General features: G+C 42.8%; 57 protein-coding genes, 3 tRNA genes and 1 rRNA gene. 6 read left to right on the top strand and 55 right to left on the bottom strand.

Annotation, left to right across the window (positions count from 1 at the left end):
- Window positions 1–1,372: ribosomal RNA gene (locus tag NTZ93_01055) — 16S ribosomal RNA — on the bottom strand; the annotation flags it as partial.
- Window positions 1,373–1,609: 237 nt separating this feature from the next.
- Here NTZ93_01055 and NTZ93_01050 point away from each other — a divergent pair.
- A complete protein-coding gene (locus NTZ93_01050; GenBank protein MCX6816444.1) occupies window positions 1,610–1,858 on the top strand; it encodes a hypothetical protein in 249 nt (82 codons plus the stop codon).
- Window positions 1,859–1,866: 8 nt separating this feature from the next.
- Here the strand turns inward: NTZ93_01050 and NTZ93_01045 are convergent, their stop codons facing one another.
- The 10 genes from NTZ93_01045 to NTZ93_01000 all read right to left on the bottom strand — a co-directional run bounded on the left by NTZ93_01045 (window position 1,867) and on the right by NTZ93_01000 (window position 11,469).
- The gene (locus tag NTZ93_01045) at window positions 1,867–2,994 is read right to left on the bottom strand and encodes a tRNA 2-thiouridine(34) synthase MnmA (GenBank protein ID MCX6816443.1); all 1,128 of its coding nucleotides are present in this window, start codon (window positions 2,992–2,994) and stop codon (window positions 1,867–1,869) included.
- Window positions 2,995–3,003: 9 nt separating this feature from the next.
- Window positions 3,004–3,489, bottom strand: a complete 486-nt coding sequence (locus tag NTZ93_01040; GenBank protein MCX6816442.1) for a hypothetical protein — start codon at window positions 3,487–3,489, stop codon at window positions 3,004–3,006.
- 22 nt (window positions 3,490–3,511) lie between these two features.
- Window positions 3,512–5,107 (bottom strand): ATP-grasp domain-containing protein, encoded by a 1,596-nt coding sequence (locus tag NTZ93_01035; GenBank protein ID MCX6816441.1) that lies wholly within the window; start codon window positions 5,105–5,107, stop codon window positions 3,512–3,514.
- Window positions 5,108–5,302: 195 nt separating this feature from the next.
- Window positions 5,303–6,610: an ATP-grasp domain-containing protein gene (locus tag NTZ93_01030; protein MCX6816440.1), complete on the bottom strand. Its 1,308-nt coding sequence runs from the start codon at window positions 6,608–6,610 to the stop codon at window positions 5,303–5,305.
- A 29-nt stretch (window positions 6,611–6,639) separates the two neighbouring features.
- Window positions 6,640–7,533, bottom strand: coding sequence for a hypothetical protein (locus NTZ93_01025; GenBank protein ID MCX6816439.1), 894 nt, complete (start codon window positions 7,531–7,533; stop codon window positions 6,640–6,642).
- Window positions 7,534–7,571: 38 nt separating this feature from the next.
- Window positions 7,572–8,390 carry a hypothetical protein gene (locus NTZ93_01020; GenBank protein ID MCX6816438.1) on the bottom strand — a complete coding sequence of 273 codons (819 nt, stop codon included), beginning with the start codon at window positions 8,388–8,390 and terminating at the stop codon, window positions 7,572–7,574.
- Window positions 8,391–8,463: 73 nt separating this feature from the next.
- Entirely contained in the window at window positions 8,464–9,678 is a 1,215-nt protein-coding gene (locus tag NTZ93_01015; protein ID MCX6816437.1) for a Glu/Leu/Phe/Val dehydrogenase, read from the bottom strand.
- A gap of 102 nt (window positions 9,679–9,780) precedes the next feature.
- Window positions 9,781–10,695 carry a thioredoxin-disulfide reductase gene (gene trxB / locus NTZ93_01010; GenBank protein MCX6816436.1) on the bottom strand — a complete coding sequence of 305 codons (915 nt, stop codon included), beginning with the start codon at window positions 10,693–10,695 and terminating at the stop codon, window positions 9,781–9,783.
- 166 nt (window positions 10,696–10,861) lie between these two features.
- Window positions 10,862–11,188, bottom strand: coding sequence for a thioredoxin (trxA, locus tag NTZ93_01005; protein MCX6816435.1), 327 nt, complete (start codon window positions 11,186–11,188; stop codon window positions 10,862–10,864).
- 47 nt (window positions 11,189–11,235) lie between these two features.
- On the bottom strand, window positions 11,236–11,469 hold the full coding sequence (locus tag NTZ93_01000) for a metal-sensitive transcriptional regulator (GenBank protein MCX6816434.1): 234 nt from the start codon (window positions 11,467–11,469) through the stop codon (window positions 11,236–11,238).
- An 82-nt stretch (window positions 11,470–11,551) separates the two neighbouring features.
- Here NTZ93_01000 and NTZ93_00995 point away from each other — a divergent pair, with 82 nt between their 5' ends.
- Entirely contained in the window at window positions 11,552–11,863 is a 312-nt protein-coding gene (locus tag NTZ93_00995) for a hypothetical protein (GenBank protein ID MCX6816433.1), read from the top strand.
- Between the two features lie 14 nt (window positions 11,864–11,877).
- Here the strand turns inward: NTZ93_00995 and pyrH are convergent, their stop codons facing one another.
- From pyrH to NTZ93_00930, 13 genes are all read right to left on the bottom strand, one after another.
- Window positions 11,878–12,579, bottom strand: coding sequence for a UMP kinase (gene pyrH, locus NTZ93_00990; GenBank protein ID MCX6816432.1), 702 nt, complete (start codon window positions 12,577–12,579; stop codon window positions 11,878–11,880).
- 16 nt (window positions 12,580–12,595) lie between these two features.
- Window positions 12,596–13,051 (bottom strand): hypothetical protein, encoded by a 456-nt coding sequence (locus NTZ93_00985; GenBank protein ID MCX6816431.1) that lies wholly within the window; start codon window positions 13,049–13,051, stop codon window positions 12,596–12,598.
- On the bottom strand, window positions 13,048–13,791 hold the full coding sequence (gene lgt, locus NTZ93_00980) for a prolipoprotein diacylglyceryl transferase (GenBank protein ID MCX6816430.1): 744 nt from the start codon (window positions 13,789–13,791) through the stop codon (window positions 13,048–13,050). The genes NTZ93_00985 and lgt overlap by 4 nt, the downstream gene beginning before the upstream one ends.
- Complete coding sequence (locus NTZ93_00975; GenBank protein MCX6816429.1) at window positions 13,770–14,240, bottom strand: hypothetical protein; 471 nt, start codon at window positions 14,238–14,240, stop codon at window positions 13,770–13,772. The genes lgt and NTZ93_00975 overlap by 22 nt, the downstream gene beginning before the upstream one ends.
- Window positions 14,241–14,248: 8 nt before the next feature.
- A complete protein-coding gene (locus NTZ93_00970) occupies window positions 14,249–14,488 on the bottom strand; it encodes an acylphosphatase (protein ID MCX6816428.1) in 240 nt (79 codons plus the stop codon).
- 152 nt (window positions 14,489–14,640) lie between these two features.
- Window positions 14,641–14,952: a hypothetical protein gene (locus NTZ93_00965; protein MCX6816427.1), complete on the bottom strand. Its 312-nt coding sequence runs from the start codon at window positions 14,950–14,952 to the stop codon at window positions 14,641–14,643.
- Window positions 14,939–15,421, bottom strand: a complete 483-nt coding sequence (gene pth / locus NTZ93_00960) for an aminoacyl-tRNA hydrolase (GenBank protein ID MCX6816426.1) — start codon at window positions 15,419–15,421, stop codon at window positions 14,939–14,941. Before pth ends, NTZ93_00965 begins: the two co-directional genes overlap by 14 nt.
- A gap of 47 nt (window positions 15,422–15,468) precedes the next feature.
- Complete coding sequence (locus NTZ93_00955) at window positions 15,469–15,777, bottom strand: MGMT family protein (protein ID MCX6816425.1); 309 nt, start codon at window positions 15,775–15,777, stop codon at window positions 15,469–15,471.
- Window positions 15,778–15,781: 4 nt separating this feature from the next.
- The gene (locus NTZ93_00950) at window positions 15,782–16,114 is read right to left on the bottom strand and encodes a DUF4870 domain-containing protein (GenBank protein MCX6816424.1); all 333 of its coding nucleotides are present in this window, start codon (window positions 16,112–16,114) and stop codon (window positions 15,782–15,784) included.
- Between the two features lie 15 nt (window positions 16,115–16,129).
- The gene (locus tag NTZ93_00945; GenBank protein ID MCX6816423.1) at window positions 16,130–17,458 is read right to left on the bottom strand and encodes an endonuclease Q family protein; all 1,329 of its coding nucleotides are present in this window, start codon (window positions 17,456–17,458) and stop codon (window positions 16,130–16,132) included.
- A 22-nt stretch (window positions 17,459–17,480) separates the two neighbouring features.
- Window positions 17,481–17,903: a hypothetical protein gene (locus tag NTZ93_00940; GenBank protein ID MCX6816422.1), complete on the bottom strand. Its 423-nt coding sequence runs from the start codon at window positions 17,901–17,903 to the stop codon at window positions 17,481–17,483.
- 228 nt (window positions 17,904–18,131) lie between these two features.
- Window positions 18,132–19,106, bottom strand: a complete 975-nt coding sequence (locus NTZ93_00935; GenBank protein MCX6816421.1) for a sodium:calcium antiporter — start codon at window positions 19,104–19,106, stop codon at window positions 18,132–18,134.
- A complete protein-coding gene (locus tag NTZ93_00930) occupies window positions 19,103–21,382 on the bottom strand; it encodes an HAD-IC family P-type ATPase (protein MCX6816420.1) in 2,280 nt (759 codons plus the stop codon). The genes NTZ93_00935 and NTZ93_00930 overlap by 4 nt, the downstream gene beginning before the upstream one ends.
- A gap of 14 nt (window positions 21,383–21,396) precedes the next feature.
- Here NTZ93_00930 and NTZ93_00925 point away from each other — a divergent pair, with 14 nt between their 5' ends.
- Entirely contained in the window at window positions 21,397–22,104 is a 708-nt protein-coding gene (locus NTZ93_00925; protein MCX6816419.1) for a coenzyme F420-0:L-glutamate ligase, read from the top strand.
- Here NTZ93_00925 and NTZ93_00920 read toward each other — a convergent pair.
- The 7 genes from NTZ93_00920 to NTZ93_00890 all read right to left on the bottom strand — a co-directional run bounded on the left by NTZ93_00920 (window position 22,094) and on the right by NTZ93_00890 (window position 30,071).
- Window positions 22,094–23,908 (bottom strand): ATP-dependent DNA ligase, encoded by a 1,815-nt coding sequence (locus tag NTZ93_00920; GenBank protein MCX6816418.1) that lies wholly within the window; start codon window positions 23,906–23,908, stop codon window positions 22,094–22,096. The genes NTZ93_00925 and NTZ93_00920 overlap by 11 nt on opposite strands.
- A 145-nt stretch (window positions 23,909–24,053) precedes the next feature.
- Window positions 24,054–25,124, bottom strand: a complete 1,071-nt coding sequence (locus tag NTZ93_00915; GenBank protein MCX6816417.1) for a Fic family protein — start codon at window positions 25,122–25,124, stop codon at window positions 24,054–24,056.
- A gap of 42 nt (window positions 25,125–25,166) precedes the next feature.
- Window positions 25,167–26,219: a guanosine monophosphate reductase gene (locus tag NTZ93_00910; GenBank protein MCX6816416.1), complete on the bottom strand. Its 1,053-nt coding sequence runs from the start codon at window positions 26,217–26,219 to the stop codon at window positions 25,167–25,169.
- Complete coding sequence (locus NTZ93_00905) at window positions 26,212–27,465, bottom strand: adenylosuccinate synthase (GenBank protein ID MCX6816415.1); 1,254 nt, start codon at window positions 27,463–27,465, stop codon at window positions 26,212–26,214. The genes NTZ93_00910 and NTZ93_00905 overlap by 8 nt, the downstream gene beginning before the upstream one ends.
- A 1-nt stretch (window position 27,466) precedes the next feature.
- A complete protein-coding gene (purB, locus tag NTZ93_00900; protein ID MCX6816414.1) occupies window positions 27,467–28,798 on the bottom strand; it encodes an adenylosuccinate lyase in 1,332 nt (443 codons plus the stop codon).
- A gap of 23 nt (window positions 28,799–28,821) precedes the next feature.
- Complete coding sequence (locus NTZ93_00895; protein ID MCX6816413.1) at window positions 28,822–29,376, bottom strand: alpha/beta hydrolase; 555 nt, start codon at window positions 29,374–29,376, stop codon at window positions 28,822–28,824.
- Window positions 29,373–30,071: a PIG-L family deacetylase gene (locus NTZ93_00890; protein ID MCX6816412.1), complete on the bottom strand. Its 699-nt coding sequence runs from the start codon at window positions 30,069–30,071 to the stop codon at window positions 29,373–29,375. Before NTZ93_00890 ends, NTZ93_00895 begins: the two co-directional genes overlap by 4 nt.
- Before the next feature lie 93 nt (window positions 30,072–30,164).
- On the opposite strand from NTZ93_00890, the gene NTZ93_00885 reads away from it, so the two are divergent.
- Window positions 30,165–30,734, top strand: coding sequence for a hypothetical protein (locus NTZ93_00885; GenBank protein ID MCX6816411.1), 570 nt, complete (start codon window positions 30,165–30,167; stop codon window positions 30,732–30,734).
- Here the strand turns inward: NTZ93_00885 and NTZ93_00880 are convergent.
- The 17 genes from NTZ93_00880 to NTZ93_00800 all read right to left on the bottom strand — a co-directional run bounded on the left by NTZ93_00880 (window position 30,694) and on the right by NTZ93_00800 (window position 45,526).
- Window positions 30,694–31,479 (bottom strand): NAD(P)H-hydrate dehydratase, encoded by a 786-nt coding sequence (locus NTZ93_00880; GenBank protein MCX6816410.1) that lies wholly within the window; start codon window positions 31,477–31,479, stop codon window positions 30,694–30,696. The two genes, NTZ93_00885 and NTZ93_00880, sit on opposite strands and share 41 nt — an antisense overlap.
- Window positions 31,480–31,488: 9 nt before the next feature.
- Complete coding sequence (locus NTZ93_00875) at window positions 31,489–32,091, bottom strand: HAD family phosphatase (protein ID MCX6816409.1); 603 nt, start codon at window positions 32,089–32,091, stop codon at window positions 31,489–31,491.
- Entirely contained in the window at window positions 32,088–33,323 is a 1,236-nt protein-coding gene (gene eno / locus NTZ93_00870; protein MCX6816408.1) for a phosphopyruvate hydratase, read from the bottom strand. Before eno ends, NTZ93_00875 begins: the two co-directional genes overlap by 4 nt.
- Entirely contained in the window at window positions 33,320–34,339 is a 1,020-nt protein-coding gene (recF, locus tag NTZ93_00865; GenBank protein ID MCX6816407.1) for a DNA replication and repair protein RecF, read from the bottom strand. Before recF ends, eno begins: the two co-directional genes overlap by 4 nt.
- Window positions 34,336–35,121: a bifunctional DNA-formamidopyrimidine glycosylase/DNA-(apurinic or apyrimidinic site) lyase gene (gene mutM / locus NTZ93_00860; GenBank protein MCX6816406.1), complete on the bottom strand. Its 786-nt coding sequence runs from the start codon at window positions 35,119–35,121 to the stop codon at window positions 34,336–34,338. The genes recF and mutM overlap by 4 nt, the downstream gene beginning before the upstream one ends.
- A 1-nt stretch (window position 35,122) precedes the next feature.
- Window positions 35,123–35,911 (bottom strand): ABC transporter permease, encoded by a 789-nt coding sequence (locus NTZ93_00855; protein ID MCX6816405.1) that lies wholly within the window; start codon window positions 35,909–35,911, stop codon window positions 35,123–35,125.
- On the bottom strand, window positions 35,908–36,765 hold the full coding sequence (locus NTZ93_00850; GenBank protein MCX6816404.1) for an ABC transporter ATP-binding protein: 858 nt from the start codon (window positions 36,763–36,765) through the stop codon (window positions 35,908–35,910). Before NTZ93_00850 ends, NTZ93_00855 begins: the two co-directional genes overlap by 4 nt.
- 4 nt (window positions 36,766–36,769) lie before the next feature.
- Complete coding sequence (locus NTZ93_00845; GenBank protein MCX6816403.1) at window positions 36,770–37,876, bottom strand: glycosyltransferase; 1,107 nt, start codon at window positions 37,874–37,876, stop codon at window positions 36,770–36,772.
- 2 nt (window positions 37,877–37,878) lie between these two features.
- Entirely contained in the window at window positions 37,879–38,784 is a 906-nt protein-coding gene (locus tag NTZ93_00840; protein MCX6816402.1) for a hypothetical protein, read from the bottom strand.
- Between the two features lie 15 nt (window positions 38,785–38,799).
- A complete protein-coding gene (locus tag NTZ93_00835) occupies window positions 38,800–39,921 on the bottom strand; it encodes a hypothetical protein (GenBank protein ID MCX6816401.1) in 1,122 nt (373 codons plus the stop codon).
- Between the two features lie 56 nt (window positions 39,922–39,977).
- Window positions 39,978–40,382 (bottom strand): potassium channel family protein, encoded by a 405-nt coding sequence (locus NTZ93_00830; GenBank protein ID MCX6816400.1) that lies wholly within the window; start codon window positions 40,380–40,382, stop codon window positions 39,978–39,980.
- Window positions 40,379–42,250 (bottom strand): ATP-dependent zinc metalloprotease FtsH, encoded by a 1,872-nt coding sequence (gene ftsH / locus NTZ93_00825; protein ID MCX6816399.1) that lies wholly within the window; start codon window positions 42,248–42,250, stop codon window positions 40,379–40,381. Before ftsH ends, NTZ93_00830 begins: the two co-directional genes overlap by 4 nt.
- Before the next feature lie 18 nt (window positions 42,251–42,268).
- Complete coding sequence (locus NTZ93_00820; GenBank protein ID MCX6816398.1) at window positions 42,269–42,589, bottom strand: hypothetical protein; 321 nt, start codon at window positions 42,587–42,589, stop codon at window positions 42,269–42,271.
- 6 nt (window positions 42,590–42,595) lie between these two features.
- The gene (locus NTZ93_00815) at window positions 42,596–42,988 is read right to left on the bottom strand and encodes a ParB N-terminal domain-containing protein (GenBank protein ID MCX6816397.1); all 393 of its coding nucleotides are present in this window, start codon (window positions 42,986–42,988) and stop codon (window positions 42,596–42,598) included.
- Window positions 42,985–44,238 (bottom strand): TrpB-like pyridoxal phosphate-dependent enzyme, encoded by a 1,254-nt coding sequence (locus NTZ93_00810; GenBank protein MCX6816396.1) that lies wholly within the window; start codon window positions 44,236–44,238, stop codon window positions 42,985–42,987. The genes NTZ93_00815 and NTZ93_00810 overlap by 4 nt, the downstream gene beginning before the upstream one ends.
- Before the next feature lie 110 nt (window positions 44,239–44,348).
- Entirely contained in the window at window positions 44,349–45,377 is a 1,029-nt protein-coding gene (gene trpS / locus NTZ93_00805; protein MCX6816395.1) for a tryptophan--tRNA ligase, read from the bottom strand.
- 76 nt (window positions 45,378–45,453) lie between these two features.
- Window positions 45,454–45,526: transfer RNA gene (locus NTZ93_00800), tRNA-Trp, on the bottom strand.
- Window positions 45,527–45,771: 245 nt separating this feature from the next.
- On the opposite strand from NTZ93_00800, the gene NTZ93_00795 reads away from it, so the two are divergent.
- Window positions 45,772–46,080, top strand: a complete 309-nt coding sequence (locus NTZ93_00795; protein MCX6816394.1) for an RNHCP domain-containing protein — start codon at window positions 45,772–45,774, stop codon at window positions 46,078–46,080.
- Here NTZ93_00795 and NTZ93_00790 read toward each other — a convergent pair.
- The 3 genes from NTZ93_00790 to NTZ93_00780 all read right to left on the bottom strand — a co-directional run bounded on the left by NTZ93_00790 (window position 46,078) and on the right by NTZ93_00780 (window position 47,411).
- A tRNA-Met gene (locus NTZ93_00790) sits at window positions 46,078–46,150 on the bottom strand. The genes NTZ93_00795 and NTZ93_00790 overlap by 3 nt on opposite strands.
- A gap of 182 nt (window positions 46,151–46,332) precedes the next feature.
- Window positions 46,333–47,037: a cytidylate kinase-like family protein gene (locus tag NTZ93_00785; protein MCX6816393.1), complete on the bottom strand. Its 705-nt coding sequence runs from the start codon at window positions 47,035–47,037 to the stop codon at window positions 46,333–46,335.
- Window positions 47,038–47,048: 11 nt separating this feature from the next.
- Window positions 47,049–47,411 (bottom strand): septum formation initiator family protein, encoded by a 363-nt coding sequence (locus tag NTZ93_00780; GenBank protein ID MCX6816392.1) that lies wholly within the window; start codon window positions 47,409–47,411, stop codon window positions 47,049–47,051.
- Between the two features lie 32 nt (window positions 47,412–47,443).
- Here NTZ93_00780 and NTZ93_00775 point away from each other — a divergent pair, with 32 nt between their 5' ends.
- Window positions 47,444–48,301 carry a tyrosine-type recombinase/integrase gene (locus tag NTZ93_00775; GenBank protein MCX6816391.1) on the top strand — a complete coding sequence of 286 codons (858 nt, stop codon included), beginning with the start codon at window positions 47,444–47,446 and terminating at the stop codon, window positions 48,299–48,301.
- On the opposite strand, the gene NTZ93_00770 is transcribed toward NTZ93_00775, so the two are convergent.
- The 4 genes from NTZ93_00770 to NTZ93_00755 all read right to left on the bottom strand — a co-directional run bounded on the left by NTZ93_00770 (window position 48,298) and on the right by NTZ93_00755 (window position 52,815).
- A complete protein-coding gene (locus NTZ93_00770) occupies window positions 48,298–49,281 on the bottom strand; it encodes a protein kinase (GenBank protein ID MCX6816390.1) in 984 nt (327 codons plus the stop codon). The two genes, NTZ93_00775 and NTZ93_00770, sit on opposite strands and share 4 nt — an antisense overlap.
- Window positions 49,282–49,312: 31 nt before the next feature.
- Window positions 49,313–49,386 (bottom strand) — tRNA-Ile (locus NTZ93_00765).
- A 20-nt stretch (window positions 49,387–49,406) separates the two neighbouring features.
- Window positions 49,407–50,447 carry a hypothetical protein gene (locus tag NTZ93_00760; protein ID MCX6816389.1) on the bottom strand — a complete coding sequence of 347 codons (1,041 nt, stop codon included), beginning with the start codon at window positions 50,445–50,447 and terminating at the stop codon, window positions 49,407–49,409.
- A gap of 37 nt (window positions 50,448–50,484) precedes the next feature.
- The gene (locus tag NTZ93_00755; GenBank protein ID MCX6816388.1) at window positions 50,485–52,815 is read right to left on the bottom strand and encodes a type IV secretion system DNA-binding domain-containing protein; all 2,331 of its coding nucleotides are present in this window, start codon (window positions 52,813–52,815) and stop codon (window positions 50,485–50,487) included.
- Window positions 52,816–52,927 lie beyond the last annotated feature (112 nt).

Below are 52,927 nucleotides of genomic sequence, written 5' to 3'. Positions count from 1 at the left end.
GTCCTTCGGGCGCTGCCGACTTTCCTCATTTGACGGGCGGTGTGTACAAGAAACGGGAACGTATTCACCGTGGTCTGCTGACCCACGATTACTACCAAGTCCAACTTCATGCGGGCGAGTTGCAGCCCACAATCTGAACTGAGGAAGGGTTTAAGGATTAGCTCCGCCTTGCGGTTTAGCGACCCTTTGTCCCTCACCATTGTAGGATGTGTGTTGCCCTGGGCGTAAGCGCCGTGCTGACTTGACGTCGTCCCCTCCTTCCTCCCCGCTAGTAGCGAGGCAGTCTCCCGTGATATACAACACGGGACAGGGGTTGCGCTCGTTGCGGCACTTAAGCCGACGCCTCACGGTACGAGCTGACGACAGCCATGCAGCAGCTGTCTAATTGTCCTTGCGGAAGATCTCTGTTTCCAGAAATCGCCAAATAGATTTCAAGCCCAGGTAAGGTTCTTCGCTTTGTATCGAATTAAACCACATGCTCCCCTGGTTGTGCGTTTCCCCGTCAATTCCTTTGAGTTTTAGCCTTGCGGCCGTACTCCCCAGGCGGCTCACTTAACGCGTTAGCTTACGTCACTCCGAGTAAACTCAGAATAACTAGTGAGCAAAGTTTACAGCTTGGACTACAGGGGTCTCTAATCCCTTTTGCTCCCCAAGCTTTCGTTCATCAGTGTCAGTGGATTCCTAAAGGCCTGCCTTCGCCCTTGGTGTTCTTCTCGATATCAACGGATTTCACCCCTACACCGAGAATTCCAGCCTTCCCGAAATCACTCAAGTCTGGCAGTATGACTGGCAGTTTCTCCGTTGAGCGGAGAGATTTCACCAATCACTTACCAAACCACCTACGACACTCTTTACGCCCAGTAAATCCGGATAATGCTTGCACCCTACGTATCACCGAGGCTTCTGGCACGTAGTTAGCAGGTGCTTTCTAGGGAGGTACCATCATTATTTTCCCTCCCCACAGCGGTTTACGACCCGAAGGCCTTCATCCCGCACGCGGCGTCGCTCGGTCAGACTTTCGTCCATTGCCGAATATTCCTAGTTGCTGCCACCCGTAGGTGTAGGTACCGTGTATCAGTTACCTTGTGGAGGGCCACGCTCTCACGCCCCCTACCCGTCATCGCCTTGGTAGGCCATTACCCCACCAACAAGCTGATAGGGCGCAGGCTCCTCTCTCGGCGGCCAGTTACAGCCTTTCTTCATAAAGAACTTATGGAGGATTACCCCATCTTTCGATGAGCTATCCTTCACCAAGAGGTAGATTCCTACGCATTACTCACCCGTCTGCCGCTGTCCTTGCGGACCGCTCGACTTGCATGCCTAAGGCACGTCGCCAGCATTCATCCTGAGCCAGGATCAAACTCTCAAATAAAAAACTTTCTACCACTCCTTGAATTGACAAAAAAAGAGTTATTAAATTTTCAAAGAACCGAAAAAAAATCCCGCCAGTGTGGCGGGTTCATTCCCCATCAACTGGTCAGAACTTATTTCATAGTTAGAATTATATAAACTAAAATTCTCCCCGTCAATCAGCAATATAAAAATTTATAATTCATTAACTTATTCTAGCTTAAATGCATTATAATAAAACTAAAGGGGGTGAGGTTAAATGGCAGCTAAAAAAATCGGTACAGTCATTCATTTTTACGATAAAATTTTAGTGGCGATTGTTAAATTATCCGCTCCTTTAAAAACCAACGACTCGATTAAACTTAAGCATGGCGACAAAGAATTTACCCAAACCGTTGACTCAATTGAATTAGAGCATAAAAAAATCGCCGGAGCGAAAAAAGGTGACGAGGTCGGCCTTAAAGTCAATCAGCCAGTTAAAGAAAAAACTGAAGTCTTTCTGGTTTAATTCAAGCATCAGTTTATTATTCCGCCGCCCAGACACTCATGGCCGTGGTAAATTACCGCCATTTGGCCTGGGGCAATCCCGTACTCGCTTTTTGCCAACTTCACCTTTTTACCGATAATCTTACAAGGAATCAATCTTCCCTGATGTCGAATCCTACATTCTAATCTTTCATCATTAATCAGATCTCGGACATCTTTATTTATCCAACTCCATATCTCCACCTCAAGTTCTTTTTTAGCTAAATCTTGCTTTTTCCCCACTATCAATCTATTTCGCTTTATATCTTTCTGTATCACAAACCATGGTCTGGCAAATCTCTGGCCAATGGTATAAAACTCAAAACCCTGGTGTTTTCCGATCACTAAATATTTATTTTTCTCATCATTCGTTAATCTTTTATCGTTAATCTTTAATCTTCTTACTACTTCCCCCTCGTGTTCTTTAATCTTTCTTTTCAGAAAATCCCGAAAATTTAAATCGTGGCCAATAAAACAAATGCCCGTTGAGTCTTTCTTATTCCACACCCCTAGTCCTCTTTTTTTCGCCTCCTGCCTCACTTGTTTTTTCGTCAGATGTCCAATCGGAAACATCACCCGGCTTAACTGTTCTTCTTTCAGCATTGCCAGAAAATATGTCTGATCTTTTTTCTCATCTACCGACCGGAGCAAGTGAGTCGACGCAGTCAATGTAAATTTTCGCGCGCTAACTTCTGGCGTGCCTGCCCGCCTCTGGCGGGAGCACGATAAAATTTCGTATGCCGAGCCAAATTTCACTTGAGCGTAGTGCCCCGTCGCCACATAATCAAATTTATTCTTCAAACTCCATTCTAAAAACATCCCAAATTTTATTTCCTGGTTACATAAAATATCCGGGTTCGGCGTTCTCCCCTTTTTATATTCCCGATAAAAAATATCCAGCACTTTCTGTTTGTATTCTCTCTTAAAATCCAACACCTTAAACGGAATTTTTAATTTTAACGCCACTGCTAACGCGTCTTTTCTGTCTTCATCCGTCCGGCAACCCGGTTCATTCCAACATTCCAAAAACACTCCCGTTACTTTATAGCCTTGTTCTTTAAGAAACGCCGCCGCTACCGCACTGTCTACTCCTCCGGAAATTCCTACCGCTACTTTCATGAAGCTATTTTAGCTTATATACGGTTCTACCAAAACATTATATTTTTCCAACATTTTTGTCATCGCCACAGCCTTACTGATCGGGTCTCCGTTCAGCAACTTGGCCAGACTTGATCCATATCTAGTGTTAGGAAAAAACACTAAAACAGGACAATCCTCGCCATATTCCATCTCCGCCGCAATATCTTCACCCCTATCTTGTTTATAAGCACTGATAACATCTTCTATCTGATCTGCATTATCGTTCTCTGAACCATTTCCGCTTATCATCTGCTTAAAAGTGCCATTATTTTCTGTTGATAAATGAAATTGCCCAAAAGGAATTTTAACTCTCACACTCCCGTCCTCAACTGTATCCGCACATAACAAACCAGCTAGGTCGACATTATCAACTCTTACCCGGCACATGAATATTGCTGTCTGTGGTTTTATTCTGGCTTCCTCAAACAGAACTTCTAAATCGTTTTCCGAACGAGCCTCATATAGTTTATTCATAATCCCGCGACTGTATCACAACCTATAGCATTTTGTCAATAATCTGCCGAATCACCTCCCTAATTTCCGGCAATAATCTGCCATTTTTATCCACCACCTTGCGCTTAAATACCAACCGCCCCATTCTTGATCTGGATTTTAACAAACTTCCCTTTTCCACCACCCGATCCGCCAACACAAACTCGTCTTTGCTCTTCAAGTCTAATAAACTAAATCCGTCACGAACGTATTGAATTTTGGCGCAGACATGAGTCGGATTTGCGCGCGCAATCATGTTGCCCTTCGGGCACGCGTGAGCACGCAAAGACGATTCTGTCGAGCCAAATCTATATACTCCCGCCTTCATTTTTTTCGTCACTCTCGCCTCTTCTGCCTCCAAACTATGCATCACTAATTGTGCCCCTTGCATCGGCTGGCAATATTCTTTATTCACTTCTTCCAAATCCATCTCATAATCCAACCCCAGCCATTCCGCCAAATGCCAAACATCAAACGGCATTATACCTTGCTCCACCTGCATCATCGTCAGCACCGGAAACGCCCCGGTATATCTGGCATTACATTCAATTGGAACAATTGAACCTCCCGCAGCCTTGTGCAAAGGAGGACTCACTATAACATCCAATCCAAAAATCCCTTTATACCCTTTTTTATAAATATGCTCTCCCCATTTTTTACATAAATCCTCGGCCTCTTTTTGTGCTTTTTCCTCGAAATCCACAATCCAGTCATGCCCCTGCCACACCCCCGCCCGACCGTCAATTTCCCCCAGTTCCGGCTGATCAATAATCTGTTTTTGCACCCGGCCGCAAACCACTCCGTAGCGGGTAACGCAACCAATAATGCTGGCCGCCTCGCCTTCAATAAACTTCGTCACATTCACCCATTCCAAATCTTTATCTTTTTTAATTTCTTTCTCTCTTACTATCTGTCTAAACTTTCTAAAATCCTGCTTATTTCTGATAAAAAATGTCCCTGCCCCGCCGCCATTAACGCTGTCCGCTAGCTGAAACACTAATTTCTCCCCTAACTGCTGTTTAAATTCTTCCCATTTTCTCTCGCTTAAATCTTTTACCTTCAAGGACTCTCCTTGAATTGGTTCAATCCCGGCTTTTACCAATTCTTCCCTGAAAATCCGCTTATTCTCCAACGGATTTCTGATCACCCCGGCTGTCGACATTAATTTTAAATTTAAAGCTTCCACAATTTTATCTATCCTGACCGTCCCCTTGTAAACAAATAGGCCCAGATTCGGCGCAGACAATGCTAATTTTTCGCGCGCAATCATGTGCGCCCATCGGGCAACGCGTGAGCACGGAAAATTTCGTCCTGACGAATCAAAAAAATTCTGCGCCTCTTCTGTCTCCAGCATTGTGCTGGTATTTTCTTTTTCAATCTTAATTCCCCCTAAATTTTTCTCCATACTCACCACCGGACAAAGTTTCCTGATTGCCTCTAAATCGCTGGTTTCCAAATATGACAAAATCGAAAAATTAGGTAATAAATAAGCCAATGCCACCCTCGGCCACGCCGTCACTCCTACGCCAATAATTGGAAAATCTTTCGGGAACAACTTCTTTATCTCTTTTAAATTCTCAAATCTCGCCGCTATTTTCATGCCGCTATTTTACCACACGCCCTGTCTACGAGGAGTCTCCTTGCAGGATAAATGCCGGCAATTCAGTCAATCTTTTTCAAAAGAAAATAACCGAAAGCGATACAGGCAATATAAATTTTGCGCGCGCAATCATGCTGCCCTTCGGGCGCGCGTGAGCACGTCAAAATTTCGTGTTGCCGAATCGCTGACAACTCCCTAGGCTTCTTGCCCCGCCTCGCTCTCTTTTACTCGCACACTAAATCCCAGCAAGTCCCTGCGGCCGATAATCATCGACCGCTTTAGCTTGGACCGGTCCGACACCGATGCCTGGGTTTTAATCTTTTTCCCTTTCAAATAAAATGTCAGTCCGATTACTTTTCTCTCCTCCCGGCCCAGCGCACTTCGGTAGGCTTTTTCCCATAAAATATTTTCCGGATCTAGTAGTCCGAATTTTTTGGCTAAATCTTCATCTAAAGACGTCCGGAAAGCACCGGTATCAATTTTCACTTTTAACTGGTGTTTTTCTCCTAAAAAATCTTCCACCTCCACCTCTTCAAAAATCCCGATCGCCAGGCTGCCGCCATGCATAGACGCCTCTTCTTCCCGCACACCAAATAGCTGTTTGGCAATATTAATTCCCTGTTTCTCAGTTTTTACTTTCAACCCCTCCACCCGCTCTAGTCTTCGTTTTAAACCTGCCTCATTAGCCAGCTGGATTTTCAATCCCGGCTGGGCATTGACTTCCAAAACCATCGGCTGGGATTTTAACTTGCCGGTTTTCGTTCTTCTTGGCTGCAACACAATATCCACCCGACAAAAACCTAAGCCTACCACCTCGGCGGTTTTCACTGCCAATTCCAACACCTCATCCCATCTGGGAATTTGAATTCCCCCTAAGCGCCGTCGGGAATCCGGAAAAAACTTAATCTCACTGGTGTACTTCACTGCCTTAGTCGTCACCCCGGTTGCCATATCCACCCCGCAGGCAATCGCTCCCTGAAACATATTGGCCTTACCGTGCGATTCCTTGGTCGGCAACCTTAAAAAGGCCATTACCGGAATCTGGTTAAACACTAATACGCCGATGTCCGGCGTGCCGTTAACGCAAATCGGCTCAAACCGCGGATGGACCCGGACTCTTTCTTCAATAAATGCCCGGTCCGGCAAATCCAGCATCGAATACCGTCCTGACAGAATATCGGAAATGTGCAGTTTAATATCCGATTCTGTTAATTTCTGACCATCCACCGTTTGCCACTGATCCACTACCAAAATCCCTTCTCCCCCCAACCCCTGGCTCGGCTTCACCACAAAACTTTCCGCTAGTTTTGTAAAATCAAACTGCTCCGCCGCCTGTTCTGTTTTAAACATTTTATACAGCTTTGGCACCGCTAAATGCGCCTTTCTCAACAACGATTTTGTCATCAACTTCGAATCGGCAATTTGTTTTGCTTTTGCCCGGTTATACCGCGACTGGTACAGATGGTTCCGGCTGTTCATGCCGAGAATGTCAGATATTTTCATAAACTATTAAACATTGGTAACGAGTCAATCTATTTAAGTAACTTTTTAAATTTCAGTAACTCCAGCGCTCTCAGCCCCGTATATTTTCCGACAAAAACATCCAAAGCCGCCACTGCCAACAAATAAATTTCCGGATTTAACAACACAAACTTCTGCACCCAATTCGTTCTTAAAACTACTGTCCCCACTCCCGCCATCAACATTGTTTCCAGCATAATTCTTAACGCCTCGTGGCGGCTTTTACCGGTTTGCACTTCAATAAAATTCTCCGATAATAACATCAAAATCATGATCGGAAAAATTGAGATCGCGGAAATTTCTCCGAATTTAATATTAATTCCTCCCAACATCACTCCCAAGACCGCCACCGACACCAACCACATCAATAAAGCCAGCCTTGGTAAATATTGCAACTTTAATTTTTGCGTTAATTTTCTGCCTAAAGTGGCTGCCACCCAAATAATTGCCAGTAAAATTAAACCCGTTCTTAACCCAGTTGCCACAAACGCCACCGACAGCATCGCCGGCACAAAAATTCCAAAACCGGTCAAACCGATCACGTGCCTGGCCGCGGCAATTAACCCGGCAATCAACGGAAACAATAATACCAGCACAATTGTGTTGGCCGAAACGCCTTTTGCCACCGCCTGACGGATGGCATACTGCAGCCAATTATTCCAACTCAATTTTCCGATTGGTCTTTGGTCTAAATACCCTTCCAGTTTCCCCTTTACCGCCGATGATCTCTCTGTTATGTCTTGTTTCGTTACTTGTTCAATCCCTAAATTGGCCGCCGGAGTAGTCACGATTTCCGCCGCAGGTGTGGCAATTAAACTTGGGGATGGACTCGCTTTTTTAGCCGCACCAAAAACCGGCTGACAACTCAATAGAAATAATCCTAGCACCACCGCCAATTTTCTCATGGCTGTATTATACTTTACTACTTCAACCCAGCGTCAACTTATTGACATTGAGTTCCGTTTGCCGGCTGAGCCCCGGTCGGTGCCACCCCAATTTCTCCCAGACCTGCTTGTTCTGCATTGGTATTTAGTGTTTTTTGACATTCCGCCGGAGGATTATTAAAAGCTTCACAAATAACTTTTTTTAAGGCATCTGAACTTCTAGGCGCATTCACTTGCTGACCATTAATTACTAAAGTTGGACTGCCTCCAACTTTATATTTATCATTTAAGGTTTTCTCTACGCTAAACAATGGAAATTGTCCGCTAAGCCAAGTCGTTTTGTCGTTAAACGCCTTCATTATCCCCACTTGCTGATCTGTGGCCGTATAACAAGTCTGCATTTTTTGAGTATTTATTCCCGCTTTTTGCTGGCAACTAGCGGTATCGTTAGACGCCACAAAACAGCGTAAATAAGCAATATATTTATCATTTTGCTCTTTTTCAATACAATATTGGCGCAAATTTTCTTCCACTTCTTTTTGGCCGTGCATCGCATAATAAACAAAACGCACTGCTATATCAGCCTTATCTTTTAACAATTCCATCACTGGAACAATTGCTTTTTGAGTTTGTAAACCAAAAGGACAATAACTCATCACAAACAGTTCCACTATTGGCTTATCGCTTTTTGGTGCAGGCACCACTGGCTCAGCTGCTTGTTGCGCCTGCGGCACCGGACTGGCTATTTTCTGACCACTCTTTAACACTTTTAACTGCGTCCACATTGATCCGATCGCAAACGCCGCAATCACTAATAATCCTACCAATATCGGTTGCAACAAATTCTTTGTCTGAACACTTGTTTTTTTCACAGGCATATTTTCTCCTTTTTACAATTAAGTTAACTATTGAATATACAATTGAATTAACTATTGAATCAACTGCAATTTTTTATCCTCGCATTTTCATTACTTTCACCACTCGGTCAACTGCCAGAATATACGCTGCCATTCTGGGGGTCACCGATTTATTCGTATAAATCTCCCAAACTTCTTTAAACGCCTTATCCATAATCTTTTTTAGTTTAGTAAAAACTTCCTCTTTTTCCCAATAGTAACCCATGTTATTCTGCACCCATTCAAAATAAGACACGGTCACTCCGCCGGCATTGCACAATACATCCGGCAAAGCCAAAATTTTATTTTTAAATAAAATCTCGTCCGCTTCCGGCGTCACCGGTCCGTTGGCCATCTCGATAATATACTTGGCTTTAATTCTTCCGGCGTTGTCTTTAGTGATTTGGTTTTCCAAAGCCGCCGGCACCAACACATCCACCGGTAGTTCAAATAATTCTTCGTTGGTAATATTTTGTTTATCTTCTGAAAATTTGTCCGGGTCTAAACCGTTTTGATCATAAACTCCGCCTTTAGAATTTGATAAAGCCACAATTTTGTAGCCGGCTTTATTGGCAAAATATGCAAACCAATAACCCACATTGCCTATTCCCTGGACAGCAATCGTCGTTTTCTTCTTTGTAAGGTACCGTACCTTACATAACTGTTCCAAGATATAAAATCCGCCCAAGCCTGTCGCTTCCGTCCGGCCTTGTGACCCGCCCATCTCCACCGGCTTGCCGGTAATTACCGCCGGTTCATGTTTACCTATAATTTTCTCGTATTCATCCAACATCCAAGCCATTGTTTGGCCGTCAGTGTTCATGTCCGGCGCCAGCACATCTTTCCAGGAACCAAAATTTTTATACATTGCCCGCATATACGCCCGGCTTAATCTTTCCAACTCTCCGGGGCTCATGTTTTTTGGGTCGCAAATCACCCCGCCTTTAGCCCCGCCGTAGGGAATCCCGACCACCGAACATTTCCAGGTCATCCACATTGATAAAGCCTTAATCTCATCTTCTGACACATTGGGATGAAATCTTATTCCCCCTTTGTACGGCCCCATTGCATCATTATGTTGAGAACGGTATGCCTTAAACGTCTTATAACGAACTTGCCCTGAGTCCGTCGAAGGGTCCATTTTTATTGTCAAATCAGACTTATGGACTATTTTTGGAGACTTTAATTGTTCAAAAATCTTCTTGTCAATCTTAATATATTTCGCTACTGTTTCCAGCTGCTTAACCGCATTTTGATAAACATTATTCATATAAAAAATAAAAACGTAGGCAATACAAAATTTTCGCGCGCAATCATGTCCCGACAAGCGTCGAGACGCGTGAGCACGATAAAATTTCGTATGCCGAGTTTTTTACTCATTTGTTAAATATTTCTCTGCATCTAAAGCCGCCTGGCAGCCCATTCCTGCCGCGGTAATTGCTTGCTGGTAACGGTAATCCACCACGTCCCCGGCCGCAAACACTCCTTCAACGCTTGTCATTGTTTGAAAATTGGATTTTGAAAATTGAAAATTTGTCATTATATATCCTCGCTCATTTAGCTGAATTTTTCCTTTGAACAAATCCGACGCCGGCCGATGGCCCAAAGCCAAAAACACCCCCTCCAGCTTAATTTCTTTTTCGTTATTAATCTTCACTGCTTCTACCCTATTTTCCCCTAAAATTTCCGTCACTGCCGAATTCCATAAAATCTCAATCTTAGGGTTATTTTTAACCCTCTGGCTCATAATCCTCGAGGCCCTTAGCTGATCCCGCCGGTGCACCAAATAAACTTTTTTGGCAAATTTGGTCAAAGTTAATGCATCCTCGCAAGCCGAATCTCCCCCTCCTAGTACCGCCACTGTTTTATTTTTGTAAAACGGTGCGTCGCAAACCGCACACACCGCCACCCCCCGGCCAAACAACTGGTCTTCTCCGGGAATATGCAGGCGGATACTCTCCGCCCCGGTCGCAATAATGACTGTTTCTGTCTCCAGATTATTCACTTTAAATGGCTCTCCGGAAAAATCTACTTTACCCACTGTTTCATCGATAATTTTCGCCCCGAACTTTACTGCCTGTTCCCTCATATTCATCATCAACTGCGGCCCTAAAATCCCCTCTTTATTCCCCGGCCAATTTTCGATAATCGAAGTGTTCATTAGTTGCCCACCGCTATTCGGCCCGGAAAAAATTATTGGTTTTAACTCGGCTCTGGCGCTATAAATCCCGGCGGTATATCCCGCTGGCCCCGAACCAATGATTATCAATTTATAAATATTTGACATAAAAAAATAAATTTAAGTCTAAAACTCTTTAAGAAAAGCCTTCGCAGATACATTTGGCTTGGTACCTCGCATAACGAGGGCAAATGTATCGAGAAAGCAGGCAGTCGTCGTCGCTGGAGCGACGAACTGCCGATTTTCACTAAAGAGTGTAGATGAAAAATTTATATTATTCTCCTAATATTTTATTTATCAGTTTTACTACTCCCTCTTTTCCCGCAAACCCGCTCACTCTTTCTACCTCCTGACCGCCTTTAAAAACGATCATTGTCGGAATACTCATAATCCCGTATTTTCCGGTAATTACTTTATTCTCATCTACATTCATCTTACCCACCGTCAATTTGTCTTTGTATTCTTCCGATAATTCTTCAATTACCGGCGCCGCCAATTTGCATGGTCCGCACCAATCCGCGTAAAAATCCACCAACGCCGGCACTTGGTTCTTTACCACTTTCTCTTCAAAATCTTTATCTGTCAGTTGTAAAACAGCCATATTTAACTCCTAATAATGAAAATGATGCAGGTTATCATTCCCCATTTTTAATTTTTAAATAACTGCTTTAAAATTTTATCTAACTTGTTTTTCTGCGATTCTTTTACCATACACTGACAGGCTTCGTGTTTCAATAGTTCCCGGCCGACTCTCCCCAGCGCCTGTCTCGCCGCCACCACCTGTTGTACCGTCTCTAAACACTTTTTCTTCCCGGCATACATCTTCCTGATTCCTCTCACCTGACCCTCAATTCTGGCTAATGATTTTTGTATTTTGTCCATGCCCATATACTACCCCCCAGTATCACTGATTGTCAAGTCTTTTTTTACGCTTTTGTCATCAAAATATAATATAATTAAACTTATGATTGACAGATTCCTCGAATTATTCCGGCCTCATTTTCCTGAAAGCGGCTTTGTTGTCTTTCGTCACCTTCCTTTTCCTTGTCCCAAAAAAAATATGACTCTTAATGTTCCCTATCAACAAGGCCACCAAGCACATTCCTTGTCCGAACTCGCCAGCATTGCCGTTGAGAACTTAAACCAGAGTAAAACCTTAAATTGTCATGGCTGTGGTTCAATCTTAAAACCCATTAAAGCTATCCCTGCCGATACTACTAAAGTAACTGACGCAATTGAAGCTTGGCTTAGCGATCGAAAAATTCGTGATCGATAAAATTTTAGATCAATTTACTCTATTTCCGTCCCCTTAAACTGCTTCCCGTCCAAAATCTTCTCCAAGTTTCCAAAATCATGACCGTCAGTAATTATTACTTTCAGCTTAATTTTCTTAGCCAGCTGACAGGCAATCGGGTCAAACGGCGAGTTCAACCCCGGCGTCCATTTACTCCCGACCAATTTAATCAACTCATTCCACTTCATTTTCTTAATTGGCTTCGCGTCCGGATATTCGGCCGGATCTTTATCGTAAACCTGATCAATATTCGACAAATTAATTACCAACGGCACTTTATAGTCATTCGCCACCATCACCGCGCAGTAATCAGTCGACCACCCCGGTTTCCAGCCAGACGCCATGGCCACCGGATAATCCAACGCTTTTTTATCCACAAAATCATAATGCTTTAAAATTGACGGGTAGGCCACATCCCGCAGCAATGTCCGGAATAAATGGGCGTTTAATCTGGTCGCATGCACCCCCACCCAATCCAAGTCTTCATCAGTTATGTGTTTTCCAGCCGCCCAAGCCGCCGCATCCCGGTATTCCCGGGCCGTGTAGCCGCCCCCCGTAACAATAAAAAATCGCCTTTTTTTGGCGATTTGTTTTCTAATAAATTTGTCAAATTCGTGAAGATATCTAATGTCGATTTTTTTTGCCTTTCCGTTAGGGGCAAATACCGAACCTCCGAGAGATAAAACAAAGGTCTTCATCAGCAGTGATTATGGATTAATCTCTCCTCCCTGTCAACTTTTTGAATATAAACCGCCACATTCTACCGAAATAAACCACGTTAATCAGTAATCCCGCTAAAACAATAATCGCATCATATCCGTGTCTTAAAGAATATTCATCTTGTAAATTCAGCCACATCCCGAACTCGTCAAAAATTAGTCCCATGCCCCATCCGTAAATTGCCGCTAACTTCAACCGCCAATAGGGCATAAATTTTGGCGGCAGCAACATAAACAGCAGGCTCGCCGGCACTACTAAAAAAATTCCCAGAGCAAAATGGTGGATATGTGCACCGATAAACTGCGGGGTAAAATTGTCCCTCCACAATCCCAGTAAAGACAGATAAATATACCCTCGGGCCATGATAAACCCGATCAGAAAAAACAACAAAATTACAAATCCTGTGCTTCCCCGTTTTCTGGCGATTAAATGCTCGTAAATAAAATTCATCTTCTTTTTTTAACTAACCAATAACTTAAAGTCAAGCCCACCAGGACTAAAGAAATCACCTGCGCCACATTTATATTTCCAATTTTCCAGGGATCAATCCTTAAAAACTCCAGGAAAAACCTCCCTAGGCCGTATAGCCCCAAATAAGTTAAAAAAACCTCTCCGTTCCCTATCTTAATTTTATTGTTATTTATAACTTTTATAATCGTTATGAAAATTATTAAATCCCAAATCATCTCGTACGCAAACAGCGGGTGAAATTTTTCAAAATCCATCACCTCCAACAGTCGGTTTTCCGGCTTAATATAAATACTCCAAAAAGGCGGGTTACCTTGAGCGGAGTCGAAGGGCAAACCATACAATTCCTGGTTAAACCAATTCCCTAATCTCCCAATCGCCTGTCCCAAAGGCAGCCCTACTGCCCCTGCGTCTAATAATTTTAAAAAATTTTGTTTATTTCTCGCGTAAAGCCCCAAACCAATCACCCCTCCCAAAATCCCCCCGAAAATCCCCAACCCACCATGCCACACCGCCGGAATCTCGCTTAAATGCTGTTGATAATAACCCCATAAATCAATCACATGATAAATTCTGGCCCCGATAATCCCTCCACCCACCACCCACAACAAACTGTCCCAAATTTTTTTGTCTTTTTTACTGGCCACCCCCGCCCCTGCCAATATCCCTAAAACCATCATCAAACCGTACAGATGAAAAGTTACTGGGCCAAGAGTAAACATAGCCACCCGAAAATTATTGTTTTAATCCCCATATACCATTTCAACTCATTATTACTGATTTCTTTTTTAACTTGCCAAAATAATTTCTGTTTTAATAAATCCCTGTTAGTTAAATACTCCCGCCATTCCTCAAACAAAACCCTCAGCCCCAACCCGATTACCAAAACCTTGCCGAATAAGTTTGTGGTCGAAGTCAAAGCAAAAACCGCCAACACTACCCAGGCCAACTGAAACAAAATTCCTCTTGAAGTTAACTTGTCAAACTCCCCGCCCCTCAATTTCCAAGTTTGCCAAAAAACTTTCCAGTCTTTCTTCCCCAACTGATATTTTAAATATTGGCTGATCTGCGCTTCCGGATGAATAATATAAATAAAAGCGACCTTGTCCAAAACCGGCAACCCCCAACCAATTATTCCCCCTAATATAATGCTTATAATCTTTATAATCATTGTGCTTTTTATTTCTCTTCTTTTAGTATAACCACTTTTTTTACCCTTGCCAACGCCGGTCCAGCGTGGCACAACTTAATCAACTCCTTTATCTGTTCTTCTGGTCCTTCTGCCTGAAGTTCCGCTGTGTCATCATCGTTATTCCAAACCTCTCCCACTATTCCCAACTCTTCCATTTTCCGTCTCACCCAGTACCTAAATCCCACCCCCTGTACCTGCCCATAAATTAAAATGTGAATTTTACTCATAATAAATTATGATTATAGTCGAAAGCTTTTTAAAAAAAGCCTTCGCAGTTAGCGGTAAGCCGGTCCCCGCGAAGCGGGGTTACCGCAACGAGAAAGCAACAAGTTGCTGGCGCTGGCCAGTAAACTTGTGATTTTGACTAAAAAGCGATCGACTATTTATATGTCCGAGCCAATTTATTGTGAGTTTGTTTTATCTCTTTTAACTTCCACATAAAAAGTCTGGCTTTATTTTTCACCTGATAGGCGTCCGTCACAAAATTTTTCGCCTGTTCCAGCCACTGCCGCGGTGTCGTTTTTGCCAGGCGCATATACAGCGATTTATGCCCTAAATCATCTAAAAACACCGACAATCTGTAGGCATAGTCCTGGAATTCCTGACTGATATATTTCTTCCGATCAATGTCGTAGTTCGACATCAAGTCAAACAATGACTTTGGTTGCCCCCCGCGCTTAACGTTTCCCATTTATTAGGTTAATTAGGTTAATTAGAATAATTGGAATTAATTTGTTAATTATTTCCCTCTCTTCCGGCCTAAAATTTTGCAGCACGTAGTCTTCCCCTGTCCCCTTAAAAGCAGTCTTGATTCGGTTATCAATCCCCACTCTCACATGCCAGAAGTTTTTATAACCTAACTGCTCGTAAATCGACTTTAAGCCGTTATGTACTTTCGGCCCTTTTTGTCCAATCTTAAATTTCCCCAGTTCAATGTCCAAATCATCATGGACCACAAATAGGGAATTAGGTTGTAGGGAGTAGCGTTTAGTTAATTTCTTCACCGCTACGCCGGATTTATTCATAAATTTCTGCGGTTTTACCAAAACTGTATCTGTTAAATTTAATTTCCCTAGTTCATCCGCCACTAAAAATCCCACATTGTGCCGATTATTTTTATACTTCTCCCCCGGATTACCCAAACCCACAATTAATTTCATATCTTATTCTAATATAATTTTTATGAAATTTATAATGATTATAACCTTTATCTCTTAAACTGCCACTCATATTTTTTCATTTCCGCCAAGCCCTCTTTAGTAAACTCCACCCCCTCTTTTTCCAGCCTAAATCGTTGTTCAACCTCACCTGAAAACGCAAAGTTCGGCGCCAACCGGCCGTTTTTATTCACTACCCGGTGGCATGGTGTTTTCTCTCCGTCAGGGTTTGAATGTAACGCCCAACCTACTTTCCGACTATCTTTTGTCCCCAATTTCCTGGCAATCTGGCCATACGTCACCACCCTTCCTCTTGGCACCTGTTGCACCAATGTATAAACTCTCTCAAAAAATCCCATCGCCCTACTTCATCTTAGCCAACTGTTTTCTGGCCAGCTTGCCGACAACCGGCAGCTCAAATTCCTGTCCATTGTAGGCTTTGTAAATCGCCAACAACCAAACCACAAAGGAAACAATTAACACAAATGGAGACAATAACCAACCGATGACCGGCACAAACGACAAAACCGTCATGGCCGCGAAAAACATTAACGCCTGCATCGCGTGAAAGCGGACAAATTTATTGTCTTTTTCCGCCAGTAAAAACACCAAACCCGACACCCAGCCTAAAACATAGGCTAAGGCTCCGGCCGTTTTTTCCTCCAGACCGAAAGCAATCTTTTTAGTAGTAGCCATAAAACCTCCTATTTTTTAAAATAAACTCGGCTGTTCTGATTTTAATTTATCATCATTTATTTCTTTTAGCGAGCCCCAAATTTTTACTACCCCAAATACTCCGTCATAACCAGGGTTAATAACAATCTTGCCCGACCGGACCTTAGCAACACCTTCAGCCACTTTTTCTCCCGCTATTTTGCTAATTTCCTGCAAATCTTTTTTTAATAAAATGTCCAATTCGTTACCTAAAACGCTAATCATTTTTTCATACATTTCGTCCACTCTTTTACTGGCTGTATTCGTCCCCAAACTTTCTGCCAAAATCTCTCCCAATGGCACCAGCATCACGTACGGCGGTCTGGATTTATCCGTCGGATGATAATAACCCACCACCCCGGCCTCACTGGATTTTTCTATTGCTTTTAACTCTTTATTAACCTGATCCAACTCATCCACCCGATGCATCACACCCACTGTTAATGGCCGGCCGCAAACATGGCAAGTCGTCCCGTTTTTTCTCGTTTCTTCCGGCGACTGCACCACACCGCAGGCCCGGTGGCCGGTATAATGATACTTCCCCTCTTCCGGATGAAACTCAATTGTATAAGCAATCCGGCACCGACTATCTTTATCTTGTTTAATTGCTCCAGCAATATCATCGAACTTCAACTTGTCCCCACTAAATTCAAAGACCGTCGCTTCCCGTCCCATTTTTCTCGGACTGTGCGAATCGGAAAAGCTGACAATCGCCCGTTTTTCCAAATCTTTTATCCGCCAATTCATTAACGGATCCGAGGACAACCCGGTTTCCACCGCATAAATCCGGTCAGAGAACTCACCGAAAGCCTCTTCAATTGAGTCAAATCCGGACTTGGAGCCGAAAATCGCAAACCACGGCGTCCAGGCGTGCGCCGGCACTACCAACACCCGCTCGTCAATCCCCCACACCACTTCGCACATTTGTTTTAAAGTTAACCCCAAAATCGGCCGGCCGTCACTTAATAAATTCCCACCCCGTTTCGCTAATTCCTCATTAATTTTATGCACGGTTTGAAAACTGGGCGACCAAAAAAGCGTGTGTATTCTTCTCCCTTTGTTTTTATCTGTATAAATATTGGCAATCTCTGTTGATAAAAGAAATCTGGTTTTGCTCGGACTGTTTTTAACTTTAAATATTCCTTCCCCATCCTCTTCTAAAAACGTTTCCAATTCTTTCAGCCATAACGGGTGCGTCCAGTCGCTGGTTGCCAGTAAATCAATCCCTTTTTTCTCCGCCCATTTAGCCATGACTGACGTCATCATCTCCGGTGATACCGCCCGCGAATACTTGGAATGAAGATGTAAATCCGCCACAATCTGCATACGCCTATTGTAGCAAATCAACTTAACTTAAGCTCCGCCCCATGATTTCAGCCGCATCTTGCAACAACTGACTTTTAACCTCACCGATATCATCATCAGGGCAAACATAGGCCCAGCAGACATCTCTTTCTAGATCTTTATCAAAATTATCAGCAATTAATTCTGATAAAGTTGTTTTATAGGGTAAAGTCAGATGTTCTATGCCTTCTTTTTTTTCTACCAATAAATTCCACATAGATGTCATATCAAAAACTGCTGATCCTTTTGTCGTTGATTCTAATACTTGTAAACAATCTGAAGGAATTTTTCGTCCCATAATTACATAAGCCACCGCTTCTACATGTCCATTCAACGGTCTCCACGGCTGTTTATTGAGGCATTTATTTTCTTGTATTAACCATTCTGCCCTTGACTGCTCTGGTGTTTTAGCTGAATCTTTTCCCATAAAAAACTGCCTTTCCGGGCAGTTATAACCGTACTATAACACTCAAGTTATAATAGTCAACATAAATCGAAAGTTGGCACAGGCAATGCAGTCAATCTTTTTCAAAAGAAACTTAAGCAGATATAAAATAATTTTGACGCAGGCATACAAATTTTTCGCGCGCAATCATGTTGCCCTTCGGGCACGCGTGAGCACGATAAAATTTCGTATGTCGAGTCAAATACATCTCTATTTTGTCAACCATTCCACTGCCATAAACACCAAATACACCCCCACCAACGCTGCTCCCTCCCACCGCTCCAGTTTCTTTTTAGTTTTAGTGAAAATCCAAAACAGGATACACACCAAAACAAAACTGCTAATTGTCAGCAAATAAGCCGTTAAACCGTCAGGCAGTACGATCGGACTGATTAAACTTAAGATTCCTAAGGTTAAGGCGGAATTGGCCATTAATTGGCCTGATAAATTTCCCCAAACCATGGCCGCTTCATGTTTTCTGATCGCCTCAATCTCAAAAAATAGTTCCGGTAAAGTTGTCCCCACCGCCATCAGTAAACCAATCAAAAATGCCGGTATGCTTAAAATATTGGCTAAGGCTAAACCATACTTTACCACCATCTCACCGCTGACAATCAACATTATCCCCCCGACTATAAACCACCCGAACCACCAAGTTATTTTTTTTTGCTTATTTTTGGTTAATAATAATCGCCTCAGGCGATAATCGCCTTCCTGAGGATAATATCCTCCTTGTTGCCGGCCTCTTAGCAAAGAAATTGCATAAAAAATGTAAATCGCAATTAAAATTAACCCTTCAAGCCTGGATATCCGTCCATCCACCAATAAACTAATCGGCAGTAAAGCAGTTAAAAAAATGTTCATAGTGTCCTGCCGCAACCACTCGCCGGAAACAGCCACGCTGCCGCTGACCAAAGCCGCCCCGCCCACTACCAAGCTTAAATTGGCAATATTACTCCCTAAAATTGTCCCGAACGCTAAGGCTGATTTCCCGGCTAAAACCGCATTGATTCCCACCATTAATTCCGGCAAGGCATTCACTAAAGCAATCAATAAGGCTGTCGCTGCAAATTTATTCAAAACGGTAAAACTCGAAAAATGGTGCACACAGTCAGTCAAAATATCCGTTGCTTTAATGAGCAGTAGACAAAATCCTACCGTTAGCAAAAAATAAATTAGTATCATTTTTTATTAAACCTTAATTTAATCACTTCAATCATCATTATAATCATAATACTCGCTCCCCCTACCAGTAACCAATTATTTATTCCTAATGGTTCTGTCTTAAATATTCTTTGTAAGGCCGGTAAATACAAAACTAAAACCTGCAATCCCACGCCTGCTCCGACCGCCAGCCACAACCAAAAATTAATAAAACTGCCTATGTACAGGCTGTATAAAAGCGGCGCTACCGCCACAATCGTAAATGCCACCGACCGGGACAAATTTAAATTACCGCCCCACCTTAAATTAAAGTAAAAAGCGGCTAAAGCCGTCAATCCCGTCACCAAAGACACTAAAACAACCGTCAATTTCATCTCTCTATCCATCAGTTCCCGTTTCTGCCCGATTGGTTTATCTTTCATCAGATTCTTCGTTCGCGGATCAATAATCAAAGCAAAAGTCGGCAAACTATCATTCACTAAATTAATCCATAAAATCTGCGCCGCGGTCACCGGCAACGGCCAGTTAAAAATCATACTTCCCACCACTACTGTCACTTCCGCAAAGGCATTGGCCATCAAGTAATAAACTACTTTAATTAAATTCAGGAAAATGTTTCTTCCCTCCTCCACCGCCGCTAAAATTGTGGCAAAATTAGAGTCCAAAAGAACCATGTCCGCCGTCTCCTGGGCTACCGCTGAAGCATCGGCTACCACAATTCCGATATCGGCTTTTTTTAACGCCGGCGCGTCATTAACTCCGTCACCGGTCATTGCTACCACTTCCCCCCGCGCCTGCAATTCTTCCACAATTTTTAGTTTTTGCTCCGGCGTTGCCCGGCTATAAACATCCTCTTTAGCAATCCCCAATTTCCCGGCAATCGCCCAGGCCGTCTCCTGAAAATCACCGGTTATTAAAATTACTTTTATCCCCGCCTGTCTTGCTTCAATTAAAGCGTCTTTAACTCCTTCTCTGATAGGATCTTCATAAACCAACACCCCCAGCCAGATTAAGTCATTACTTATACTACCTATCCTACTTTTGTTACCTATATTCTTATAGGCAAACCCTACCAGCCGGTGAGCTAATTTTGCTTCGGTCTCAAACTGTTTTAAAATTATTTTTCTTTCTTCGTTTTTTATTTTACATTTTCCCAGCACCACTTCCGGCGCCCCGGAAACCAACATTAATCCCAAATGCAAAGTAACAATCAGTTTAGTCTTCGGGTCAAACGGAATGCTATCCAATCTGCTAGTTTTTTCTTGTTCGCCCGCCCAGTCTTTCATGGCAATCTCCAACGGGTCTCGTAAGTCATTGCACCACACCGCTGCTTTCCTTAGTAATGGTTCATCGTCCGTCAACGCTTTAACTACTGTCATTTTCCCTTCCGTTAAAGTCCCGGTTTTATCGCAAGCAATCACTGTCACACTCCCAAGTGTTTCTGCGGCCAACAGCTTCCTCACTAAGGCTTTCCGCTTAAAAATCCTCTGCATACCTATGGCCAAAATCACCGTCAGCGCAATTACCAAGCCTTCCGGAATCGCCGCCACCGCTATTGCTACGCTGGTAGTAAAAATTTCTACCAACGGATGGCCTTTTAACCAACCAATTATAAAAATTAACCCGCAAATCAAGCCGATGATAACTGTTAATTTTCCGGCAAACCGATTCAGCTGTTTTTGTAAAGGAGTGGCTGGCTCCTCAGTTTCTGCCAAGCTTTCGGCAATCTTCCCCATCTTTGTTTTCTGCCCCGTAGTCTTAACTAACATCTTAGCAATCCCGCTCACCACAATTGTCCCCATATAAACTTCATCGTCGACCCGCTTATTAACCGCTTGACTCTCCCCTGTCAGCATTGCTTCGTTTAAACTTAAGTTGTTTACCTCAATCATTACCCCGTCTGCCGCTACTTTTTCTCCCATTTCCAAGATACACACATCCCCCGGCACCACCTCTTTTGCCTCAATTATTTGTCTCTGTCCGTCTCTGATTACTTTAGCTTTCGGTGTCAGAATTTTCGACAATGCCTCTAATCCCTTTTCTGCCTTTAGTTCCTGAAAAAATCCTAAAATTGTGTTCAAAATGACTGCCGCACCAATCACGCCCGCATCCACAGTATCACCCATTACCCAAGTCACCCCGCTGGCAATCACTAAAATATAAATTAGCGGCGACTTAAATTGGGACAATAAAATCTTTAAACCACTGAAACCTTTTTTCTCTTTTAACTTATTCTCCCCGAATTGTTTTAATCTCTCTTCAGCTTCTTTATTAGTTAAACCTGCTTGTTCCGCCATGATATGATTATGCCATGAAATTTCTCCCTATCAAAACCCGGAAATTCCTGCCCCCAAAAGACGATCTTTACAATCTGTTAGATGAATATTTATCTGTTTTAAAAGACAAGGATATTTTGGTCATTACTTCCAAAATCGTCAGTATTTCTCAGGGCCGGACCGTCAGGATAACCCCCACTACCGACCGGATTGCTTTAATCAAACAAGAGGCCGACGCCTACCTCCCAGACAACCCCTCCTCTATGACTGTCAAAGACCACACCCTCACTCCTTTTGCCGGCATCGATCGCTCTAATGCCAATGGTTATTACGTTTTATGGCCAAAAAACCCGCATCTGGAAGCCAAAAAAATTTGGGCCTACTTAACTAAAAAATTTTCCCTCAAACACCTCGGGATTATTATTGCCGATTCTTTTTGTCTTCCCTTCCGCTGGGGTCACCTGGGTATTGCCATCGGTTTTTTCGGACTGAATCCGGTTTATTTCTACACTGATAAAACCGATATTTTCAATCGGCCCCTGGTAAGGGCCAGCTCCAATTTAATTGACGCTTTATCCGCTTTAGCCGTCGTCCATATGGGCGAAGGCAACGAACAAACTCCGCTTTGTCTAATCCGCGGCTATTCCAAAATTCAGTTTGACCAAAAAGATCACACCCAAGAATTTTTTATCTCTCCTCGCGATGACCTCTACACCCCGTTTCTAAAAAATCTCAAGAAGTAATTTTTTGTAGTTTAAATAATCTTTCCAGCTCTTTTCTGCTCGTCGCTTCGCTTAAGTTTTTATCATCCCGGAAATTGACTAACCGCGGAAAGCGCAAGGCTAGTCCAAACGCGTGAATCGGGCTTCTGGTAATCTCATCCGCCAAAATTTCGGTAATTAACTCCGGCCTTACCCAAACATCACAGTCCAAATTCTTATCCACCAAGTATTCTTCCGGCTTTTTGTTAACCTCTAGCTTCTTGCATCTCGTGGCTAACTCCCGCCACTGCTCATCGGTTAAACCTGTACCAATCTTGGCAATCGAGCCGACTGCGCCCGACGAAGCCTTTGGCGAAGTCGGGTCAACAACCCCCACTAAGAACGCCCCTACTCCAAACCCCGTCCGTTTTCCCTTACCTAAATAATGGCCCATCACTACACAGTCGATTGTGTCCACCAACTCGCCCTCGGTCGCTTTTTTCAGTTTCACCCAGTTAAAATTTCTCGCCCCTGCCTGATAACTGGTCGTTAACTTCTTACACATCACTCCTTCCAGTCCCATCTTTAAATATTTCGTCATCAACTCCCGCAGTCTTTTAACATCACTAATAATTTCTTGATCCGCTAAATTTAATACTTGCCCTGAACCCAAGCTTTGCGAGTGGTTCAGGGTCTTTTCCAATAACTTTCTTCTTTCCCTAAAAGTCTTTTCAATTAAATTCTCCCCATTGAGTAGCAAAATGTCGTAAATAAATACCTTTATCGGCATTTCCTCGGCTTTTTGTCCCACCCCATGGATTCTTTTTCTCTGCACTGTTTCCTGAAACGCTAACAATTTGCCTGTTTTCGGATCACAACCCACCGCTTCTCCGTCTAGAATCACGCTTTTTACTGGTAAACTTTCACAGGCTTTGGCAATATCCGGAAACATTTCAGTCATATTATCCAGGTTTCTTGAAAAAATTCTCACAAAATTTCTTTTCTTAGCCCCAAATAAATCTTCCTGACCCGCCAACTTCACATATTTCCCCTTATCATAATGAATCTGGACTCTCAAACCATCCCACTTCCCTTCCACCGCAAACACGCTTAACTTTTCCACAATTTTCTCCGCGCTGGGGAGCCGTTCGGACTTGGCTGGCCTAATCGGCACTCCCAGTATTGCTTTAACTCCGCTAATCCCTTTTAAGCCTTCTTGTTTAAAAATTCTGGCAATTTTGCCGATGTCCGCATTCACATTAAATGCCCGCTCCAAATCCGGCCTGAGACTTTTATCGCCTTTCGCCATCCAGGACAACCCATCCAAAACCGTCATTTCTGAAAACCCCAGCCGTAAATTATTAACCGGAATCCGCACGGTAAATCCGGCCGACAAATTATCCAAATCCTGCAACAATCTCGCCATATTATTTACTTTTCTGTCCTGGCTTCCCTGGCCTTCATCCATCGCAATATCAAATAATTTTTTATATACTTCCGCCACTGAAAGATTTCCTGCCCGCCTAAATGCGTCAGCTTTTGGCGAGGTTACACCCAATGTTTTTACTACCTCCCCCAAATTCCCCCTTTTCTTATATTCTGCCTCTACTTTTTTTAACTCCATACCGTAAGCTCCGGCAATCACCCTCAGGATCATTTTTTCGCCCAAATTAAACTCGATTCCTTCAAATTTTGGCCTTAAATTCCCCAGCGACAAATACACAATTTGATCAATTTCCTCCCCGCTCGCTTCCTGATACAATTCCGCCAAATGCCGCGTCATTTCTAACCTAGAGGCTGTTTTTTCAATCTTCTCCAAATATTCTGCCAATTTTTTAAACTTCATACCTGATTATAGCTAAAAAATAATGTTGGCGCAGATATACAAATTTCAGGAGCGCAAGATGTCTGGCGAGATTCCCGGCGAAACGCCGAGAAGAGTCGCAAACGATTGAGCACCTGGAAATTTTGCATGTCGAGCCAATTAACTTCTATTTCTTCATCACGTAATAAGCATTTTTAGTGCTGCCGCGTTTCTTTACCACTCCCTTTGCCATCAAATCTTTAATATCTCTTAAAATCGTATCGTCCGACACGTTCGGCAGCACCGCCCGGCCATCTTTTACAATTAATTGCTCTTTTTCCGTCAAATATTCAATTAATTTAATCTGCCTTTCCGATAAAGCAATCTGTCGACCCAGCCGGTCCCGCCACCGGAAATCAATTGACAAACTTCTGACCCGGTCTTTAATTTTATTAAGCTCTATCGCTAAAGCTTTGGTAAAAAATTCCAGCCATAAAGTTAAATCGCCGTTCTTTCTTGAGACAGACTGCAGCGCTACATAATACTCTTCCGCATTTTTATCAAAATATTCTTCCAAGGAAAAAAACCGCTTCACATCATACCCCTCGCGGTACAAAACCAATAGGGCAAAAGCCCGGGCCACCCGGCCGTTACCATCCACAAACGGGTGAATTCTCACCAACTCATAATGAGTAATTCCTGCCCTCAAAATTGGGTGAATATCTTGTCCTAAGTCGCTGTTTATCCAACTGAAAAACTCCTCAATTTGCACCCGTACTTCTAAAGCCATGGGCGGTCGAAAGCTGACCTCGCCGGTAAAACTGTTTTTAATTACCACGCTGTTTTCCCTATATTCCCCCCGATTTTCTTTTTCCAAAACCTTTTCCGTCGTCAATTCATGCATTTTTTTCAACCACGATTCTGAATAGGCCGTTGCCCTTCCCGGCCCTTCGATATTGTATCGTTCGCCCAACCGATCAATATATTCCAACACATTCCGGTAATTAATCACTTCCTGGATATCCCGCTCCCGGGCAATCACTTCCTCTCCCTCCATCACCCTCTGCGCCTGAGAATAATTCAGTTCATTGCCTTCGATTTTCGTGCCGAAATGTACTGTCCGTACCTTTGCTTCCTCTTTAAACTTCGCCTCCCACGCCGGCACCATCACTGCATAATCCACCACTTCTTTCGCCCCTTCAATCTGGCCGATGTGTTTTAAAATCGGATTGGTAATCGAAAATTTCGGATGAAACATAAGTAATCTCCGCAACAATTATCGCATCTATTGCGTTAAATATCAATCCCAAAGTATGTGCGCTTGATTTTCCCTAATCGTCGCCTTGGACACTAACACAAACTGAGCTTTTTCCTGAAATTCTTTCAGGTTTGACGCTCCGGTGTAGGACATCGCACTTCTTAAACCAGCCGCCAAATCATTAATCACGTGCTCGGCTGAACCTTTAACTTCTACCATGGTATAAATCCCCTCTGCCGCCCTAAATTCGCCTAACTCTACCCCATTGTCTTTCATGTAATCTGCCGATGCCTGCCCGCGCGCTTTCTTCTTCCCGCCAATCACCTCTCCTGGTGTTTCTTCTGTCCCTGCCAACAATGACCCAATCATCACCAAGCTTGCTCCCGCCGCAATCGCTTTCGCCATATCTGCCGGCTTCCTAATACCACCGTCAGCAATAATCTGTAAACCGCTTTCTGCCGTTTCTAAAACTGCCGCCATTTGCGGCAATCCGGCCCCGGCCACTAACCGGGTAATACATAAACCCCCCGGCCCGACCCCCACTCTGACAACTTCCAACCCCTCCCGCTGGTATTCCATCACCTGAGAATAATTAGCAATATTGCCGCATATCACCGTCAGTTTTAATTTTTTCTTAATCTCTTTGGCCGCTTGCACCACCGACCGCATTCCCCCATGGGCCACATCCAACAAAACCGCCTTAGCCCCGCATTTTTTATATGTTTTCGCCTGTTCCAGATGATTTCTCATTCCAATGGCATAAACGCACCGGATTTTCTCTTTAGTCAGTTGTCGGCAAAGCTCGCTGTTTTTTTTCAAATCACCCCTGGGTAAAGTTCCGATTCCGCCAAGTTTATGCATTAACCGGATCATTTTCTCCCCGCAAATCGTATCCATCGGCGCCACGATAATCGGCTTGGTTAAATGGTACGGTCCCAAATTGACGGAAATATCCGGGTTTTTTCTGGAGGCAACATTAGTATCCGCCTGCGGCACAATTAATACATCATCATACGTAATCTCACAAGGGTTGGCCCCGGAAATTTCCGGCCAAATTTCTGTTTTTCCCAAAGCTTTATAAAATATCTTAGACATTTTTTCTAATAATTGCCCGCCGGTCCGAGCCGACGCCGATTAACTTTATTGGTAGTCCGGTTAACTGCTCCACTCTTTTTATATACTTCTTTGCCGCTTGAGGCAACTGCTCAAACCGCCTGATTTTAGCAATATTCTCATTCCAACCAGATAGAGTTTCGTAAACCGGCCGTTGCCGGCTTAACTCGACCGTATCCACGCTAAAATTCGGATTGACTTTAATCTTCAACGCCCCAATTCCTGTTAACACATCCAGTTTCGTCATCGCTAAGCTGTCCAAATTATTAATCTTTTTCGCATAAATTAAACTGGGAATATCCAACCAGCCGCAGCGCCGCGGCCGGCCGGTCGTCGTCCCGTATTCGTGGCCAATCTCCCGGATTCTCTCCCCGGTTTTATTAATTAATTCTGTCGGGAACGGCCCACTGCCGACACGAGTCGTGTAAGCTTTTACCACTCCAATCACCTCAAGCTTTTTCGGCCGGAAGCCTGTCCCGGTTAATAAACCACCCACCGTCGAATTCGATGAGGTCACAAACGGATATGTGCCGTGATTTATATCCAAAAGCGTCGCCTGAGCCCCTTCAAAAATTATTTCCCCGCCCTTTCTTTCCGTTTCCCACAACCACTCGGTCACGTCACCAATTTGAATCAATGGGTTTTTCTTAATCCCCTCTAATGCCTGCCAATAATCACTTAAAATTTTCTCGCTGCTTAAATTAAACTTTCCCTTCCAGGTCTTAATCAGACACCGATTCCAAGTCAGTTCCTCTTTAATCCTTAAACCCAGCCTTTTTTTATTAGCCGCATCTATCAGCCGAATTCCTCTTCGGCCCACCGCGTCTTCATAACAAGGACCGATACCCCGGCCGGTTGTCCCGATTTTGCCGCAGTCTAAAACATCCCTTATTTTATGCCATGGCATAATTAAATGGCATTTTTCGGAAATCAAAATCCGGGCATGTTTTTTACCGGCGCTGTCTTCCAAAATTTTAATCTCTTCTGCCAACACTGCCGGATCAATAATCACTCCGTTGCCAATCACGCAGGTTTTATCCGGATAAAGAATGCCTGACGGTAATAAATGAAAGGCATGTTTTTCGCCCCGGACGACCACCGTATGGCCGGCATTCGGACCACCCTGGTAGCGCACCACTGCTTTAACTTTCTTTTTTTGCGTTAATAAATCAACAATCTTGCCTTTACCTTCATCCCCCCATTGGGTTCCGATAATCGCAATGTTCATCTTATTTTTTAATCACTAATTTAGTAATTTTTTCCGCTAAACCAATGTATTCCATTGCCCCACGAATCCGCCAACTGGCCGGAAAAGTGGGGCCTACCCCTTTCCCTCTTGTCATTTTCTTTATTTTTTCATAAGCCTGCTCATCACCAGCCACTTTCATCTTCAACTGTTCCAACTCTCCCAGCATTTCCGGATGATTTTTAATTTCCTGTTTTAAAAATTCCGTGTTAGGCTCAATCTTCCCCAATCCCTTCATCAGACTTTTAATCGCTAATGCTGTATGGCCGAAGACCACCCCAAAGTTCCGCTTCACCGTCGAATCTGACAAGTCTCGCTGCAAGCGCGAAATCATCAATTTATTACTCATCATCATTAAAATACTATTGGCCAATTCCAGATTTCCCTCAGCGTTTTCAAAATCAATGGGGTTGACTTTATGCGGCATCGTTGACGACCCGACCTCTTTCCCTGTCCCCTTTTGTTTAAAATAATCCAAACAAATATACAGCCAGCAGTCTTTACTCAAATCCAGCCAAACATTATTCAGTCCCCTGATTAAGTCTAAAAAGAGTGCTGTCCGGTCACCCGGTTCAATCTGGGTAGTGACCGCTACCGGCTGTAAACCCAAGCCACTGATAAATTTCTGGCTGAAATTTAACCAGTCTTTTTTCGGATAAAGCTTAACTTGAGCATTAAAATTCCCTACTGCTCCATTGAGTTTACCGCCCAGTTTTTGCTCTTTAATTTTCTTCAGCCACCAGCTGGCCCGCCCGACAAACACCGCCAATTCTTTCCCGACCGTCGTCGGCACCGCTATTTGTCCGTGTGTCCTAGCCGGCATCACCACGCTTGTATATTTCCCGGCCATTTTCAGTAGTTTTTCTATAACTTTCTTTTCTAAAACCACTAATTGTTCTTTCTTAAACCGCGACAAAATCACACCATAAGCCAGATTATTCACATCCTCGCTGGTCAAGCCCCAATGGATCCAAACCGATAATTTTTTTAAGCCCAACTTGCCTAAATTTTCTCTGATAAAATACTCCACCGCCTTAACATCATGATTAATTTCTGCCTCAATCTTTTTGACTCTTAAACAATCTTTATCCGTTAAATTTTTTGCCCACGTTAATAATCGCTGTTTTTCCTGTCCCGAAACCTTCACGGTTTCTAAAAAATCGACCAATGCCAACACATATTTTGCTTCTACCCAAACTCTTTGTTTAATTAAAGCGCCTTCGCTGAAATATTTTTCTAGTTCTTTGACTTTATCCTGATATCTTCCGTCTAGTGGAGAAATTGCCGCCAGTTGTCTAATCTGCCCGTCAGCCATCGCTTTGATTTTACCACAAAAACTTAAATAAGTTTCTTTATCTCTTCCAACGCTTCCGGAAATTTCGTATAACCGGCCTCGCTATTTAAATGCTTCCCGCCCTTAATAATCTGCAGTTTCACCCCTAAATTGTCCGCAATTCTCTGGGGAAATTTAATCGCTACATAGGGATCGTCGTCACCGACCATCACGACAAACTGATGACAATTTTGTTTAATTTTTACAAAGTCAAACGGATGATCTATAAAAGTTTTATTAAGCGTGTCATATGGTTCTTCTCCGATAAAACCATCAAACGGCGCCGCTAAAATTGCCGTCTTAATCGGGCTCGTCCTTCTCTCTAATAATCTTAAGAAAAACCCCGGTCCCATTGAATGGCCGACAAAAACAGTTTCACCGTTGACTTTATCTTGATACGGCTCAAACGCTTTCAACCAATTTTCCAAGCTCTGCCCCTCCGGTGTCGGAAATTTCGGCACAAACACTTCAATTCCTAAACTTTTTAACTCTCTCTCTAGCCACGGAAACCAATTAGCCTCCGGACTACCCATTGTGCCATGAAAAATAAACACATTCATATTTTCTTAAATATCTCGCTTTTATTAAACCACATTTTGCCTTTTTTTGTCGCTAAAACCAACTGAAAATACTCTTTATTCATCAGTCCCAGCTTCATTAATGGCAGAAAATTCATGCTTTGGCTGGAGTGCGCTTCAATCGCCGCGACTTTTTGTTTAAGCACGCTTTTAACCTCTACTGTGTGGGTAATCGGCAATTTTTTCTGGTACACGTACGGCCATTTAAGCTTAATTCCCGGCGGCTGAAACAACATAAACACCAAGGCTTGCACCTTAAGTTTTGCGTGTTGGACCGCCCGTAAAGCTGCTATTGAGACCCCCACGTGGTCTAAGTGAAAATACCAACCCGAATGGTCAAACGTCATCACTACGTCCGGCTGATATTTTTCAATTGCATCAATAAAAGCCAATTCCAACCCGCCCCAAACAATCTTATTATTTACCTCTCCGTCTTTAAAATTCAGAATTTCGCATTTGCTTACTCCTAGAATTTCGCACGACTTTTTAAATTCATCAATCCTGTTTACCCCTAGCGAAGCTCCGACTTTTCCGTCGGAGCGAAGTGGGGCCCCCACCTCACCCTTAGTTGCCAACACCACTGCAATCTCATTTCCCTTATTTGCCAACAGCCGGATTGTCCCCCCGGCCGCCACTGCTTCATCATCCGGATGCGCCAGTAAAAACAAATACTTCATAGTTGTAGTATATAACTGCTGTCAGTTTATGGGGAAAAATAATCAAACCTATAATATTGACTTTTAGTAAATTTTACTTGTATAATTTCTCTTATGATCAACACGGAAACTCAAGGTCTTCGTCAAGAAATCTTAAAAATAGCTGGTCAAAATACTATTCAACTTGGCGACAAATCTTACGAAACTCGAAAGGCTGGCCTTGATGATGTTCCCGGCAGCACTGGTGTCGTTTGTGAAGTGATTAAATTTACCGATCCAGAAGCTAATGAACAAATGGATGCAGCTTTAATTACCATCGAACCTAATCATTCTACCCCTATTCAACACTGGACCGGTCCAAGAATTTTCATTGAATCAGTGATTAAAGGCCAGGGTTACTGGTTAGGTCTTAGTCCTGATGGAGAAACCGTTTGTTATGAATTTAATGGTGAAAAAGACGAACCCCAACTAGTCACCTACGGCCAAGGTTGGACTGGTAGCTGGATTGCCAGTGAAAGCGGCCTGGAAGTAATTGAAATCTGTGTTCCCCCGTTTGAAGCTGACGGAACAATTTTAGTGGCGAAACCTGAAGATCAAGTAGTTGGCGCACGTCATCTTCCCCAAGAATTTAGAGAAAAATACGCTAGCTTATTACCTCCCCCATCACCCTCGGAATCTCTCTGACTAAATCGCTCGTGTTAAAATAAGGACCAATCTTGGCGTACAGCCGATCTCCCGCCAAACCATTTAAATAAGTTCCACAGCTCGCCGCCAAAAACGCCTCATTTTTACAATACAAGGCCGCAATTAAACCCGCCAAGACATCCCCTGTTCCCCCTTTAGTCATTCCTTCATTGCCGGTTTGATTAATTAAACACTGCTTCGAATTACAAATCACATCTTCCCTTCCCTTTAACACAATCGTGCACTTATGTTTTTTCGCCATTACTTCAATTTTTTCCTCGCCAAATAATAATTTATATTCCTGATGATGCGGTGTAATTATCATATTTTTGTTTAATAAATTTTTGTCCATCACCTGCAACGCCCCGCCATCAATCACCCATTTCTTATTTTGGTGACGCTTCAGCAACTGATTAGTTTTCTCTTTTGTCTCTTGTCCCCTTTCCATCCCTGGACCGATTAAAATACAATCTGACTCGTTAATATATTCGTCAATTTTCCCTCTAGGCACGATAATCCCATTTTGAAATCTTTCTTTCTGTTTTTTGACAATTGCCTCGTTCACCGGCACAGATGAGTAAAACACCATATCCACGATTCTGGACGCCACTTCTAAGCTCCACATCGACGCGCTATGGAAAAGATTGCTGCCGCCGATTACCAACAGTTTCCCGTTCTGCCCCTTATGCGAATCCTTTGGCGGCCGATAAAGCTGTTTCAAGACTTTCTGGTTAAACTGTTCCATATCTGTATTTTACTCTATTCCCAAAACATTTTTGATAGCCGCCACCGATACTTCCGGCTCAGTAAAATGCACTGTTTTAAATCCAAATTTCTCCGCCGCCCCGGTATTTTTACTGTCGTCGTCAATAAATAAACATTCTTCCGTCTTCAGATTTAATCTTTGGCAAAGCAGGTTAAACATTTCTGGGTCCGGCTTTAATAAATGTACTGTCGATGAATCCATAATTACCTCAAAGTAGTCCTTAAAATGTCCGATACTCTCCCACTCATCCCACAAACCAATCTTGGAATTTGTCAGCATCCCTAACCGAAATTTCCCCTTTAATTCATCTAATAATTTATAAGTTGGCTCGATCCGTTTAAACCCCGGCACAAACCTCTTCCGCCAATCTAAGGCTTTTTCCGGCACGCCTAACTCCAGAGTTATTTTTTTAAAAAATTCATCTGCTGTCATCTGCCCAATATCTGAACCAAATTCCGGATCAAAAGAATGCTTTAAATAAACTTCCATAAATTTTTTATAATCAACGTTTATTTCTTCAGCAAATTTCCTACAGATTGTTTCCCAATCGCATAAAACCCCTCCGGCATCAAAAATCACGGCTTTAATCATATTTCCCTCTCGATTTCCAACAACCGGTTGTATTTAGCAATTCTTTCCCCTCGGCACGGAGCGCCGAATTTAGACTGTTCACAACCGGCGCCGACCACCAAATCAGCAATCATATCATCGTTGGTTTCCCCTCCCCGGTGGGACACAATCGTCGCCATTTTATTGTCTATTGCTAATCTAATTGCCTCTAAAGTTTCCGTTACTGTTCCTATTTGGTTTAACTTAATCAAGACACTATTACAGGCCTTTAACTTAATCGCTTTTTTAATCCTCTCAACATTCGTCGTTAATAGATCGTCGCCGATAACTTGTAGCCAGTTGCCAACTTTCGCCGTCAAATCCGTCCAATCCTGCCAACTCTCTTCTTCGTACATGTCTTCCAAAGACCAAATCGGGTATTTTTTTGTCCACCTGATAATTTTCTCTGTCCATTCTTCCGGACTTAAATCACGGTATTTGCCGTCTTTAAACCACTCGCTGGCCGCCCCGTCAATTCCGAGTACCACTTCTTCGCCCGGCTTAAATCCGGCCGCTTTAATTGCCTCCACTATTAATTCCAATGCCTCCTCATTTCCCTTTATTTCTCTTGGCATATACGCCCCCTCAAATCCCACGCCGACGCTGTAGCCTTTTTCATTTAAAAATTTTCCTAAAGCGCTGAAAATTTCTGTTCCCACCCTTAACATTTCGCTAAAATTGCCGAATTTTTCTAGCTTGGGTAGGACCATAAATTCCTGGCAATCGGTTGACCAGTTGCCGTGCTTACCGCCCTCCAGCACTAAAATCTGCGGCTGCGGCATCTTCAGCTTTTTATTGCCGCTTAATTGCCCAAAATATTTATACAAAGGTAGGTTTAAGCTTAAAGCTGCCGCCCGGCAAACCGCCATGGAAACACCAACTACCGCGTTAGCCCCTAGCGTAGCTTTTTGCGGAGTGGGGTCTAACTTAATCATCATTTCGTCAATCTTTTCCTGATCTGTCACCTCTTGATCCACTAATAAATCATTAATTTCCGTGTTAATATTTTTCACTGCTTTTAAGACGCCTTTGCCAAAATATCGCGTGGAATCCCCATCTCTTAGCTCGCAAGCTTCCGCGCTACCGGTCGAAGCACCTGACGCTACCGCCGCCGTGGCCGTAAGACCGTTTTCCAATACCACTTTTACTTCTACGGTCGGTGTGCCTTTAGAATCCAAAATTTCCCTGGCTTCGACTTTTTTAATTTTCGTCATAATTTAATTATATCTAAAGTTTTCAGTCTTTTCGGTATCAAATGCTCATCCGCCGTTGTCATAATTGTTTGCTGTTTTTCCAAGAGCTTAAACACTTCTTCCCGATGGTCATGGTCCAGCTCGGAAAAAATATCGTCCAATAACAAAACCGGTCTTTCTCCAGTTTTGGCTTCAATAAACTCCAGTTCGTTTACTTTTACTCCTAAGACCGCCATTCTCTGCTCTCCCCTTGAACCGTAAATACTTAAATCTTTAGCGGCTTTCCCTTTTCTTTGCATAATAAACTTAAAATCATCCCTATGCGGCCCGACCAACGTTTTTCCGGCCGCTATTTCATTTGCAGTATAATGTTTTAATCGGCCTTCCGAAATCACGCTTTTATCATAAACTAAAGATAAATTTAAACTATCTGCCGCCAGTTTTGCATTGATAAAATTTATAAACTCCTCTCTCTTTTGACTAATTACGTCCCCATTTCTTATTAACAGCTGGTCCCAAAATATTAACTGCCGTCTGTTTCCCTCGCCCTCTCGAATTTTTTCTAAAAGCCTGTTCCTCTGCCTGACGCCTTTTTGATAAGACAAATGACAGCGTCGGTATTCCCGGTCAACTTGCTCTAAGACAAAGTTTAGATATTCCCGTCTTAGGCTTGGCGACCCCAGCACTAAATCAATGTCTTCCGGCCGAAATAAAACACACCGGAAGTTTCCCACAAAATCCATCTTCCGCTTCGCTACATCATTCACAAAAAACCTTTTTGGTTTGGACAAAAAAACCGCTAATTCTGTCTCTCCCGCCTGCCCAGTCACTCTTCCAAACTCCTGACCGTATAAAATCATTTCTTCGTCTTTCTCTGCCCGAAAACTTTTCCCCGCCGCCAATAAAAAAATCGCTTCCAAAATATTACTCTTCCCGACACTATTGTCCCCGCTGATTACCGTTGTCTTTTCTCCAAACGCAAACGCTCTCTTTTTATAATTCCGGAAATTTTGTAAACTTAAGTTTTGTAAATTCATTTCTGGCAACCTGGGCAATAATACGTCCCTCTTCCCCCTAATTTTATCTTTTTTATCTCACTGCCACACCTGGAACATTTTTTCCCTTCTCGCTCATAAACCAAAAAGTGTTCCTGATAATGCCCGCCTTTGCCTAAAGCGTTAACATAATTTTCATCGGAAGCCGTCGACCCGCCATACTTTATTCCCTGATTAATTACCTTTATTGTGTATTGGTGCAGCTCTTTAATTTTTTTAACTTTTTTTGCTGGGATTCGCGGATCAATTTTGGCACAATACAAACTTTCATTAGCATAAATATTCCCGATTCCTCCCATTTTTTTCTGATCCATTAATACGATTTTTACAGCCTGCCCTGAACTTTTAAGTATCTTTCTTAAATAGTTCAGGGTGAACTCTTTGTCCACCACATCCGGCGGTAAATCGTTAATCATTAATCTTAAATCTTTATTCTTAATGACTTTTATCCACCCAAACCGTCGCAAATCATTAAACAACAGTTTCCCCTTATCTAATTCAAAAATGGCCCGCGTATATTTATTTTTCTGGCCATTATAAATTAACTGGCCAGTCATCTTTAAATGGATCAACAAACTTACTCCTCCGCTTAACTCAATAATTATCATTTTTGCTTTCCGTCTCACGCCTAAAATTTTCTTGCCGATAACACTTGCTTCGACCGCCGAAGCCTTGGCGAAGGCGGTAAGGCCTTTTATCCTCTGCCCCACCAAAACAGCATTTAATTGTCGTCTGATTGTCTCTACCTCTGGAAGCTCAGGCATCTTACTCCAATCTCGCTAAACCGATTTTTTTCGACTCCTTAAAACAAAGAAAGAAAAACCAAATTGATAGCAGTAAATAAACCGTAGTTAAAACTGCGCTTTTGATTAAACCTGTCATCTCTATCTGCCCTCCAGATAAAACTGCCCTCATCCCCTCAAAAATATAACTGGTCGGCACCCAAGCCGCTATTTTTTGCGCCCAAACCGGCAAAACTGACAAAGGGTAAAACACCGCCGAAAACGGCGACAAAACATAAATCGCCATCCAGGCCAAAGCCTGAATTCTCATCCCAAACCGAAGAATTAATCCAGCCACCAAAAATCCCGCCACCCAGCCAAACATTAACAAAAGTGCCATGTATGGCAACAGTAACCATCCCAATCCTGACAAAACATTAATTTTATACAGTAACCAAATTAATAACGTCGCAAAACTAATTGTTGTTACCATCTTCATTAAGCCCAAAATTACCACCGCCACAATCCATTCGCTCACCTTTAATGGCGTCGAGAATAAATTCACTAAATTACTACTCCACAGCTCTTCCAACAAATTAATCGTAATCTCATATTGGCTGCGCCAAACAACCATCCACAGCACCAATCCGGATAAAATCATTAGCACAATCTGCGATACATTTGCGCCGGATTTTTGAATATAAACACTGGTTAATCCCCAAAGCAAAATATCTACTGCCGGCCAATAAAAACTATCCGCCAGCCGGTCCAGACTGTGCCGGAAATTATATAAATGCCTCCAGATGACAGCGTTGATTCTACCTCTGTTCATAGTTGTGATAAAAAGAAATCTTCTAATGTCGGCTTGTCAATGCTGATCTCGTCATATTTAATCTCGCGCTTGGCCAAATCATTCAAAAACGAGGCAATCTCTTCTTCATTAATTTTTACCTCTGTTTCTTTATCCCCTACTCGGTAGCGCAGAGTACAAATTTTAATTCTTCTGGCTAAACCTTTGGGTGTATCTTCTGCCACAATTTTACCTTTTCTCAAAAAAATTACCCTGTCACATACCTCTGTTACCTCTGCCATATTATGCGAAGTAAATAATATCGACACATTATATTTTTCCTGCTGCCTCAATAAAAACTTCCGGACTTTATCAGCCACTTCCGGGTCCAAACTCGCCGTCGGCTCATCCAATAACAGTAGTTTAGGGAAATTAATCATCGCTTTTGCCAACATCACCCGCGTTATCTGGCCGGAACTAAGCGTATTAAAACCTTTATTCGTATATTTACTCATCCTAAAAAGCTCCAATACCAACTTAACCCTTTCTCTTGGATTTTTTACTCCGTACATCTTGGCATAAACCATCAAATTTTCCCAAACCGTCATTCTCCAAGGCAGACGGATATAGGCCGAAGCATAATTAACTTGCTGCATAATTTCTGATCTATTTTTCTCAAACTCTTTGCCGAAATATTTAATCTGGCCCGAAGTTTTAGAGGTCGTTCCTAACAACATCTGAATGGTCGTAGTTTTTCCCGCTCCGTTTGGACCTAAAAATCCCACAATCTCACCTTCATTAATTTTAAAGGAAATGTGGTCCACGGCCACCGTCGGCCGTTTCCGGCCGCCAAAAACTTTGGTTAAATTTTTCACTTCCAAAACCACTTTTCCCATGAAGCTATTTTAACTTACTCTCAACAAATTCCCTAATTTCTTGTTTAAATCTTTCCTTATTAAACTTTTTCGCCTGCTCAAAACAATCTTCCTGCTTGAACTTCATTTTCTCAAATTTTTTAATCGCCTGCATCAAAGATTTCACCGAATAATCGTCGAAAAATAACCCCGTTGCCCCTGCGCCCCGCGAAGCCTTGCGCGAAGTGGGGTCAACCACTGTTTCTTTATAACCTCCGCCGTTAAAAGCAATTACCGGCGTACCGCAGGCCATCGCCTCCAGCGGCGTAATCCCGAAATCTTCGTCTTTTGCTAAAGCCAAAAATGCCTTCGCCCCGCTGTAAAGTCTTCCCAATTCTTGATCATTCACCTGGCCTAATACTTGAATATTTTTTTCAGGTTCGATTTTTAAAGGCCCTTCCCCTACAATCTTTAATTTAAACCCCAACTTTTTTGCCGCCTCAACCCCTAGTTCAATTCCCTTGCTCCCCACTAAACGAGATACTATTAAATAGTAATCCCGTTTAGCCCCAGCGTAGCCTTTGGCGAAGTGGGGCAAATCTATTGGCGGGTATATCACCACACTTTCTCTCCTGTAAAACTTCTCTATCCTCCGCTTCGTCTCCTTGCTATTAGCAATAAAATATTTCACTTTTTGCGCCTGTTGGAAATCATAATGCCGCATAAAGTAACCGACAATTGTGGCATACACTCTCACCAACCAAAACCTCTGCCAATCCTGGCTGGTTTTATAGCCATACAGCCACCGCGGCGGCGTGTGACAGTAGCAGATATCATTAAAACCTTTAGTGATATACCAACTGCTTGAACTAATAACTATGTCATGGTCTGCCAGTTGTTTTTCAAAACTACCCCATATCTTTGGTGCTAAAAACCGCAAAGGCGAATAAAGTTTTTCTTTAAACCAAGGTATTTTTTGCGCCCAGGAAGTAATAATTTTTTTGCCCTTAAACCGCCTATAGCTTTCCGAATCTTTCCGGCAAAACGCCGTATAAATCGGCGCTTCCGGCCAAATCTCGGATAGAGCCAGCAAAACTCTTTCCGCTCCCCCAAACTCATTTAAATAATCATGCACTAAGGCAACTTTTATCATAACTAAAACAAGTCTAATTGGTTTTTTGGATGATCTTCTGTTGGTAATTTTTTAATCAGTGACTTAAAATTCCACTTTTCAAATAATTGAGCCGCTTGTTTCTGATTATAGTCGCAAATCCGGCAAGCCTCTAAATCCAATGTGATCGGCACGTCAGTTACAATCGTCACCAAATGCTTACTCCTGTGCGCTTCTTCAAAACCATCAGTCATCCTCTGTTTTAATTTCCCCGGCAACTCTTCAATGTGTTCATAAATTTTTTCCACTGTCCCGTATTTTTTAACCAGCTCCACCGCTGTTTTCGGCCCGACTCCTACTACCCCCTTAATATTATCCGAGGCATCACCCATCAACGCTTTTAAGTCTGTTACCTGCTCCGGCTCTACTCCCATTTTTGCTTCCACTGCCGCTTCGTCATAAATTTTGGCCGGGATTTTTCCCCTGGCAGGAATATAAACCAGGACCTTCCCGTCATCCACGAGCTGCAGCGCGTCTTTATCTCCGGTCACAATCACTGTTTCCTTAATCCCCTCTGTCTTGCTGGCCTGAACAGCCAGCGTCCCAATCACATCATCTCCCTCAAACCCCTCGACCTCAAAAATCGGAATATTTAAAGCCCTCACCACTTCTTTCACCCCCTCCAGCTGATCAGTTAACTCGACATCCACTTCCGGCCGCTGGGCTTTATAGCCGACAAACTCCAAATGCCGGAAAGTCGGCTTATCCATATCAAATGCCACTGCCATATATTCCGGATGCAGTTCTTTAATAATCGTCAGAAGCATCGAGGAAAACCCATAAACAGCATTAATCTGTTTTCCCTCTTTGTCAGTTAAAGTTGCCGGAAATGCATAATACGCCCTAAATACCATTGCGTGTCCGTCAATCAAAACCAACCTATTTTCCATGAAACTATTGTAACATCAGATCCCTGATTGTAGCCAAGGATCCAACCGCCACCCATCCACTAAGGGCTCTTTCCAATCAGCTCGCCACAACTGACCAGCCACCACGGCTAAACTTTCCTGCACAGGCAGCACCTGTACTTTAACCCCATTCTGTAATTGCTTGATTGCCACATCTGGCCGCATTGCATCGGTCACGATCATCTCCGTAATTTTCGAGCTATTAAGATTTTCTATGGTCTCTTGGGAAAAATTCGCGTGCGAAGCCAAAATAATAAAATTCTTCAACACTTCTCTGGTCGCATCAGTTATCAAGAAAACTGTGTGTCCCGTCTGAAACTCGTCATCAAATATCACCCCTGTATCTACTCCCTCTCTGCACAACTGTTTTACCACTGCTTCCGGATTTATTAATCTTGTTTGCCTTGTCTCTCTGTCTCTTTCTTTCTGGAATGAAACCTGGTCTAATCCTAAATATTCAGCTAGCAAAACCGATGTAGAATGGCGGTTGAAATCAGGGCTCAAAACTCTCCAGTTCGACTTAACCCTTTGAGCTAGTCCAATTTTATCGGCAATAAACTGAAACGCCGTTAATCCTAATGTGGGTAAATTTTTTACCGAAGCCATTTGAAAAGCTATGTGGGAATGGGCTTCACCGATTACCAAACGATTAATTAATCTCCTGCCATCTAAGCCAGTCGCATCGGCGATTTGACTAATTGAGTCAAACGCCGTCATCGTTTCCACCCTTGTCTCACCTGTTTCCAAGTTGGAAAACACATTATCCTGCCTTAAACCATACAGTCTGGTGGCCATCAACATAATTTCTTCCGCCCCAAAAGCCTTTAACCATCTTGCCGCCCCGATTGTGTCTAACGCGGCATTAGCATTTTTTAAACTAGCAATTAAAACTACCCCTCTGCCATTTACCTCTTCAAACAACCCGCTTTCTTTCCATTGGGTTAAATCGCCGATGCTCGATCCATCAATAAAAGTATGTCTGGGCAAGGGCAATACTATCGGATCCTGCTCCTTGCTGGCTTCGGTGTGAGTCTGCCATTGCCGCAAGACATCTCCGGCCGTAACCCCGTAAATATATTCACTGCCTGTAACACCCGCTGTGTCAAAACTTCTCCCCATATAAAAAAACCCGCCGCTAAATTTCGGCAGGTCAATTCCTATTATACTACCACTTTTTATTTCTTTTCTTTAATCAAATAGTCCAGTTTTTGTTCCAGCCGATAAAGTTTGTTGTTAATTGAGTCCATTTCTAGTCTTATCCGCTTTGTCCAATACTTCTCTTCATAACGCATTATTTTCGAGGCAAAAATTGCCACAATTAAAGAAAACAGCACCAATCCTACTGTCATTAACACTGCCCCGATCAACCGGCCCATTAAAGTCATCGGCACTAACTCGCCGTACGCCCCGCCGGTCACGGCCGTTAACGCCCACCACAACCCATCACCAATTGTCCTGATTTTATGCCCGTTTTCAAACTTGACTACCCACACTCCTAAAATGAGGGCCAACAAAACTAAAGCCATCAAATAACGCCTTAACTTTTTATCGTGTTCAATTTTTTCAATTACGTTGCTCATGCCATTAATTTTTCAAAATCTTCGCTTTCTAAGGTCTCTTTTTTCAATAATTCCTTCGCCACCACCTCCAGTTTATTTTTATGTTTAGTTAAAATTTCCTGCGCTTTTTTTCCACAGCTATCAATAATTTTCTTGACTTCTTCATCTACCTTCGCCATCATGTCTTGAGAAATTTGTTCTGGTTCATACCAGGCCATTCCCAATTCAGAAATATCCACTCCCGCCCCTAAGCTAATCGGCCCCAAATCGCTCATTCCCATCTTTACCACCATTGCCCGCGCCAAATCCGACGCTCGGGTAATATCACTGGCCGCCCCGCCGGTTAATTCGTTAAAAATCAATTTTTCCGCTGTTCTCCCGCCTAAAAGCGAAGTGATCTGCGCCAATAAATGCGACTTTGTCTCGGTATACCGATCGGCTTTCGGCGGAATTAAAGTGTGCCCTAACGCTCCGCCGCGCGACACTATCGAAATTCTATGCACCGGATCCATTTTCGGCAAATAATAAGACGTCACCGCATGACCGGCCTCATGAAAAGCTGTCATTTCCAAATCATTTTTTGTCTGTTTTAATTTCTTCTCCGGCCCTAACTTTACTTTCAAAGCCGCCTCTTCCAGGTCTTTCATATCAATCGCCTTTTTACTCACTCTCGCTGCCGCAATTGCCGCTTCGTTCAACATATTTTCCAAATCCGCGCCGGAAAACCCGATTGTCCGCTTGGCTAATTTATCCCAATCAACATGACTATCAAATGGCTTCCTTTGACTGTGGATTTTAATAATCTGTTTTCTCCCGTCAATGTCCGGCATATCTAAAATAATCCTGCGGTCAAACCGCCCCGGTCTCACCAACGCCGGATCCAACAAATCTCCCCGGTTGGTCGCCGCCATCACAATCACCTGTTCATTCGGTGAAAACCCATCCATCTCCACTAAAATCTGGTTTAAAGTCTGCTCTCTTTCATCGTGTCCGCCGGTCAAAGCCCGGGATCTTTGCCTGCCGATTGCGTCAATTTCGTCAATAAAAATGATTGCTGGGGCTTTCTTTTTAGCACTATCGAACAAGTCTCGTACTCGGCTGGCTCCTACTCCCACCAACATTTCCATAAACTCGCTTCCGGCCATAGAAAAGAAAGTGACCCCTGCCTCGCCGGCCACTGCCCGGGCCAATAAAGTTTTACCCACTCCCGACGGACCCACTAAAATTACCCCTTTGGGTGTCCGCGCCCCCATTGAAGTATATTTTTTCGGATGTTTCAAAAAGTCCACAATTTCTTCCAATTCTTTTTTGGCTTCATCCACTCCGGCTACATCTTTAAAAGTGACATTTTGTTTCCCCTTCATAAATAACTTCGCTTTCGACCGGCCAAAACTGAATATGCCGTCTTGAGCCCCTCTCGCCTGCTTAAATAAATATAGGAAAATCACACCTGTCAACACCACCGGTAATAAGATTTCCAAAATATTCGCCCAAGCCTTAGTGACTGAAGTATCTTTATTTTCAAAATTTACCGTCGTCGGATCAATCCCCGATTTGTTTAAAATATCCACAAAGCCTTCATTGGCATCTTTTCTGGACTCCACCAATCCTGTTTTATCTTTGTATTGAATTAATATTTTTTCCTCTTCTACTTGAACCTTCTCCACTTTTCCGGCCTTAATATCTGTTAATAATTGGCTCAACCCTATCGTTTCTGTCGGCAGCGGCCCGGAAAAAAGCGACACCAGAAACGGCAACACCAAAAACAGCACTATCAGCCAAATTACCAGTCTTTTAGGGTTAAAGCCCAACTTAACCATCTTTACCTTGGTCCCGGTCTGCTTCTCAATTGCTTTCTTGATTTTGTTTAAATCTTCTTTCTCTGCCATGGAAAGATTTTATCACACTTATCTTACCTTCGCCCCCACCGCTAAATCATTCACTTCAATAAATATTGGCTTATCGTCGCCCACCGCTAATATCATCCCCTGACTTTCCTCTTCCATAATTTTCTTCGGCTCTAAATTCGTCACAAACAAGAATTTTTTATCCTGAAAATCCGCCCCGGTGTAACCATAACCTTTTACTCCGGTAAATATCGTTCGCGGTTTCTTTTCCCCAATCTCCACTGTTAATCTAATCAATTTTCTACTCTCTGCCACGTCTTCAGCCTTAACCACTTTTCCCACCCTAATCTCAATTTTGCCAAAATCATCAATCGTAGCCATATTTTCCTATTTTAACTGATTTAATTTTATTTTCACCCCTCTAATTCTGTTTTTAATTAAATGCCTGGTCGTTTTTTGAGGAAAAACCTGTTTTTTCAAGGCGGCTGCCACCACTTTTTCTTTAAATATTCTCATGTTTCTTCTCCTGGAATATACCCTGACTTGATCGGAAAAATAATCCACGCTCATTGCCGGAACCAACCTATACCCCAATCTTTTCAAACTCTCTACCCGATGATGACCATCCAAAATTATTCTGGTTTTTTTATCGATTATTACCGGATTAACGATTATTCCTTTTTGATTAATCAAACTCATCACTAACGCCAACCGCTGCGGGCTCACTTCCTCGTGGGCCCGCAGTTTATCAATCGCCACCAACCTTACCCCTTGTCTCATTTTAGTTTTCCTGACAAAAAATCTTCATAACCCTTAAGGTCCAACAAACCATGGCCGGAAAAGTTAAAAATTATTACTTCTTCCTGCTTCTGCCTTTTACAACGCAGGGCTTCGTCAATTACGACCTTTATGGCATGACTGGTTTCCGGCGCCGGAATAATCCCTTCAGCTTGAGCAAAAATCTGGGCTGCCTTAAACACACTCAACTGACTATAAGCTTTCGCCTCCATCAGTCCTTTTTGGTGTAAAAAGGCCAAAATCGGCGCAATGCCGTGATAACGCAATCCTCCGGCATGAATAGGGCTAGGCACAAAATCCGCTCCTAAAGTTTCCATTTTCAAAAGCGGCGTCATTTGGCCAGTGTCGCCGAAATCATAACGGTACTCTCCTTTAGTCATTGATCTAATTCCCTTAGCCTTTCCGGCTAATTGGTCCGCCAAAAACGGAAACGCCAAACCGCTAAAATTCGACCCGCCACCGCAGCAACCGATGACCACATCCGGCTTTTCCCCGTAATCTTTTAACTGCTGCCTGGCTTCCTGACCAATAATCGTCTGGTGCAATAAAACGTGATTTAGTACACTGCCCAGCGCATAATTGGTGGTTTTGTCTTGTGCCGCCACCTCAATCGCTTCAGAAATCGCCATCCCCAAACTCCCGGTTGTCTTTGGGTTTTTTAGCAAAAACTTCCGGCCGGCTTGGGTCTTCATTGACGGGCTGGCAAAAACTTCCGCCCCGAAAAACCTCATGATTGTTTGCCGCTGCGGCTTTTGTTCAAAAGAGACCTTAACCATAAAAATCAGGCATTTCAGACCAAATAAGCTGCAAGCCATCGCCAGGGCCGAACCCCACTGACCAGCACCGGTCTCGGTCGCTAACCGTTTTATCCCCTCTTTTTGGTTGTAATACGCTTGAGGAATCGCCGTATTAATTTTATGGCTGCCGGACAAAGTCACGCTCTCATTTTTGTAATAAATCCGCGCCGGGGTTTTTAAATATTTTTCTAACCCCCTTGCCCGCACCAAAGGCGTTGCTCGATATTTTTGGTAAATTGCCGCTACCTCATCAGGAATCTCGACAAACTCGTCTAAAGTCGCTTCCTGCCTGATCAGCTCCATCGGGAAAATCGCGGCCAAATCTTCCGGTTTAATCGGCTGCTTTGTTCCCGGATTTAACGCCGGTTCCGCTAACTCCCCCAAATATTTCTTGAGGTAATAATTGATATTTAAAAAATGCTGTACTTGTTTCATATTGTAAAAACCCCGCTCTGTGGCGGGGATTAAAATTTAATAATAAAAATTTTAGCTACGTTTTAGCCCGCCATAAATATGTTCCCAACCACCATCTAAAAAATCTCATATCAATATTTGAAAAACGAATATTTATTAGTAATTCCTATTTTCTCTCTCACTTCCGCCATCTTTTTCTCTGCCTGCTCTCTGGCTTTTTTTGCCCCCATTTGCAAAATCTCTTTAATTTTTTCCGGATTATTTTTTAAATCTTGATAATTCTTTCTCTCTTTATCAAATCTTTTTAATAAAGCCTTTAATAGTTTCTCTTTTACTTCTACATCCCCCACTTTACCAACTTTATATCTTTGCTTTAAATCTGCCACTTCTTCTTTATCTTCATTCACTAAATCATGGTAAATAAAAATCGGATTTCCCTCGACGCGGCCAAGATCAGTCGACCTGATTCTCTTTGGATCAGTAAAACAACTCATGATTTGCTTGGTAATTTTATCTTCGCTTTCAAAAACAGAAATATAATTATTTAAACTTTTGCTCATTTTCCTTGTCCCGTCCGTACCCACTAGTCGAGCTGTTTCTTTGACATTATAAATATCCGGCAATTTAAACGTCTGGCCAAAAACCTGATTAAAATATCCGGCAATATCTCGAGCAATCTCAATGTGCTGCCTTTGATCATCACCGACCGGCACATAATCCGGCTCGTACATCAAAATATCCGCCGCCATTAAAATCGGATAATTAAACAGGCCCATATTTACCTTTTCTTCATCAAAGCCTTTTTGCAATTTATCTTTATAGGCATGACAGCGTTTAATTAAGCCTAAAGGCGTCACGTTATTTAAAATACACTGTAATTCCGGATGTAAACCAATATCTGACTGGCGGTAAAACACCACCTTTTTCGGGTCTAGTCCGCAGGCCAAGTAAGATAAAACCTGATTTTCTACATTTCTTTGCAGCTGGGTTTTATCCTGAATTGTCGTTAAAGCATGCAAGTCGGCAATAAAAAAATAAACTTTATCAGCATTCTTCTGCAAATCTAAAAACGGCACGACTGCTCCAAAATAATTCCCAATATGAATCTCCCCGCTTCCTGACGGAGTTATCCCGGTTAAAATCGAGTATTTACTTTTCATATTTTTTACCCCGCGTAGCTTTTAGCAAAGTGGGGCTCTCCTTTTATATTATCTTTTTAATAATATTTTTCATAGGCAGGGATGGTAGGCTTCGAACCTACAACCTTCCGTTTTGGAGACGGACGCTCTCCCATTTAAGCTACACCCCTACAAAAAAATCCGCCCACGGCGGATTCGTCAAAACAAATGAGTCAACCTCATTCATGACGAGCTCCGTTGATTTACGACACTCGCTGCTGTCTTTCTTGCTGCGTACCCAACGCGGTACTGCAGATACGGTTTCGCCTCCGGCGCATATTCTTGCGCTCCTCCCCGATTCCAACCCTTCGGATCAACGGATTTAATTAAATTGTCAATATTGGTATTTTAGCACTAAAATAGAATTAGTCAAACTATGCTCAAACATTTTACCAAAGTCGATGAAGATTTTATCTGCGAATTCTGCGGCCAAATTACCCACGGCACCGGCTACACCAACCACTGCCCCAACTGTCTGTATTCCAAACACGTTGATGATCAATTTCCCGGCGACCGCGCTTCCAAATGTCAAACCTTAATGAAACCTATTGGCGTCCAAATTAAAAATGGCCGCTACATTATCTTTCACCAATGCCATTTGTGCCGCAAAATCACCCGCAACAAAACTGATCCGGAAGACAATAAAGAAAAACTGATCGAACTCTCCACCAAACCGATAAAGTAGCAGGGGCGAGAATTGAACTCGCGACCGCGGGTTTATGAATCCCGTGCTCTACCAACTGAGCTACCCTGCCTCGATCGCCATAGCCTTAGCGGCGGCGATCCTTCTATTTTACCAAAAATCCGCTCAAAAAGCGGACTTAGGTAACTTGGTAGCGGGTTCTGGGTAACGCTCCCAGATTAAGTGAGATTATGAGCCTCACGAGATACTTACCTCCCACCCGCTATATCAAAGAACAAGGGTTATTCTACCAATTTATCTGTAATTTTTCCAGTCCGGAAACTTATTTTTAAACGCCGTTAAAATAATTTCTGCCGCCTGGGCAATATTTAAATAGGTGGTGTTAATCACCAAATCATAATAATTAGGATTCGACGGATCTTTGCCAAAATGTTCTTGGATAAACTTTTTTCTCTCTTTATCAAGTCTCTGCATTCTTTCCCGGGCTTCATAAATCGATAGTTTTTCGTACTGGGCCGTATAGCCGGACCGCACCAAAAATGGCGCCTCAATCCGAACGTGCAAACCGCCGTAACCGCCGGTAATAAAGTTTGCCCCCCTACCCAAAATTACGCAATTCCCTTTCCTGGCGACAGTTAAAATTACATGGCATAAATGCTTAAAATACGTTTCCTCGTCAACATAATCCGGACTTAATAAAGAATAAACCAAATCTTCCACCATTCCCCTGTCCTTTTCGTCTAAAGAAGCAATTAAAGCCTGTCTCTTTTTGGTTTCTTTGGCAGTCAAATCAATTAATTTTTTGTTGTAAAATTTGTATTTTAATTTTTTGGCGACTAACTGGGCGATTGGTTTCCCGCCGCTGCCCGATTCCCTCGAAATTGTAATAAACGGCCTTATTTTAACTTTCCTGCTCGTTTCATCCACTCCCTCTATTTCCTTCGACACAAATTCCCGTCTCTTTACATATTGACCGATCAAATTATCAAATAACCCCATATTTTATTATATCATTTACTAAAAACCTGCCACCACTTTTGCCAATTAGTTAATTCTTCTTCTACTTTTATTACTTTTGTTACCTCTGTTACTTTTCCCACCTCCTCCGGTACCACCACCACCTCTTCTCCTGGCCGGGCCATATTCAGAACATTTCTGACTTGTTTTTCCCACCAATCTCCTTGAGTTGATTCCGCTAATTTCTGTTTTAATTGTTCTTGTTCATTTTTTGCCTTTGTCAATCCCTGTTCTGCTTCAATTATTCTCTTATCCGCCGCCTTTAATTTAATAATATCTTTAATCAGTTTCACCGAAATCGTTACGCTTAAAATCATGATTAAATAAACAAAAATTCTCTTCTTACCTGTTGACATTAATCCTCCTTATTGATATTATAAGCCACTCTATGATTACGGACCTTACTTCTGCCCGGGAAAATTTTATTGTTGATCTTAAGAAAAAAGGCCGCTCCACCTCGACTATTTTAGCATACAACAAAGACGTTGATCAGCTGATTCAATTTTCTGCCAAACAAAAGATTTCCCAACCACAAGAACTTACCTTCACGGTTATTGAAGCTTTTAAAACCAGCCTCACCGGCGATATTTACACCGCCAAGTCCGTCTCCAGAAAATTAAATTCCATTAAGACCTTCTGCCGTTTTCTGGTTAGTCTGGGGTTAATTAAAGACAACCCCGCCGCCGGCGTCACTCACCCCAAATACGAAATTAAGCCGCCCCGGATTTTGAGCAAAATGGAGTACCGGAGTTTACGCGATGTTTGCCGCGAAGATATCCGGCTTTATGCTATTGTCGAAATCCTCCTGCAAACCGGAATCCGCATCAGTGAATTAGCCAACCTAAAGCTGGAAGATATCGACACCGACAAATTAGATATTAAACCTTTTGAATCTCATTCTCGTCGGGAAGTGCCTTTGAATAAAGTCGCCCAAGCCGCCCTTTCTAGCTATCTTAAAATCCGCCCTAATGCCCGCGTTAAACAGGTTTTTATTACCAAAACCGGCCGGCCGTTTTTAATCCGTAATATCCGCACCGCCATTGACCGCTACTTTAAAATCGCCGGTGTCAAAAATGCTAAAGTTAATGATTTACGCCACACCTTCATTGCCCACCAGCTGGCCTCCGGCACACCGTTAACTTTGATTTCTAAGCTCGCCGGCCATAAACGGCTATCCACCACTGAAAAATACTTAGAATTTATTACCAAACCCACCGCCTCCCCCGCCAAACTGGAAGAACTTTAATCCCCTATTACTTCTTTTAGCGCTAAAGCAAAGTCAACACAACTCCCATAACGGTTTTTATGATCATAGCTAGTCGCCTTAGATAATACCCGATAAATTTCTGGATCGAGCCGGCCGGCGGAATTTAAAACAATGTTTGGCTCGCGATGTTCCGTTGCCCCCTCACCACCCAAAGTCCTCCAAATAATCATCGAGCTTTCTTGGGTTAAAAGTTCAAAGGCCATGGCGGCCAAAGCATGCTGGTCGGCCTGGACAAGGTCATGAGGGTAAGCCCGTCTTCCCCCCATACAACCCGTCGAACATCTCATCAATTCCGGAGAAGCATAATCCCAATGACTTAAAATTCTATCGACCCCAGATAAATCAATGGATGAACCAAAATCTCCCAGAAAAAAATTTTTTTCTTTTATTAAAATATTTGACGGACAAACATCCGCATAGACTACTTTTTTCTCCTTTAAATAATCCAAAACTCCGGCAATGCTTAAAACTGCTTCGCTAATTAATTGCGGGCTCAAATTCCTCTCGTCTTGTAAATTACCATCGGCTTTTTCCATAATGATTGCCGGAATAGCTTTAACATAAACATTAATCACCGTTAAACCATAAATAGGTAAAATGTTTGGATGGTCTAATGCCAACATCAATCTAGCCTCTCTGGCAAAGCCTTCAACCACAGAATCATCATTGGCAAAAGACCACTTCATCATTTTTAAGGCCACTTCTCTTTTTGTTTCATTGTCATAACCAGGAATTATCCAAGAATATGCCCCTGACCCTAATAAACTTTCCTGATCATCAACCAAAGAATTCAGAACAATTTCTTTTTTTAGCCTGAATCTTTGATCAGAAAGTAAAACCAAATTATTTTCTTTTTCTGGTAAACCAATTCCCTTAATGAAGGAGTGGACAATATTTTCAGTCAATGCCTCGCCGCGGCAATTAATCCCCAGACTTGGTAAAAAAATTTCCTGAGCCATAAATTTTTTGGGCAGGAAAATAAATAAAATGTAGGCCGGGAAGGATTCGAACCCTCGACATTCAAGGTATAAGCTTGACGCTCTAACCAGCTGAGCTACCGGCCTGAATTCCCTATTTTACCATTTTATTTAAACACGCTTAAATCAACTACGTTGAATCGACAATGAAACGCTGCCCCATGTACTTTATCAACTACCCACTCAATCGGAAAACCAAAAACATTTCTGTAGCCAAAATTTTGTATTAATGTTTCTTGAGTTACCTCAGCTCCCTCTACTGTTAACGCCACCCGACCATCAATTGACTTCCCCACCGAGAAAAAATTGCAACTAAGAAAACGGTTCGCTTCAAAAGGATTAACTCTGTAAACTGCTACTCTACTACTTGCCGCCTCGATAGCCTCAGGATAAATCTCTGCATACATATCGTCTAATAAAATTCCTGGCTTGCCTACAGCATCAACCCCAACCCCAACAAAAAGATCTAAATCAGGATAGGAGGCTCTTATTTTATAAGTATAATTGAATTTTAACTGCCCGATTTTCCATTCCGGCAACCATTCTATTAATCTCTCAAAATATTCATCTGACTTTTTACTACTTAACCAAGAAGAATAATCATTCATTGAAGGCCAAGGCAGGGCAATTCTATTCTTACCCTCACAGCCAGCCTGATCCAAGATTCTCTGCACGTGCTCAAGAAGAAAATAATCTTCCGGACCCACTACCAAACCTGCCTCTGCCATAAACCGACCACCGTTACCCAAATAATCATCTCTTACTAATCGCAATTTATCAGGATTTCCTCCCAAAGTCTCAATATTTCTTCTTAAAGCAATTTCTAAATAATCAGCATTTATGTTTGATCTAGCAACTATTGTTGTTCCCAGTTGAATAAAGGCATTACGTGGAAATGCGATCAAAAGAGGAGTTTTTGGATTTACTCCTATCATCTCTGTTGAAGAAACAGTTGTAAAGCCTAATTTATCGATAAATTCCATTAATAATGGACACTGGTCAAAAACCCCGCAAACCACTAACCGTTTTTGCCTCTCTTTTTGTATTTTTTCTGATAAAGGGGACACTGATTCTAATAAATAATAATACTGCGAGGCCTCATCCCTTTCAGCGATTATTGTCGATAAATTTTTAGCTTCTACCATCATTCTAGTATTATAGGCTCAATAAAGAAGAAAATCAATCCTATAATTTTGCTCTTTGAGTAATCTCCGCCTCCACCACATTCATATCTTTAGCGTATTTTAGCCGTGACAACTGCTTTACCATCTCCGCCATTTTCAAACTTCTGGCTTCTTTAGCTTTAGTCATATCTTTCGTTAAATCCATGGAAAACGCCGGCACCGGTTCATTATTCACAATCGTTTTGACATAAGCGTTAAACCGCTCCACATTAATTAAATCCGTTTCGCTAAACGTCGGCTGATACTCGTGTTCCAAATAATTAGCGTCCGTCACCCCCACCCGGAAAGAAATTAAAGTGCCTACGTTGCCGAAAATCGCGTTCTTTACCTCTTCTTCCATCTGGCCGATAAACTGATTGGCTACCGTCAACCCCAAACCGAACTTTCTCGCTTCCGACAAAATCTGGGCAAAATCCGGCGTGGCAAAGTTTTGAAACTCATCCACGTAAATGTAAAACGGCCGTCTCTGCTCTTCCGGAATGTTCTGCCGGCTCATCGCTGCCATTAAAATTTTTGGCACTAAAATTAAGCCTAAAAATTGGCTGTTTTCTTCCCCGATTCTACCCTTAGCCAAGTTAATTAACAAAATCTTTCCCTCATCCATTACTTTTCTAAAACTAAACGCGCTCTGACTTTGACCAATAATATTTCGCATCATTTTATTAGTCACAAAGCGGCCAAACTTCGACACAATGTAATCCAAAACTTCTGATTTATGAAAATCGGAAGTCTGGGCAATTTGGTCAGTCCAGTAACGCCGGACAATCGGGTCTTTTACTCGCGGTAAAATTTCCTGCACATACCTAGCATCGGTCAAACACCGCACCACTTCAATAAACGTGCTGCCCGGATCGCTCATTACCGTCAGCATGGCATTTCTGATTGCGTGTTCAAACCGCGGCCCGATAATGCCGGTTTTATGCGGATCGTACAGTTTGTACATCAACCCCACGATTGAAGTGGTCACAAAATGTTTTTCCTCTTCGGTATTGGCTTCCAGCATATTCAGGGCCATCGGCCGCTGGGTATCACTCGGATTAAAATAAATCACGTCTTCTGCCCGCTCCGGCGGAATCATTTCCAAAATCTTTTCCACGGTATCGTGCGGATCGATAAAACAAACGCCTTTTCCGGCCCGGATATCCTGCATAATCATATCCGTCAATAGCTCAGACTTACCCACCCCGGTTTTTCCGATAATATAAACGTGTCTTAATCGATCGTCATCAGTAATACACACCGGCCGGGCCACTCCTCGGTACACGCTTTTCCCCAAATACAATCCCGTTCTTGGAATCAAGGCCGGCGCCGGCGCCCGCTTGGCTGACAACCAAAAAATGTGCGGTGTCTCAATTGTTTTGTTGGGAAAGTGAAAAATCGTCGCTAGCTCTTCCGTTGACAAAATCGTGTTTGACCCGAATAACGGCAGATAGCGGTAAATAAAATCCACCATGAATAATTTCTTTAAGTGGATTTTCGCCCTCTCAAAACTGTTGTGGTCGGAATTAAACTGGGAAAAAGCCGAAACTAAATTTGACAAATGCGCCTCTGCCGATTCTTTAGTGGTCGATGAAACCACCAATCTAATGGTCGTTTCAAACCCCGGTTTAGAACATTTATTTTCAATCTGCTCGTAAGTCTTCGGGTCCACGTTATACTTGGCTTTTTCCGGGTCCGACTCGGCTTTTTTAGTCTTGGAAATATAACTTCGTCCTGCTTTCTGCCATTTTTTGTCCGCCCGGGTAATCAACACCTGCATCACCGCTCCTTCGTTATCACCCATCTTCGCTAACCCAGCCGTGATCGAGCTTAACGGATCCACCGGCAAATCTTTGTAAATCTGGGCAGGATAAAATGGCGCGTTATTCAGCTTTAAAGCCGCGAATGCCACCTTGCCGTAATCAGTAAAAATATTGTACTCATCCACCTCTTTCACGTCCGCGCCCGGATAAGTTCCATTAATCTGTTTCTCCACCATATCCCGCAATTTATTGGGAACTGACACGTAAAATCTGATGTCTTCTTTTTTGGCGACAATCTCAAAACTCAAGTGATCGCACGGTTTTAAAAAGCCCAACAGCCCGCCGCCTTTTTTTAAGCTGGCCATCGAGGCAAACATTTGTTCCGCCGCGTCAATCTTGACTTCATTGTCTCTGGGCACCGCCACCTGAAGTACCACAAACTCTAATGATCTTTTTTCCCTGTCTTTATGTTTCCAGTATTGGGCCAAAACATACAAAAATCCCACCAAACCCACGATTCCCAAACCTAATAAAAAGGCAATCAACACTAAATATTTTGCTTGTTCAATTAAAATATTAATTTGGTCCATTATTTTCTCCTATAGGCCACTTTTACCCCGAACATCTTAATCATTCTAATACACCATTCGGCCAACCACCTAACGCTGTCAATAATTTTATGACGTAAGCCTTTTTCTACTT

This window comes from Candidatus Beckwithbacteria bacterium (assembly GCA_026397255.1).
In the GTDB taxonomy this organism is placed as follows: domain Bacteria; phylum Patescibacteriota; class Microgenomatia; order UBA1400; family CG1-02-47-37; genus JAPLVF01.
The sequence above is the reverse complement of the archived record's forward strand: the minus strand, read 5'-3'. Positions and strand labels throughout refer to the sequence as shown.

Coding starts and splice junctions, on each gene's coding strand:
- pyrH (MCX6816432.1), bottom strand. CDS start 12,579: ATGAAGACCTTTGTTTTATCTCTCGGAGGTTCGGTATTTGCCCCTAAC.
- NTZ93_01025 (MCX6816439.1), bottom strand. CDS start 7,533: ATGAGAAAATTGGCGGTGGTGCTAGGATTATTTCTATTGAGTTGTCAG.
- NTZ93_00810 (MCX6816396.1), bottom strand. CDS start 44,238: ATGAAACAAGTACAGCATTTTTTAAATATCAATTATTACCTCAAGAAA.
- NTZ93_00840 (MCX6816402.1), bottom strand. CDS start 38,784: ATGGAAAATAGGTTGGTTTTGATTGACGGACACGCAATGGTATTTAGG.
- NTZ93_00945 (MCX6816423.1), bottom strand. CDS start 17,458: ATGCAGATTGTGGCGGATTTACATCTTCATTCCAAGTATTCGCGGGCG.
- NTZ93_00915 (MCX6816417.1), bottom strand. CDS start 25,124: ATGTTTCATCCGAAATTTTCGATTACCAATCCGATTTTAAAACACATC.
- NTZ93_00965 (MCX6816427.1), bottom strand. CDS start 14,952: ATGGGAAACGTTAAGCGCGGGGGGCAACCAAAGTCATTGTTTGACTTG.
- NTZ93_00835 (MCX6816401.1), bottom strand. CDS start 39,921: ATGGGGAGAAGTTTTGACACAGCGGGTGTTACAGGCAGTGAATATATT.
- NTZ93_00970 (MCX6816428.1), bottom strand. CDS start 14,488: ATGAGTAAAATTCACATTTTAATTTATGGGCAGGTACAGGGGGTGGGA.
- NTZ93_00920 (MCX6816418.1), bottom strand. CDS start 23,908: ATGAAGTTTAAAAAATTGGCAGAATATTTGGAGAAGATTGAAAAAACA.
- eno (MCX6816408.1), bottom strand. CDS start 33,323: ATGACGAAAATTAAAAAAGTCGAAGCCAGGGAAATTTTGGATTCTAAA.
- NTZ93_01045 (MCX6816443.1), bottom strand. CDS start 2,994: ATGAAAGTAGCGGTAGGAATTTCCGGAGGAGTAGACAGTGCGGTAGCG.
- lgt (MCX6816430.1), bottom strand. CDS start 13,791: ATGTTTACTCTTGGCCCAGTAACTTTTCATCTGTACGGTTTGATGATG.
- recF (MCX6816407.1), bottom strand. CDS start 34,339: ATGAATTTACAAAACTTAAGTTTACAAAATTTCCGGAATTATAAAAAG.
- NTZ93_01030 (MCX6816440.1), bottom strand. CDS start 6,610: ATGAAAATATCTGACATTCTCGGCATGAACAGCCGGAACCATCTGTAC.
- NTZ93_00770 (MCX6816390.1), bottom strand. CDS start 49,281: ATGGCTCAGGAAATTTTTTTACCAAGTCTGGGGATTAATTGCCGCGGC.
- NTZ93_00755 (MCX6816388.1), bottom strand. CDS start 52,815: ATGGACCAAATTAATATTTTAATTGAACAAGCAAAATATTTAGTGTTG.
- NTZ93_00780 (MCX6816392.1), bottom strand. CDS start 47,411: ATGTCAACAGGTAAGAAGAGAATTTTTGTTTATTTAATCATGATTTTA.
- NTZ93_00985 (MCX6816431.1), bottom strand. CDS start 13,051: ATGAATTTTATTTACGAGCATTTAATCGCCAGAAAACGGGGAAGCACA.
- NTZ93_00795 (MCX6816394.1), top strand. CDS start 45,772: ATGCTCAAACATTTTACCAAAGTCGATGAAGATTTTATCTGCGAATTC.
- NTZ93_00890 (MCX6816412.1), bottom strand. CDS start 30,071: ATGAAGTATTTGTTTTTACTGGCGCATCCGGATGATGAAGCAGTGGCG.
- NTZ93_00910 (MCX6816416.1), bottom strand. CDS start 26,219: ATGTCTAAGATATTTTATAAAGCTTTGGGAAAAACAGAAATTTGGCCG.
- NTZ93_00875 (MCX6816409.1), bottom strand. CDS start 32,091: ATGATTAAAGCCGTGATTTTTGATGCCGGAGGGGTTTTATGCGATTGG.
- NTZ93_00930 (MCX6816420.1), bottom strand. CDS start 21,382: ATGGCGGAACAAGCAGGTTTAACTAATAAAGAAGCTGAAGAGAGATTA.
- NTZ93_00940 (MCX6816422.1), bottom strand. CDS start 17,903: ATGGGAAAAGATTCAGCTAAAACACCAGAGCAGTCAAGGGCAGAATGG.
- ftsH (MCX6816399.1), bottom strand. CDS start 42,250: ATGGCAGAGAAAGAAGATTTAAACAAAATCAAGAAAGCAATTGAGAAG.
- trxB (MCX6816436.1), bottom strand. CDS start 10,695: ATGTCAAATATTTATAAATTGATAATCATTGGTTCGGGGCCAGCGGGA.
- NTZ93_00830 (MCX6816400.1), bottom strand. CDS start 40,382: ATGAGCAACGTAATTGAAAAAATTGAACACGATAAAAAGTTAAGGCGT.
- pth (MCX6816426.1), bottom strand. CDS start 15,421: ATGAAATTAATTGTGGGTTTGGGTAATCCGGGGGAGAAGTATAAAAAT.
- NTZ93_00885 (MCX6816411.1), top strand. CDS start 30,165: ATGATCAACACGGAAACTCAAGGTCTTCGTCAAGAAATCTTAAAAATA.
- NTZ93_01015 (MCX6816437.1), bottom strand. CDS start 9,678: ATGAATAATGTTTATCAAAATGCGGTTAAGCAGCTGGAAACAGTAGCG.
- NTZ93_01050 (MCX6816444.1), top strand. CDS start 1,610: ATGGCAGCTAAAAAAATCGGTACAGTCATTCATTTTTACGATAAAATT.
- NTZ93_00925 (MCX6816419.1), top strand. CDS start 21,397: ATGAAATTTCTCCCTATCAAAACCCGGAAATTCCTGCCCCCAAAAGAC.
- NTZ93_01000 (MCX6816434.1), bottom strand. CDS start 11,469: ATGGACAAAATACAAAAATCATTAGCCAGAATTGAGGGTCAGGTGAGA.
- NTZ93_00845 (MCX6816403.1), bottom strand. CDS start 37,876: ATGATAAAAGTTGCCTTAGTGCATGATTATTTAAATGAGTTTGGGGGA.
- NTZ93_00995 (MCX6816433.1), top strand. CDS start 11,552: ATGATTGACAGATTCCTCGAATTATTCCGGCCTCATTTTCCTGAAAGC.
- NTZ93_00775 (MCX6816391.1), top strand. CDS start 47,444: ATGATTACGGACCTTACTTCTGCCCGGGAAAATTTTATTGTTGATCTT.
- NTZ93_00815 (MCX6816397.1), bottom strand. CDS start 42,988: ATGAGACAAGGGGTAAGGTTGGTGGCGATTGATAAACTGCGGGCCCAC.
- NTZ93_01035 (MCX6816441.1), bottom strand. CDS start 5,107: ATGAAAATAGCGGCGAGATTTGAGAATTTAAAAGAGATAAAGAAGTTG.
- NTZ93_00935 (MCX6816421.1), bottom strand. CDS start 19,106: ATGATACTAATTTATTTTTTGCTAACGGTAGGATTTTGTCTACTGCTC.
- NTZ93_00850 (MCX6816404.1), bottom strand. CDS start 36,765: ATGGGAAAAGTGGTTTTGGAAGTGAAAAATTTAACCAAAGTTTTTGGC.
- NTZ93_00760 (MCX6816389.1), bottom strand. CDS start 50,447: ATGATGGTAGAAGCTAAAAATTTATCGACAATAATCGCTGAAAGGGAT.
- mutM (MCX6816406.1), bottom strand. CDS start 35,121: ATGCCTGAGCTTCCAGAGGTAGAGACAATCAGACGACAATTAAATGCT.
- NTZ93_00880 (MCX6816410.1), bottom strand. CDS start 31,479: ATGGAACAGTTTAACCAGAAAGTCTTGAAACAGCTTTATCGGCCGCCA.
- NTZ93_00955 (MCX6816425.1), bottom strand. CDS start 15,777: ATGGGATTTTTTGAGAGAGTTTATACATTGGTGCAACAGGTGCCAAGA.
- trxA (MCX6816435.1), bottom strand. CDS start 11,188: ATGGCTGTTTTACAACTGACAGATAAAGATTTTGAAGAGAAAGTGGTA.
- trpS (MCX6816395.1), bottom strand. CDS start 45,377: ATGAAAAGTAAATACTCGATTTTAACCGGGATAACTCCGTCAGGAAGC.
- NTZ93_00895 (MCX6816413.1), bottom strand. CDS start 29,376: ATGAATGTGTTTATTTTTCATGGCACAATGGGTAGTCCGGAGGCTAAT.
- NTZ93_01020 (MCX6816438.1), bottom strand. CDS start 8,390: ATGCCTGTGAAAAAAACAAGTGTTCAGACAAAGAATTTGTTGCAACCG.
- NTZ93_01040 (MCX6816442.1), bottom strand. CDS start 3,489: ATGAATAAACTATATGAGGCTCGTTCGGAAAACGATTTAGAAGTTCTG.
- purB (MCX6816414.1), bottom strand. CDS start 28,798: ATGGCTGACGGGCAGATTAGACAACTGGCGGCAATTTCTCCACTAGAC.
- NTZ93_00785 (MCX6816393.1), bottom strand. CDS start 47,037: ATGGGGTTATTTGATAATTTGATCGGTCAATATGTAAAGAGACGGGAA.
- NTZ93_00950 (MCX6816424.1), bottom strand. CDS start 16,114: ATGGCTACTACTAAAAAGATTGCTTTCGGTCTGGAGGAAAAAACGGCC.
- NTZ93_00905 (MCX6816415.1), bottom strand. CDS start 27,465: ATGAACATTGCGATTATCGGAACCCAATGGGGGGATGAAGGTAAAGGC.
- NTZ93_00820 (MCX6816398.1), bottom strand. CDS start 42,589: ATGGCTACGATTGATGATTTTGGCAAAATTGAGATTAGGGTGGGAAAA.
- NTZ93_00855 (MCX6816405.1), bottom strand. CDS start 35,911: ATGAACAGAGGTAGAATCAACGCTGTCATCTGGAGGCATTTATATAAT.
- NTZ93_00975 (MCX6816429.1), bottom strand. CDS start 14,240: ATGATTATAAAGATTATAAGCATTATATTAGGGGGAATAATTGGTTGG.